Origin of the sequence: uncultured Bacteroides sp., from assembly GCF_937912035.1 — a bacterium.
Classification (GTDB): domain Bacteria; phylum Bacteroidota; class Bacteroidia; order Bacteroidales; family Bacteroidaceae; genus Phocaeicola.
Window position 1 is genome coordinate 1 of sequence record NZ_CALDPF010000034.1, and the last position, 57,671, is coordinate 57,671.

At 38.8% G+C, this 57,671-nt stretch carries 55 protein-coding genes, 1 tRNA gene and 1 pseudogene (1 of these 57 running past the window's edge); 38 read left to right on the forward strand and 19 right to left on the reverse strand.

The genetic code is table 11. From position 1 onward, the window contains the following. Positions 1–187: 187 nt before the first annotated feature. The 6 genes from Q0486_RS08440 to cmk form a co-directional block, all read right to left on the reverse strand. On the reverse strand, positions 188–439 hold the full coding sequence (locus Q0486_RS08440) for a DUF4834 family protein (RefSeq protein WP_299232049.1): 252 nt from the start codon (positions 437–439) through the stop codon (positions 188–190). Positions 440–490: 51 nt separating this feature from the next. Continuing rightward, positions 491–1,201, reverse strand: coding sequence for a CDP-diacylglycerol--serine O-phosphatidyltransferase (gene pssA, locus Q0486_RS08445; protein WP_299232051.1), 711 nt, complete (start codon positions 1,199–1,201; stop codon positions 491–493). An 8-nt stretch (positions 1,202–1,209) separates the two neighbouring features. Then, on the reverse strand, positions 1,210–1,896 hold the full coding sequence (locus Q0486_RS08450) for a phosphatidylserine decarboxylase family protein (protein WP_299232052.1): 687 nt from the start codon (positions 1,894–1,896) through the stop codon (positions 1,210–1,212). Positions 1,897–2,106: 210 nt separating this feature from the next. After that, positions 2,107–3,087, reverse strand: a complete 981-nt coding sequence (pfkA, locus tag Q0486_RS08455; RefSeq protein ID WP_287679871.1) for a 6-phosphofructokinase — start codon at positions 3,085–3,087, stop codon at positions 2,107–2,109. 106 nt (positions 3,088–3,193) lie between these two features. Then, positions 3,194–4,060, reverse strand: coding sequence for a 4-hydroxy-3-methylbut-2-enyl diphosphate reductase (locus Q0486_RS08460; RefSeq protein WP_299232055.1), 867 nt, complete (start codon positions 4,058–4,060; stop codon positions 3,194–3,196). Beyond that, positions 4,053–4,745 carry a (d)CMP kinase gene (gene cmk, locus Q0486_RS08465; protein ID WP_299232057.1) on the reverse strand — a complete coding sequence of 231 codons (693 nt, stop codon included), beginning with the start codon at positions 4,743–4,745 and terminating at the stop codon, positions 4,053–4,055. The genes Q0486_RS08460 and cmk overlap by 8 nt, the downstream gene beginning before the upstream one ends. Positions 4,746–4,940: 195 nt before the next feature. On the opposite strand from cmk, the gene Q0486_RS08470 reads away from it, so the two are divergent. The 8 genes from Q0486_RS08470 (at position 4,941) to Q0486_RS08505 (ending at position 10,107) form a co-directional block, all read left to right on the forward strand. After that, positions 4,941–5,627, forward strand: a complete 687-nt coding sequence (locus tag Q0486_RS08470; protein ID WP_299232059.1) for an energy transducer TonB — start codon at positions 4,941–4,943, stop codon at positions 5,625–5,627. A 73-nt stretch (positions 5,628–5,700) separates the two neighbouring features. After that, complete coding sequence (locus Q0486_RS08475) at positions 5,701–6,684, forward strand: polyprenyl synthetase family protein (RefSeq protein ID WP_299232061.1); 984 nt, start codon at positions 5,701–5,703, stop codon at positions 6,682–6,684. Further along, positions 6,681–7,460, forward strand: a complete 780-nt coding sequence (locus Q0486_RS08480) for a TatD family hydrolase (protein ID WP_299232062.1) — start codon at positions 6,681–6,683, stop codon at positions 7,458–7,460. The genes Q0486_RS08475 and Q0486_RS08480 overlap by 4 nt, the downstream gene beginning before the upstream one ends. 159 nt (positions 7,461–7,619) lie before the next feature. After that, positions 7,620–7,707: transfer RNA gene (locus tag Q0486_RS08485), tRNA-Ser, on the forward strand. Positions 7,708–7,788: 81 nt separating this feature from the next. After that, on the forward strand, positions 7,789–8,544 hold the full coding sequence (locus tag Q0486_RS08490) for a MotA/TolQ/ExbB proton channel family protein (protein ID WP_299232063.1): 756 nt from the start codon (positions 7,789–7,791) through the stop codon (positions 8,542–8,544). A gap of 7 nt (positions 8,545–8,551) precedes the next feature. Then, positions 8,552–9,013 carry a hypothetical protein gene (locus Q0486_RS08495; protein WP_299232064.1) on the forward strand — a complete coding sequence of 154 codons (462 nt, stop codon included), beginning with the start codon at positions 8,552–8,554 and terminating at the stop codon, positions 9,011–9,013. A 36-nt stretch (positions 9,014–9,049) separates the two neighbouring features. Then, positions 9,050–9,640 carry a biopolymer transporter ExbD gene (locus tag Q0486_RS08500; RefSeq protein WP_299232066.1) on the forward strand — a complete coding sequence of 197 codons (591 nt, stop codon included), beginning with the start codon at positions 9,050–9,052 and terminating at the stop codon, positions 9,638–9,640. Between the two features lie 2 nt (positions 9,641–9,642). Continuing rightward, on the forward strand, positions 9,643–10,107 hold the full coding sequence (locus Q0486_RS08505; protein ID WP_287679881.1) for a biopolymer transporter ExbD: 465 nt from the start codon (positions 9,643–9,645) through the stop codon (positions 10,105–10,107). A gap of 63 nt (positions 10,108–10,170) precedes the next feature. Here the strand turns inward: Q0486_RS08505 and Q0486_RS08510 are convergent, their stop codons facing one another. Both Q0486_RS08510 and Q0486_RS08515 read right to left on the reverse strand, forming a co-directional pair. After that, positions 10,171–10,701, reverse strand: coding sequence for a GNAT family N-acetyltransferase (locus tag Q0486_RS08510; RefSeq protein WP_299232069.1), 531 nt, complete (start codon positions 10,699–10,701; stop codon positions 10,171–10,173). A 19-nt stretch (positions 10,702–10,720) separates the two neighbouring features. Beyond that, positions 10,721–12,010 carry a M64 family metallopeptidase gene (locus Q0486_RS08515; RefSeq protein ID WP_299232071.1) on the reverse strand — a complete coding sequence of 430 codons (1,290 nt, stop codon included), beginning with the start codon at positions 12,008–12,010 and terminating at the stop codon, positions 10,721–10,723. Positions 12,011–12,157: 147 nt separating this feature from the next. Between Q0486_RS08515 and Q0486_RS08520 the strand changes: the two genes are divergently transcribed. Further along, on the forward strand, positions 12,158–12,640 hold the full coding sequence (locus Q0486_RS08520) for an Lrp/AsnC ligand binding domain-containing protein (RefSeq protein ID WP_204390520.1): 483 nt from the start codon (positions 12,158–12,160) through the stop codon (positions 12,638–12,640). A gap of 2 nt (positions 12,641–12,642) precedes the next feature. On the opposite strand, the gene Q0486_RS08525 is transcribed toward Q0486_RS08520, so the two are convergent. Then, positions 12,643–13,131, reverse strand: coding sequence for a dihydrofolate reductase (locus Q0486_RS08525; RefSeq protein WP_204390519.1), 489 nt, complete (start codon positions 13,129–13,131; stop codon positions 12,643–12,645). Between the two features lie 19 nt (positions 13,132–13,150). Next, on the reverse strand, positions 13,151–13,945 hold the full coding sequence (locus tag Q0486_RS08530; RefSeq protein ID WP_299232074.1) for a thymidylate synthase: 795 nt from the start codon (positions 13,943–13,945) through the stop codon (positions 13,151–13,153). 101 nt (positions 13,946–14,046) lie between these two features. Here Q0486_RS08530 and Q0486_RS08535 point away from each other — a divergent pair, with 101 nt between their 5' ends. Beyond that, positions 14,047–15,480 (forward strand): rRNA cytosine-C5-methyltransferase, encoded by a 1,434-nt coding sequence (locus Q0486_RS08535; RefSeq protein ID WP_299232076.1) that lies wholly within the window; start codon positions 14,047–14,049, stop codon positions 15,478–15,480. Here Q0486_RS08535 and Q0486_RS08540 read toward each other — a convergent pair. Further along, positions 15,464–17,614 carry a DNA topoisomerase 3 gene (locus tag Q0486_RS08540; RefSeq protein ID WP_299232078.1) on the reverse strand — a complete coding sequence of 717 codons (2,151 nt, stop codon included), beginning with the start codon at positions 17,612–17,614 and terminating at the stop codon, positions 15,464–15,466. The two genes, Q0486_RS08535 and Q0486_RS08540, sit on opposite strands and share 17 nt — an antisense overlap. 473 nt (positions 17,615–18,087) lie before the next feature. Here Q0486_RS08540 and Q0486_RS08545 point away from each other — a divergent pair, with 473 nt between their 5' ends. From Q0486_RS08545 to rhuM, 5 genes and pseudogenes are all read left to right on the forward strand, one after another. Continuing rightward, positions 18,088–21,357 carry a helicase-related protein gene (locus Q0486_RS08545; RefSeq protein WP_299232080.1) on the forward strand — a complete coding sequence of 1,090 codons (3,270 nt, stop codon included), beginning with the start codon at positions 18,088–18,090 and terminating at the stop codon, positions 21,355–21,357. Between the two features lie 23 nt (positions 21,358–21,380). Further along, positions 21,381–24,959 carry a TaqI-like C-terminal specificity domain-containing protein gene (locus Q0486_RS08550; RefSeq protein ID WP_299232081.1) on the forward strand — a complete coding sequence of 1,193 codons (3,579 nt, stop codon included), beginning with the start codon at positions 21,381–21,383 and terminating at the stop codon, positions 24,957–24,959. Between the two features lies 1 nt (position 24,960). Beyond that, positions 24,961–26,835, forward strand: coding sequence for an AAA family ATPase (locus Q0486_RS08555; RefSeq protein WP_299232082.1), 1,875 nt, complete (start codon positions 24,961–24,963; stop codon positions 26,833–26,835). 67 nt (positions 26,836–26,902) lie between these two features. Next, entirely contained in the window at positions 26,903–28,276 is a 1,374-nt protein-coding gene (locus Q0486_RS08560) for a Fic family protein (protein ID WP_299232084.1), read from the forward strand. A gap of 17 nt (positions 28,277–28,293) precedes the next feature. Next, positions 28,294–28,608: pseudogene (gene rhuM, locus Q0486_RS08565) on the forward strand (RhuM family protein); the annotation flags it as partial. Positions 28,609–28,865: 257 nt separating this feature from the next. Here rhuM and Q0486_RS08570 read toward each other — a convergent pair. After that, positions 28,866–29,108: an AAA family ATPase gene (locus Q0486_RS08570; protein ID WP_299232086.1), complete on the reverse strand. Its 243-nt coding sequence runs from the start codon at positions 29,106–29,108 to the stop codon at positions 28,866–28,868. Positions 29,109–29,158: 50 nt separating this feature from the next. Here Q0486_RS08570 and Q0486_RS08575 point away from each other — a divergent pair, with 50 nt between their 5' ends. The 21 genes from Q0486_RS08575 (at position 29,159) to Q0486_RS08675 (ending at position 50,320) form a co-directional block, all read left to right on the forward strand. Further along, entirely contained in the window at positions 29,159–29,524 is a 366-nt protein-coding gene (locus Q0486_RS08575; RefSeq protein WP_299232088.1) for a helix-turn-helix domain-containing protein, read from the forward strand. 95 nt (positions 29,525–29,619) lie between these two features. Beyond that, a complete protein-coding gene (locus tag Q0486_RS08580) occupies positions 29,620–30,132 on the forward strand; it encodes an NAD(P)H-dependent oxidoreductase (RefSeq protein ID WP_299232090.1) in 513 nt (170 codons plus the stop codon). After that, positions 30,120–30,728: a hypothetical protein gene (locus Q0486_RS08585; RefSeq protein ID WP_299232092.1), complete on the forward strand. Its 609-nt coding sequence runs from the start codon at positions 30,120–30,122 to the stop codon at positions 30,726–30,728. The genes Q0486_RS08580 and Q0486_RS08585 overlap by 13 nt, the downstream gene beginning before the upstream one ends. A gap of 146 nt (positions 30,729–30,874) precedes the next feature. Beyond that, entirely contained in the window at positions 30,875–31,558 is a 684-nt protein-coding gene (locus Q0486_RS08590; RefSeq protein ID WP_235336563.1) for a zinc metallopeptidase, read from the forward strand. Positions 31,559–31,630: 72 nt separating this feature from the next. Then, entirely contained in the window at positions 31,631–32,992 is a 1,362-nt protein-coding gene (hisS, locus tag Q0486_RS08595) for a histidine--tRNA ligase (RefSeq protein WP_299232095.1), read from the forward strand. Positions 32,993–33,129: 137 nt separating this feature from the next. After that, positions 33,130–34,422: a PepSY-like domain-containing protein gene (locus Q0486_RS08600; protein WP_299232097.1), complete on the forward strand. Its 1,293-nt coding sequence runs from the start codon at positions 33,130–33,132 to the stop codon at positions 34,420–34,422. Positions 34,423–34,601: 179 nt separating this feature from the next. Then, complete coding sequence (gene frr / locus Q0486_RS08605) at positions 34,602–35,162, forward strand: ribosome recycling factor (protein WP_154043187.1); 561 nt, start codon at positions 34,602–34,604, stop codon at positions 35,160–35,162. 154 nt (positions 35,163–35,316) lie between these two features. Further along, on the forward strand, positions 35,317–36,252 hold the full coding sequence (gene rsgA, locus Q0486_RS08610) for a ribosome small subunit-dependent GTPase A (protein ID WP_299232101.1): 936 nt from the start codon (positions 35,317–35,319) through the stop codon (positions 36,250–36,252). Between the two features lie 30 nt (positions 36,253–36,282). Next, entirely contained in the window at positions 36,283–37,941 is a 1,659-nt protein-coding gene (locus Q0486_RS08615; RefSeq protein ID WP_299232103.1) for an amino acid permease, read from the forward strand. 110 nt (positions 37,942–38,051) lie between these two features. Beyond that, a complete protein-coding gene (cysQ, locus tag Q0486_RS08620; protein WP_299232104.1) occupies positions 38,052–38,858 on the forward strand; it encodes a 3'(2'),5'-bisphosphate nucleotidase CysQ in 807 nt (268 codons plus the stop codon). 42 nt (positions 38,859–38,900) lie between these two features. Beyond that, positions 38,901–40,442, forward strand: coding sequence for an SLC13 family permease (locus Q0486_RS08625; RefSeq protein WP_299232105.1), 1,542 nt, complete (start codon positions 38,901–38,903; stop codon positions 40,440–40,442). 24 nt (positions 40,443–40,466) lie between these two features. After that, positions 40,467–41,078, forward strand: coding sequence for an adenylyl-sulfate kinase (gene cysC, locus Q0486_RS08630; RefSeq protein ID WP_154043182.1), 612 nt, complete (start codon positions 40,467–40,469; stop codon positions 41,076–41,078). 15 nt (positions 41,079–41,093) lie between these two features. After that, the gene (gene cysD / locus Q0486_RS08635) at positions 41,094–42,005 is read left to right on the forward strand and encodes a sulfate adenylyltransferase subunit CysD (protein ID WP_204390506.1); all 912 of its coding nucleotides are present in this window, start codon (positions 41,094–41,096) and stop codon (positions 42,003–42,005) included. A gap of 134 nt (positions 42,006–42,139) precedes the next feature. After that, positions 42,140–43,609: a sulfate adenylyltransferase subunit CysN gene (gene cysN / locus Q0486_RS08640; RefSeq protein ID WP_299232274.1), complete on the forward strand. Its 1,470-nt coding sequence runs from the start codon at positions 42,140–42,142 to the stop codon at positions 43,607–43,609. Positions 43,610–43,638: 29 nt separating this feature from the next. Beyond that, entirely contained in the window at positions 43,639–44,481 is an 843-nt protein-coding gene (locus tag Q0486_RS08645; protein ID WP_299232106.1) for an SGNH/GDSL hydrolase family protein, read from the forward strand. A gap of 31 nt (positions 44,482–44,512) precedes the next feature. Then, positions 44,513–45,619 (forward strand): sulfotransferase, encoded by a 1,107-nt coding sequence (locus Q0486_RS08650; protein WP_299232108.1) that lies wholly within the window; start codon positions 44,513–44,515, stop codon positions 45,617–45,619. A 254-nt stretch (positions 45,620–45,873) separates the two neighbouring features. After that, positions 45,874–47,268 carry a PTS transporter subunit IIC gene (locus Q0486_RS08655; protein WP_299232110.1) on the forward strand — a complete coding sequence of 465 codons (1,395 nt, stop codon included), beginning with the start codon at positions 45,874–45,876 and terminating at the stop codon, positions 47,266–47,268. A gap of 35 nt (positions 47,269–47,303) precedes the next feature. Continuing rightward, positions 47,304–48,260 (forward strand): 5-dehydro-4-deoxy-D-glucuronate isomerase, encoded by a 957-nt coding sequence (gene kduI, locus Q0486_RS08660; protein WP_299232112.1) that lies wholly within the window; start codon positions 47,304–47,306, stop codon positions 48,258–48,260. Between the two features lie 170 nt (positions 48,261–48,430). Beyond that, positions 48,431–49,243: an ABC transporter ATP-binding protein gene (locus Q0486_RS08665; RefSeq protein WP_299232113.1), complete on the forward strand. Its 813-nt coding sequence runs from the start codon at positions 48,431–48,433 to the stop codon at positions 49,241–49,243. Beyond that, complete coding sequence (locus tag Q0486_RS08670) at positions 49,240–49,947, forward strand: hypothetical protein (protein ID WP_299232115.1); 708 nt, start codon at positions 49,240–49,242, stop codon at positions 49,945–49,947. Before Q0486_RS08665 ends, Q0486_RS08670 begins: the two co-directional genes overlap by 4 nt. 4 nt (positions 49,948–49,951) lie before the next feature. Beyond that, complete coding sequence (locus tag Q0486_RS08675) at positions 49,952–50,320, forward strand: GntR family transcriptional regulator (protein WP_299232117.1); 369 nt, start codon at positions 49,952–49,954, stop codon at positions 50,318–50,320. 89 nt (positions 50,321–50,409) lie between these two features. On the opposite strand, the gene Q0486_RS08680 is transcribed toward Q0486_RS08675, so the two are convergent. The 7 genes from Q0486_RS08680 to hpt all read right to left on the reverse strand — a co-directional run bounded on the left by Q0486_RS08680 (position 50,410) and on the right by hpt (position 55,343). Then, a complete protein-coding gene (locus Q0486_RS08680; protein ID WP_299232119.1) occupies positions 50,410–50,931 on the reverse strand; it encodes an outer membrane beta-barrel protein in 522 nt (173 codons plus the stop codon). A 122-nt stretch (positions 50,932–51,053) separates the two neighbouring features. Then, on the reverse strand, positions 51,054–51,245 hold the full coding sequence (locus tag Q0486_RS08685) for a hypothetical protein (RefSeq protein WP_235326252.1): 192 nt from the start codon (positions 51,243–51,245) through the stop codon (positions 51,054–51,056). A 51-nt stretch (positions 51,246–51,296) separates the two neighbouring features. Further along, positions 51,297–51,959, reverse strand: coding sequence for a phenylalanine--tRNA ligase beta subunit-related protein (locus tag Q0486_RS08690; protein WP_299232276.1), 663 nt, complete (start codon positions 51,957–51,959; stop codon positions 51,297–51,299). Between the two features lie 72 nt (positions 51,960–52,031). Next, on the reverse strand, positions 52,032–52,841 hold the full coding sequence (gene pgeF, locus Q0486_RS08695) for a peptidoglycan editing factor PgeF (RefSeq protein WP_299232124.1): 810 nt from the start codon (positions 52,839–52,841) through the stop codon (positions 52,032–52,034). After that, positions 52,841–54,022 (reverse strand): GTPase ObgE, encoded by a 1,182-nt coding sequence (gene obgE / locus Q0486_RS08700; RefSeq protein ID WP_299232126.1) that lies wholly within the window; start codon positions 54,020–54,022, stop codon positions 52,841–52,843. Before obgE ends, pgeF begins: the two co-directional genes overlap by 1 nt. Before the next feature lie 146 nt (positions 54,023–54,168). Continuing rightward, complete coding sequence (locus tag Q0486_RS08705; RefSeq protein WP_291558839.1) at positions 54,169–54,738, reverse strand: adenylate kinase; 570 nt, start codon at positions 54,736–54,738, stop codon at positions 54,169–54,171. Between the two features lie 65 nt (positions 54,739–54,803). Beyond that, entirely contained in the window at positions 54,804–55,343 is a 540-nt protein-coding gene (gene hpt / locus Q0486_RS08710; protein WP_299232128.1) for a hypoxanthine phosphoribosyltransferase, read from the reverse strand. A gap of 155 nt (positions 55,344–55,498) precedes the next feature. Between hpt and Q0486_RS08715 the strand changes: the two genes are divergently transcribed. Next, positions 55,499–57,013, forward strand: a complete 1,515-nt coding sequence (locus Q0486_RS08715; protein ID WP_299232130.1) for an NAD(P)H-hydrate dehydratase — start codon at positions 55,499–55,501, stop codon at positions 57,011–57,013. A 22-nt stretch (positions 57,014–57,035) separates the two neighbouring features. Continuing rightward, positions 57,036–57,671: the 5' portion of a DUF4831 family protein gene (locus tag Q0486_RS08720; protein ID WP_299232132.1), read on the forward strand. 432 nt of this gene lie beyond the right edge of the window; the window shows 636 of its 1,068 coding nt (coding positions 1–636); it begins with the start codon at positions 57,036–57,038; its stop codon lies off the right edge, out of view.

A 57,671-nucleotide genomic window follows, 5' to 3' on the forward strand; every position in this document is an offset into this window, starting at 1 on the left:
ACGACCTTTGGGTTATGAGCCCAACGAGCTACCAACTGCTCCACTCCGCGATGTTATTTCTTGTTTGCGAGTGCAAAGGTACTACTTTATATTATAAAATCCAAGAAATTTAGCGACTAATTTGCATAACTAAGGTTAAAACAGGTAAAGAACGTATAATGAGTATAACAAAAAAGAGATAAAAGAATCAATCTTTTATCTCTTCAAACTCTATATACTCTCCTTCATTTTCATCAAATACTTTCTTTTTGCCACTTGGAGATTTATTTCCCGATGTTTTAGAATCACTCTCACTATTATCAAAACCAAAGTTTTTTTCTTCAGTCTTTCCACTCTTACCCACGTTTATTACTGTTCTCACTATCTTATAAATAATAGTGAAACCTATAATCAGTACAAAGATTATTATAAAAAATATAATTCCTAAAATATGAAACATAGTTATCGTTTTTATTAATTATGATACAATAACTGTGCCACAATTACAATATTATGCTTTCTTATAAGTAATGGCAGACAATATTATATACCAAATAATCACAGCAAAGAGTGAACTCAGTCCGAAAAGAGCAAGCAAAAGTATGCTCACACTAAGAAAAATATATTGAATCTTATTACTTTTCCATGACAGATTCTTGAATTTCAGAGAGAACATTGGCAGTTCTGAAACCAAAAGCAATGACATGATTACAACCAACAGAAATAAATAGAAAGCATTAAACAAACCATTAAGATTCTGACCTTCAATCATCCATATAGCGAATGAACTCCAGAATAGAGCATTGGCAGGGGTAGGCATACCAATAAATGAAGTGGTCTGACGTTCATCCAGATTGAATTTAGCCAGACGAAGAGCAGAAAATACTGATATTATGAATGCTGTGTAAGGTATGTATTCTGAAATACCAACAATAAAGAACGGTATATCAACATGCTTGAACAAAGAAAATACGATAGCCGACGGAGCAAGTCCAAAAGTTATATTATCAGCTAGAGAATCCAGTTCCTTTCCTATGGGCGAAGACACTTTAAGAAGCCTGGCTGTCATACCATCAAAAAAATCAAAAACTGCACCAAGGACAATAAACAGCATAGCCAATCTGTAATCACTCTGAAAAGCCATATAGGTTGCTATACATCCACAAAACAGATTACAACTTGTAATACTGTTAGGAATATTCCTTGTTATAATATTTGACATAGTCCTTATTATTTAAGTTTAGCAATAACAGTCTCATTACCTGTTGTTTTCTGATTCATTTCCACACAAACTTCTGTTCCTAAAGGAAGATATACGTCAACTCTGGAACCGAATTTAATGAATCCCATGTGCTCGTCAATATAACAATCCTCACCAGGAGTTGCGTATGTTACAATTCTCCTTGCCACAGCCCCTGCAATCTGACGTGCCATTATAGTCTCACCTTCGGGGGTCTCTATTATGATCGTAGAACGTTCATTCTCGGTACTGGCTTTTGGAAGCCATGCTTTCATAAACCTTCCATTATGATGCTGAACATGTTTGACGACACCGTCCACTGGATACCAATTAGCATGCACATTTGTAATATCCATGAATATAGAAATCATTAACCTTTTGTCATGGAAATATTCATGCTCATCAACCTCCTCTATCACCACTACTCTTCCATCAGCTGGAGCAACGACAGTTTTTTCTGTTTCACCCTTGAATAATCTTATTGGACAGCGGAAAAAGTTTACCATCAAGAGATATAATACCAAACTTATGGCAGCCAATATATAGAATGGAATTTTATTGTCTATGAGGTAATAAAAAGCAACATTTATTGCCAATAATACTATTGCACTTGTAATAAGTATGTTTGTTCCCTCATGATGTATACGAATTTTCTTCAGTTTCTTTATTTTGTTCATGATGATAAAATGATGATGTAGGTATTTTTAACATGCAAAAATAAGCGTATTTTAATTACCCTGCAAATAAAACATTATAAAAAACGTTTTGCAACAACATTGCAAACACATTGCAAATGCTTTTACCTGATTAAAATATGACGTATTGGCATAAAAAATCCCGGACTTAGTATTAAATTTAAATCCGGGATTATAAAATTTCTGTTTTTATCAGATTGACAATTCATTCAAGACATTGACAAGTTCTCTATCGATAGGCTTATCATTCTTGATAGCTTTTGCAAACGGTACATAAACAATCTTATCGTTTTCTATACCTATCATAACGTTTCTCTGACCTTCCATCAAAGCCTGAATACTTGCAACACCCATACGGCTGGCAATAATTCTATCGTGAGCAGTCGGTCGTCCACCACGTTGCAAGTGCCCAAGAATAGTCACACGTACATCATACTGAGGATATTCGTTTTTAACACGCTCTGCATAATGCATTGCACCACCTGTAATTTCACTTTCAGCAACAAGGACTATAGAACTACTCTTTGACTTACGGAATCCGTTTTTGATAAACTCTTCCAACTGGTCAACCTCAGTATTGAATTCAGGTATAATAGCAGCTTCAGCACCTGCTGCTATAGCTCCGTTCAACGCAAGGAAGCCAGCATCACGTCCCATTACTTCAACAAAGAACAGACGTTCGTGAGAAGTTGCTGTATCTCTGATTTTATCTACAGCATCAAGAATTGTATTCAATGCAGTGTCATAACCTATTGTAGTATCTGTTCCATAAAGGTCATTATCAATAGTTCCCGGAAGTCCGATGCAAGGTACATCATATTCTTCTGCCAACAATCTGGCACCAGTGAGCGAACCGTCACCACCTATTACGATAAGAGCATCAATACCCTCACGCACCATAGTTTCGTGAGCCACCTGACGTCCCTCTGGAGTCTTGAACTCCATACATCTCGCAGTCTTAAGGATTGTACCTCCCAGCTGTATAATATTACTTACATTCTGAGTTTTAAATTCCTGTATTTCTCCAGTTATAAGTCCTTTATAGCCTCTATAAATTCCCTTAACTTTCAATCCGTTGTATATTGCTGCACGAGTCACGGCACGAATTGCCGCATTCATACCCGGAGCATCTCCTCCTGAAGTGAGGATACCAACACATTTAATACTTGCCATATTGTTGAATATTATTAGTTTGTTTCAATGCCGCAAATTTACAAATTCCGTCGTAAAGTTGTATTAAATAGATATGTATTTTAAGTTAACTTGAATTGTAAATTCTTTAACATGCCTCCGATATTACATTCTTACATTTATCCATAAGCCATTTAGGAGTTGAAGTAGCGCCACATATTCCGATTGACTTTGCATCTCTGAACCACTCCATGTTAATATCTTCCGGTTTATCAACCTGATATGTTTTGGGATTAATCTCCTTACATTCGTGAAACAATATCTTTCCATTCGAGCTTTTCTGCCCACACACAAACAGAATCACATCATGTGAAGCGGCAAACTTCCTGATATTAGGCATTCTGTTTGCCACCTGACGACATATTGTATCAAAATACTGAAAAGTGGCAGACTTAGAAATATTCTGTTCTATATACGAAACGATACTTCTGAATTCATCCAGAGATTTTGTGGTTTGCGAATATAGCCTTACATCTTTATTCAAGTCTATCTTATCTACTTCCTCTATCTTTTCAATAACTATAGCCTCACCATTTGTCTGTCCAACCAGTCCAAGCACTTCCGCATGACCGTTCTTTCCATATATTACTATCTGCTTTTCTTTTTCAGGGTCTTTACTGGTATATTCCTGCTTAATTCTTTTTTGCAACCGTAATACTACAGGACAGGTGGCATCAATTATTTCTATATTATTTTCTGCGGCTATCCTATATGTCTCCGGAGGTTCACCATGCGCACGTAGCAACACTTTCACGTTTTTAAGTTTTGCATACTCCTCATGGTTAATAGTTATAAGCCCCAGTTTTTTCAAACGTTCACATTCCTGACCATTATGCACTATATCACCCAGGCAATACAGAGGAGTTCCTTTTGCCAACTCTTCCTCAGCCTTTTTTATAGCAGTTGTCACACCGAAACAAAATCCTGATTCACTATCAATCTCTATATTATACATTAGCCGCTTTTTGGTATTCATTAATTAACCATGCTTTCTGTTCTTCAAGAGTCATATTGCTATTATCCAACACAATAGCATCATCAGCCTTTCTCAAAGGACTTACAGCTCTAGTCTGGTCTATCCTGTCTCTCTCTTCAACATTTTTGAGGATTTCATCAAATGATACTTCCTGTCCTTTAGCCAGCAGTTCATCATATCTTCTTTTTGCCCTGATTTCAGCAGAAGCTGTTACAAAAATCTTCAACTCCGCATCAGGGAAAACCACAGTGCCTATATCGCGTCCATCCATGACAATACCTTTACTCTTTCCCATTTCCTGTTGCAATTTAACCAAAGCTTCCCTTACAAATCCCAAGGCTGCAACAAGACTCACCCTGGATGAAACCTCCATAGTCCTAATCTTAGACTCTACATTTACACCATTAAGGAATGTCTCCGGTTTCAAAGTAACATTATTAAGACAGAACGATACCGAAATATCATTTATATGTTTTTCCAGCTCTTCCGAATTCACGCTTCCATCAGAGTTAAAAAGCGAGTTTTCAAGGCAATACAGAGTAACCGCCCTATACATCGCACCGCTATCTATATATATATATCCTATTTCCTTTGCCAGATCTTTGGCCATCGTGCTTTTTCCGCAAGAAGAGAAACCATCTATAGCTATGGTTATTTTTTTCATAAGATTATTGTTACTATATAATAATGTGTAAAATACTTGTTCAAAAGTCAAAGATAGATAAAAGTTTTTACTGTTTTATCCGCATCTACAGAAATATTTCCGTTTTAATCTATTTTTATCTTTTTGATATTGCTTTTTAAAATAAATATACTACATTTGCACACAGAGAATTATTAACAATTTATCAAATCATTTATGGAAGTTAAAAAATCGCCCAAAGCAGACCTCGAGGGAAAGAAATCCACGTGGATGCTGATTGGTTACGTGCTGATATTGGCAGCAGTGTTTGTAGGCTTCGAATGGACAGAACGCGACAAACAGGTGACTACCGATACTGGTGTCGTTGAACCGATTTTTGAGGAGGAAATGATTCCAATCACAGAAGAACCGGAGCAAAAGCAAGCACCTCCTCCACCAGAAGCTCCGAAAGTTGAAGAAGTACTTCAGATTGCAGAGAACGATGCGGATGTAGAAGAAACTACTATCAAATCTAGTGAAGATGACAATACAGCCGTAGAAATCAAGTACATCGAACCTGTAGTTGAAGAAGAAGAACCTGCAGAAGAAGAAATCTTCATGGTTGTAGAAAAGATGCCTGAATTCCCAGGTGGTATGGCAGAATTGATGAAATTCCTCGGAAAGAACATCAAATATCCTACTATCGCTCAGGAAAACGGTATTCAGGGACGTGTAATCGTTCAGTTTGTCGTTAACCAGGACGGTTCTATCGTTGACCCTGTAGTTATGCGTTCAGTCGATCCATATCTTGACAAGGAAGCTCTTCGAGTTATCAGCACCATGCCAAAATGGAAACCAGGTATGCAGCGTGGTAAAGCTGTACGTGTAAAATACACAGTACCTGTAACATTCAGATTGCAGTAATAACTTTATAACATAAAAAGGCTGTCCGAAAAAGGGCAGCCTTTTTGTTTTCTAGCCAAAAGACAAAAAAACTATGAAGCAGTACGAAGACAAAGAACTATTAGAAAAGATTCAGAAGTATATCGGAGAATTGTCATATACTCACGAACCGGAAAATCTATACAAGCCAATAGAATATGTACTTGGATTAGGCGGTAAACGTATCCGTCCGGTTTTGATGCTAATGGCCTACAACCTATACAAGGATGACGTTGAAAAAATCTATCAACAAGCTGCGGCACTGGAAACATACCATAATTTTACACTGTTACACGATGACCTCATGGACAAAGCCGACATGAGAAGAAACAGACCAACCGTACATAAGAAATGGGATGAAAATACCGCAATTCTTTCCGGTGATGCCATGCTCATACTTTCGTTCAAAATGATGATGGAATCATGTCCTGCCGAATACATATCAGAAGTCACATCCACCTTCAGCAAGGCTGCACTGGAAGTTTGCGACGGACAACAGTGGGATATGGATTTCGAAAAAAGACTCGATGTGACAGTTGACGAATACATGAACATGATTTGTCTGAAGACATCTGTCTTACTTGCCGCTTCACTGAAAATAGGTGCAATACTAGGTGGGGCAAGCGAAGAAGACGCAAATCTGCTTTACGATTTCGGTATAAAAATGGGACTTGCTTTCCAGCTCCAGGACGACTATCTTGATGTGTATGCAGATTCCTCCGTTTTCGGTAAAAATATCGGTGGAGACATCTGCTCAAATAAAAAGACATTCATGCTTATCACAGCCCTTGAGAGATCATCAGGAGAAAACAAGAAAGAACTTGAGAATTGGATAAATGCCGAAGCTTTTATTCCTGAAGAAAAGATTAAAGCTGTTACTGAAATATATAACAACACCGGAGTTCCAGGCATATGTATGGATAAAATCAACACCCTATACAATGAAGGGCTTGCCATACTTGATAAGGTATCAGTAGATGCATCATTAAAAACCAATCTTAAAAACTTCACAAAACAATTAATGAAAAGAGTATTATGATTGGATTGATTGACACTCACACACACCTATTTTGCGAGGAGTTTGACAGCGACAGAGAACTGGCCATCATAAGAGCAAAAGAAGCAGGAGTCACAAGAATGTTTATGCCCAATATTGACGATGAGAGCATAGATGCGCTACTCCAACTTTGCGACAAAACATCAGGTTGCTATCCTCTTATGGGGTTGCATCCCACTTCGGTTGCTGACGACTGGAAAATCAGACTTGAAAAAGTAGAAAAAGTCCTGAATTCAGGAAGAAAATTCTACGGTATTGGAGAAGTCGGTTTGGATCTTTATTGGGACAAGACATACGTAGAAGAACAAAAAGAAGTATTCAGAATACAATTGGAGTGGGCCCTTAAGTTCAATTTACCTCTAATTATACATTGCAGGAATGCTCACAAAGAGATGTTGGAAGTAATGTCTCAATATAAGGATACCACATTACGAGGAATATTCCATAGCTTTGGCGGAACACTGGAAGAGGCAAACGATATGTTGTCCTACAAGAATTTCATGCTGGGTATAAACGGTATTGTAACATTCAAGAAAAGTACCCTTCCGGAAACACTAAAGCAACTGCCAATCGATAGAATAGTACTTGAAACAGATTCGCCATACCTTGCACCTGTACCATACAGAGGAAAAAGAAACGAAAGTGCATACATCACATCAATAGCAAACAAACTTGCCGAAATTTTTAATACATCAATAGACGATATTGCACGCCATACAACAAGAAATGCACTAAAAGTGTTCCAAAATGCCGACTAAAGTCTTTAAATAATATTAATTTTATGCGTTATCGCAAACTTTTTCGTCTTTTAGGCTATGTAAGAAAAAAAAAAAGAATACATTTGTGACTGAAAAAGGACAAATGAGTACCGATTACGAATATAATTAAATATGTAAGAAGGGAAAAATAGGTGCTGAGGAGAGGTGCTCGAGTGGTTGAAGAGGCACGCCTGGAAAGCGTGTATACGCCAAAAGCGTATCACGGGTTCGAATCCCGTTCTCTCCGCGATAGTCAAAGAGAAAAAAATAACAAATAAGAATAAACAATAAACTATTAATTAATTAATCTTAAAAAATTAGACACACAATGAAAAAGTTATTTGCAATTCTTGCAGTAATGGGAGCTCTCTCATTCGGAATGACTCAGTCAGTTATCGCACAGGATGCTCCTGCAGCAACTGAAACAGTAGTAGTTGAAGAAGGTGGTATGCACAAAGAACTTAAGACTAAGTTCATCGAAGGTGATGCATCATTCATGTCATTGGTAACAATCGCTTTGGTACTTGGTTTGGCTTTCTGTATCGAACGTATCATTTACTTGAGCCTTGCTGAAGTTGACGCTAAGAAATTGATGGCTAAAGTTGAAGAAGCTTTGGAAAAAGGTGATGTAGAAGGTGCAAAAACTATCTGCCGTAACACTCGTGGTCCTGTTGCTTCTATCTGCTATCAGGGTTTAATGAGAATTGACGAAGGTTTGGATGTTGTTGAACGTTCTGTAGTTTCTTACGGTGGTGTTCAGGCAGGTTACCTTGAAAAAGGATGTTCTTGGATTACATTGTTTATCGCGATGTCTCCATCACTCGGATTCTTGGGTACTGTGATTGGTATGGTCATGGCGTTCGATAAAATCCAGCAGGCTGGTGATATTTCTCCAACAGTCGTTGCAGGTGGTATGAAAGTGGCTTTGATCACTACTATCTGGGGTCTTGTTGTAGCATTGATTCTTCAGATTTTCTATAACTACATTCTTTCTAAGATTGAAGCTATCACAAGCCAGATGGAAGAATCTTCTATCACATTGCTTGACGTTATCATGAAGTACAACTTGAAATACAAAAAATAATTGAACAATGGCAAAGTTATCATATAAAGTATCTTACTATGTGTTCTATGTCTGCGTAGCACTTATCTTGGTGGTACTTGGCATGTTCTACGGAGTAGGATATAACAATCCAATGGGTGAATATAATGCACCTGAACATACCGAAACATTGATTTTCTTGACATATGGTATGCTTGCTGTAACAATCATTATTACTTTATTAGGTGGTCTGGCTAAATTTGCATCTTCATTCAAAGATAATCCAGCATCAGCTTTAAAATCATTAATTGGATTTGTTTTAATAATAGTACTTTTGGTTGTTGCATACAATATGGGTTCTGACGCTCCTGTAACATTGGCTGACGGAACTACTTATGCTGACGTATTGTGGTTGAAAGTTACTGATATGTTAATCTACTCAACATACGTATTACTTGGTATTGCAGTATTAGGAACATTGGTAAATCTTTCAGGTATATTTAAGAAATAATATCATATTGAAGTTTAATAATTAAGAGTAAGTAAAATGGCTAAAAGTAAAAGAGGAGTGCCTGGAATTAACTCAAGTTCTACGGCCGACATTGCCTTTATGTTGCTTATCTTCTTCCTTGTTACAACATCAATGGATACTGACCGTGGTTTGGCAAGACGTTTGCCGCCACCACCAGAAAACGAAGAACAAAAAGATGATATTATTATTAAGGAAAGAAACATTCTCCAGGTTAAACTGAATAAGGACGACCAGTTGATGGTTAATGGAGAAGTAGGTTTCGATATAAGACAACTTAAAGACAAAGCAAAAGAATTCATAGCCAATCCGAATGACGATCCTAATATGCCTGAAAAGCATAGAAAGACTCTTCCATTCTTTGGCGATGTAATGATAACCGAAAAGCATGTAATTTCTGTACAGAACGACGTTGGTACAAGTTATGATGTTTACATTCAGGTTCAGAACGAATTGGTTGCTGCATACAATGAATTGCGTAACGAATTAGCAAATTCACAGTTCGGTAAATCATTCGCTGAATGTTCTGACGAAGAAAAAGAAGCTATCATCGACTACTATCCACAGAAGATTTCTGAAGCAGAACCTAAAAAATATGGAGGAAAATAATAATGGGAAAATTTAATAAGACCGGAAAGAAAGGTATGCCTGAATTGAATACTTCTTCTTTGCCTGACCTTATCTTTACCATGTTGTTCTTCTTCATGATTGTAACAACAATGCGTGAGGTTACATTGAAGGTTCAGTTCAAAGTGCCACAGGCTACAGAATTGGAAAAGCTTGAAAAGAAGTCATTGGTTTCTTTCATCTATATCGGTAAACCATTACCTGAGTTCCAGAAAAAGATGGGTACTACAGACCGTATCCAGCTGAACGATAAATTCTCTGAATCAAACGAAGTTCAGGATTATATCTATCAGGAACGTGAAAATATGAAAGAAGAGGACAAACCTTTCATGACTGTATCACTGAAAGTTGATGCAAAAACTAAGATGGGTATTGTTCAGGAAGTAAAACAAGCACTTCGTCAAGCATACGCTTTGAAGATCAACTATTCTGCAACACAACGTCAGTAATAGTATCAAAGATAAAAAAAAGAGTTACTCAGTCGAGTAACTCTTTTTTTTGTACCTATAAGTTTATACCAAATAAACATTCTTATATATTTCTGATAATATATTCTCAAACATCCCATCTATTGAATATGCTCCAGAAAACATGATATGCATTGGAATAGGACTACCTGATTTCCTATACGGCGGCTGCATGTATGGCTTTTCACAAAGAGTAAAACCGTTTCTTTCATAAAAACCAATACGACGCTTACTAAACTCATCTTCGGGAAGCTCAACTTCAAGAACTATTTTGGAATCAGGAAAATTATTCAATAATGTCTGCATAATCATCTTTCCATATCCTTTGTTTCTAACACTGGGCGAAGTGGCAAGATGTTCTACATAAAGGAATCCTGACAACTTCCATAATGTAATAAGACCTATATTTTCAGCATCATCAGTAATCAGATATGCAGTAAACAAAGGATTATTGTCTGTATTATACCTCTGCATATCATCATCTCTTCTTTCCTCTTCCGGAAATGATTCATGCAATAAATTTTCTACAAAAGCATACGATGTATCAGTTGTCTTAACAGGATTGAATTTAATCATAATAATATATTTTAATTGATCATTTTTCTGTATAAAAATCTATTAACCGTTGTAGTGCTCTTTGGCAGACAGGGCAAAAGGCTTGAGCTTCATTTGTTCGCATCCTGCAGTCCGGAACAGGTCTGTAAATACCCTTCATACTATATCCGGCTCCTTCATAAACTCCCAAATCTTCAGTTGAACTATTATTATCTTTTGTTATCTTGGTTGGAGAAACAAATCCCTTAGGCAACATATCACTCCATTTACTTTCAAAATCAACCAATGTAGTAATATTCTGTTCCCACGGCTCAACATCATACGGATAAAGCGGACTTGGTGCATCTGTATAGGCATATTCATCAGCCAAACCTCCAAAACTGTGCCCGAACTCATGTACCACCACAGGTTCGAACTTTGAATGATGCGCAGTGGTGAGAGTAAAAGAATTATATATTCCTCCGCCACCATAAGTATCAGTATTTGCCAAGATTATTATATGTTCGTAAGGGATACCAGCAAGCAAATCATGAATATCATTAACACTGCTTGAAGTCAGGTACCTGTCGGAATAAAACGTATCAAAATGCGAACTTACGGCTGTAGATTTCCATACATTCTCCCTGGGGATACTAACTCCACTGTCAGTTGATTCGCTGGCTACAGCAACCACATTAAAATGATTTTTATTCTCTTTAAAAGGAGAATGACTGAAAATTGCATCACAAGCTTTTTGTGCATCACTGTAGAACGTTTGCATATCTCCTCGTGAATATCCCTCAGCCATTATCACAACATCAATACAATTTTCGGGCGAACCGCTTTTCAGCAAATATTTATGCTCGGTTACGTTATTTTCACCAATCTTTTTTATCAAAATATCATCAGGTCGTACAGTATGCGTAAACGAAGCAGAAACCTCATGTCGTGCATTAAAAAGCTCAACTGTAACCAAAACCTCTTTCTTTGGAAAAGGCATCAGGAATGTATTTTCATATCCCTTACTTAAAGTCTCGGCTTCATTTTCGCCCAGCCATTCCTGAAACAGACTGGAAAAAGAAGTTCTGTAAATAACCACACCTGTAGCTTTGTCAACCATAGTCAACTGTCCGTTACCTGATAATGGCAGTTTGTCCAAATTACTTCTTCTGCCTGCCCAACCATCCATAGATTTGAGTTCATCCAGAACAACAGACTGATTTTTTTTATTTCCTGTGAACAAATAGTCCGCTCTAAGTGTTTTATCTGCAAAGAACTCTTCAAAACTTTGGCAATATCCGGAAGAACACACAGCTAATCCTAAAAAAAGTGATAAAAAAGTTTTTGTCATAATAATTAAGAACTGTTTTTATGTATAATATATAAAAAAAATAAAGTATCTAACACAAAGATAATTAAATATAAATCAAATATAAGAACTTTATTACATATAGTTTGAATAAAAATACTACCTTTGTATAAATTAAAATTATTAGAAATGGGACATCATCAGTTGGATAGTTTGGATGAACAAATTCTGCGTATGATTGCAGAAAATGCTCGTATTCCTTTTTTGGAAGTAGCTCGTGTGTGCAATGTGTCTGGTGCCGCAATTCATCAGAGAATTCAGAAACTAACAAATCTAGGCATTTTAAAAGGATCAGAGTTTATAATAGACCCTGAGAAAATAGGATATGAGACATGTGCTTATATAGGATTATATTTAAAGGATCCTGAACAGTTTGATTCTGTGACAGAAGAACTAAAGAAAATTCCTGAAGTAGTAGAATGTCATTTCACTACAGGTCAGTATGATATGTTCATAAAGATTTATGCAAAAAACAACCATCACTTGTTGAGCATCATACACGACAAACTGCAACCGTTGGGATTGTCTCGTTCTGAAACGATAATATCATTCCATGAGGCAATCAAACGCCAGATGCCTATACTTGATCTGGCGAATGATGATGATGAATAAAATTATTTGATACGATCGTAATCACAAAAGCTATATGAGTAGAGATGCTTTTCATCTGTTGAATGGCATTCTCTACTTTTTTCTTGCCATATTTCAGGTGATATTTCAGGGAAAAAAGCATCAGCCTCTTTTTCACAATCGTCCACTTCTGTTATATACAGACGGTCTGCAATTGGCATTGCTTCCTTATACAGGCTTGCGCCACCGATAATAAACACCTCTATTTCATCTTTGCATGCCTCAAGAGCATCTTTCAGGCTGTGAAAACACTCTGCCCCAGGAAAAGTAATATCCTGACTGCTCAAAACGATATTTCTTCTGTTAGGCAAAGCACCTTTTGGAAGAGACTCAAAAGTCTTGCGTCCCATGATTATGGTATGACCTGTAGTCAGAGTCTTGAATCTCTTCAGGTCGTTCGGAAGCCAGTACAGGAGTTCGTTCTTATATCCTATACCGTTATTCTTGTTTATAGCTACAATAATCGAAATCATAAATATCATCAGTTAATAATTATACAGAAACCTTACCGGCAATGTGAGGCCAAGGATCATAGTTTTCAAGCTGGAAGTCTTCATACTTGAAACTGAAAATATCCTTTACATCAGGATTGATTTTCATCACAGGAAGAGGACGCGGAGTTCTTGTCAACTGCAAGTCCACCTGTTCCAGATGATTAAGATATATATGGGCATCACCCAAAGTATGTATGAAATCACCCGCTTTCAGTCCTGTCACCTGAGCCATCATCTGAAGCAGAAGAGCATACGAAGCGATATTGAACGGCACTCCGAGGAATGTATCCGCACTTCTCTGATACATCTGCAGGCTCAAACGTCCGTTAGCCACATAGAACTGAAAGAACATATGACACGGAGGCAAATTCATATTGTCAAGATCAGCCACATTCCATGCATTCACGATGATACGTCTTGAATCAGGATTGTTCTTTATCATATCCACAGCTTCCGAAATCTGGTCGATAAACTTACCGTCGTAAGTAGGCCACGAACGCCACTGATAGCCGTATATATGTCCTAGATTTCCATCCTCGTCTGCCCATTCATTCCAGATTCTTACACCATTTTCCTGAAGATACTTCACGTTAGTGTCACCTTTAAGGAACCAAAGAAGTTCGTGAATGATGGATTTAAGATGAAGTTTCTTAGTTGTTACAAGTGGAAAACCATCTTCCAGATTAAAACGCATCTGATGTCCGAACACGCTGATAGTACCCGTTCCCGTACGGTCGTCTTTCCTTACGCCCTCGGTCTTTATGCGTTGAAGTAAGTCTAAATATTGCTTCATAAAGATTATGTTGTACTTAATTATTTATTATTGAGGGCAAAGTTAATCAAAAACATTATGAAAAACATTACCTTTGCAGATATTAATATATACAGAAGATTATGAATTTCCCCGTTTCATTTATATCACGAACAGCAGCCCTGATGGGCGAGGAAAACTGTAAAGCCCTCTGCGAAGCGATGCAGAACGATACACCTGTAAGCATACGAATCAACGGAGCAAAGACCGGACTTGTGCCGGAGGATGCGAAGCTCATCCCGTGGACAACAGACGGATATTATCTGTCTGCACGCCCCAAATTCACGTTCGACCCGCTATTCCATGCCGGAAGCTATTATGTTCAGGAAGCATCGTCCATGTTTCTTGAGAGTGCTTTGCACCAGTATGTAAAATCACCGGTTATCGCCCTCGACCTGTGTGCAGCTCCCGGCGGCAAATCTACCCTACTCCGTTCCTCACTCCCCGAAGGAAGTCTGCTCATAGCCAACGAAGTGATGCGAAACCGCTCGCAGATACTTGCAGAAAACATTGTAAAATGGGGAAATCCTGAAGTGATAGTAACCAATAACGACCCTTCGGACTTCACCCCTCTTGAATCACTTTTCGACGTAATACTGACCGACGTTCCATGTTCTGGCGAAGGAATGTTCCGAAAAGACGAAGTGGCTGTAGAAGAATGGAGCCCAGCCAACGTAGGACTATGCTGGGAACGCCAGCGCAGAATACTCCGCGATATATGGCCTTGCCTGAAACCCGGAGGACTGCTGATTTACAGCACATGCACATTCAACCGTGAAGAAAACGAAGACAATGTAGCCTGGATAGCAAGCGAACTTGGAGCAGAAGTACTTCCTGTAGAGACCAAAGAAGAATGGAACATAACGGGAAACCTTGCAGGATATGACTTTCCGGTATATCGCTTCCTGCCCCACAGAACCATTGGTGAAGGACTCTACATGGCTGTACTCCGCAAGAACGGTACATCAGATGAAGACTACGACATCTTGTCCGACTACAGCTCAAGAAAGAGCAATAAGAAAAACAATAAGAAGCAGGACAAGAAACAAAACTCCATGACCGTAACCAACGAAATAAAATCATGGATATGCGACAGCGAAGATTTTGAATTCTCTATCGGCGGAACTACAGCAGTGGCAAAATCGCAAAGACTGAACAGTTTGGAAAACCTTCTGAAAGACAAAGGGAACAACATCCGTATACTTCATCGCGGAATCACTCTTGCCGAGAACAAAGGCAAAGACTGGCAGCCTCATCACTCGCTGGCTATGAGCACAAGCCTCAACAGAGAGAGTTTCCCACAGGCAGAGCTCACTTATGAACAGGCTATAGCATATCTCAGAAAAGAAGCCGTCACACTCGATGCCTCAGTTCCCAAAGGATATGTACTGGTAACATACCGCAACACACCTTTAGGCTTTGTAAAAAACATAGGAAACCGTGCGAACAATCTCTATCCCCAGGAATGGAGAATCCGCAGCGGATATATGCCTGACGAGGTCAGAACGGTTTTCTGAAACCACAACCGTTCTTCCACTCCGAACAACCATATGCAGTTTTACCCTTTATGATGGTACCCTTACCGCATAAAGGGCAAACCTTGCCGACAATATCATCGCCCTCTTTTTCCGTCTCAACAGCCTTTTTCTCAACTTTCGGAGTTGCTTTCTTGCGCGGAGTCTTTGCTGCAGCAGCCGATTTCGCAGTTGCATCTTTTCCTGCAGAACCTTTCTTCGCAGCAGTCTTCACATCCTCCTCCGAAGTAACAGTCACACGGCGGTTGCTCGTATCTCTTATCACGCTATATACAATCTCTGTAACCATCTGCTTCAGTTCGCTTATGAATGTAGCGGCATCATAGCTTCTCTTTTCTATCTCGCGAAGCTTCTTTTCCCAGATACCAGTCAGCTCGGCAGACTTCAGCAATTCTTCATGAATAAGCTGTATCAGTTCCACTCCAGTAGGTGTAGCTATAAGATTCTTCTTCTCCTTACGGATATATCTTCTTTTAAACAAAGTCTCAATTATGGCAGCACGCGTAGAAGGACGACCTATACCGTTTTCCTTCATCGCATCGCGCAGTTCATCGTTCTCTACCAGCTTACCGGCAGTTTCCATAGCCCGGAGCAAAGTAGCCTCAGTATATGGGCGCGGCGGTTGGGTCCACTTCTCGAAAAGCGAAGGATAGTGCGGTCCGCTCTCCCCTTTCGCGAACGCAGGCAGAGTCTTTTCCTCGTCATTCTCCTTCGTATCATCCTGCTGTTCCTTTGCGAACACCACTCTCCATCCCTGCTCAAGAATTTGCTTTCCCGTCACCTTGAATTCTATAGAATCAGCCTCTCCTATCACCGTAGTGGTAGAGAACTTACAGTCCGGATAGAACACAGCGATGAAACGCCTTGCAATAAGGTCGTAAACCGTTTTCTCCATATTAGTCAGCTCACGTGGCTGCACACCGGTAGGAATAATGGCATGGTGGTCGGTTACCTTCGAATTATCGAACACCTTTTTCGATTTTATAAGCGGTTTGCCAGCCAGAGATGCCGTATATATGGCATAATCCTTCAGTCCCTCAAGAATCTTCGGACACTTTGGATATATATCGTCACTCAGGAAAGTAGTATCCACACGCGGATAAGTAGCCACCTTCTTTTCGTAAAGCGACTGTATGAGCTGTAAAGTCATATCGGCGGAATAACCAAATTTCTTGTTACATTCCACTTGGAGCGAAGTAAGGTCGAAAAGTCTTGGCGGTGCCTCAGTTCCTTTTTTCGATGAAATGTCGGTGATAGTAAACGGAGCGTTCTTTATGCGTTCCAGCAATTGCTCTCCCGTAGCCTGGTCAGTGATAGGCGGAATACCCCTGTTGGCATCCTCCTTTGCAGGAGTTTTCTTTTTCAACTGCGGATTTTCCTTTTCAGCGGCAGCCTCTTCCGCCAGTTCTTCATCACTCTTGCGCACTATGGCAGAGAACACAGTATCCCTGTACGAAGTCTTCAGTTCCCAATACTGTTTAGGTACGAAATTCTCTATCTCCTGCTGCCTTTTCACGATAAGAGCCAGCGTAGGAGTCTGCACACGCCCTATAGACAGCACCTGTTTGTTCTGTCCGTATTTAAGGGTATAAAGTCGTGTGGCATTCATTCCGAGCGTCCAGTCGCCTATCGCACGGCTTAGTCCCGCCTCATACAAAGGCTGGAATTCCGACTGGTCTTTCAAGTTTGCAAATCCCTCTCTGATAGCCTCTTCCGTAAGCGATGAAATCCACAGACGTTTCACCGGACATTTCGCCCCGGCCTTCTGCATCACCCATCGCTGTATCAGTTCACCTTCCTGTCCGGCATCACCGCAGTTTATAATCATATCCGCCTTCTGCATCAACGATTCTATTATCTTGAACTGCTTTTCTATACCTGAGTCGTTTATCAGCTTTATCCCGAAGCGCGGCGGTATCATCGGCAGACTTGCCAGCGACCACGATTTCCACTGCGGAGTATATTCGTGCGGCTCTTTCAGCGTACACAGGTGTCCGAATGTCCATGTCACCTGATATCCGTTTCCTTCTATGAAACCATCCTTCTTGTTGTGTGCGCCAAGCACTTCCGCTATATCTCTTGCCACACTGGGCTTTTCGGCTATGCAAACTATCATTCTCTGTCAGTATAAGCTTATAAAATCGTTAAATGTCATGCAATTTTCGTGATTTTTTCCGATATAACCAAATAAATGCCGGAATTATGGAATACGGTGGTAGGGTGAAAATTAAATTATCCAAGGAAATAAATCGACTGATTTTTAAATTTCCCAAAGAAATAATGGATTTTACATATATAAAAAAGGGGATTCAAGCTGACATAAAGTCCAATATTTCGTATTATAAAGTTGTAAAAGTACTGACATATTCTATAAATAACAGTGTTGTTTATAAAAACATAACTTGCATTTATATAAACACAAGTTGCGTTTTTATAAATACAAGTTATATTTATAGATTATGTAAGGATAAAACATGTTTTATGTAGTGACGTTTGGAAGAATTCATACATTTAATTATTTTTCATTTTGGAATAAAAAGATTAATTTTGTTGATGATAGAAACTTGATGTAACTACCAAGTAATAATTATGGGAACAAATTTTTTTACTAACGAAAAAGAAAATACCCTCCTCGAGAAAATAGAAGGAGTTTTCAAATATAAAAAAGTGCATTTTTTCGATGCACTTGTGGGATATTTCAGGGCTTCAGGATATTTCAGAATCCGGAAGTTCATCCAGCAGACCCCCCATATTAGAATCTTAGTAGGTATTAATATAGACAAGCTTACTTACCAAGCCAACCAGCAAGGATTACTTTTCAACCCTAACAGCGAACAGTCACAAGAAGAATTCTTCAACGATGTAAAGAAAAATATCCAGGAAGCTAAGTATGACAAGGAAGTTGAAGAAGGAATGTATCAGTTCATAGAAGATATCATGTCCGGCAGAATAGAAATACGCATTCACCCCAAGCAAAACATACATGCCAAAATCTATATCTTCCGTGAAGAAGAATTTCATTCACATGGCTGTGGTTCAGTAATAACCGGTTCAAGCAATCTCACAGAAGCAGGATTGGAAAAAAATTTCGAATTCAATGTAGAGTTGAGAAACGATGATGACATACTTTATGCTACAGAAACATTTGAAAGGCTATGGGCTGAATCTGTTGAAATTGACACCAGTCATATTGAAAAAATCAAGACAGGCTCATATCTTAACCCCTACTTTACTCCATACGAAGTTTATCTGAAATTCCTTTTGGAATACTTCGGCAAGAGTATAGATTTCGACCCTAATTCAGTATCAGACTTACCGAAAGGATATAAAAAACTGTCATACCAGATTGATGCCGTGAATGACGGATATTCAAAAATGATGAAACACAACGGTTTTTTCCTTTCTGATGTCGTCGGATTGGGTAAAACCATTGTGTCCGCACTTATAGCCAAGAAGTTTTTCTTTAATAACGGATTTCCGGCACATCGTTCGCATACATTGATAATAGTTCCGCCAGCCCTAAAAGACGGATGGGAAAGAACTATGGAAGAGTTTAAGCTTGACAACTATACAATTGTCACCAATGGCAGCCTTCATAAGCTGAAAGACCCTGCCATATACGACCTCATAATAGTGGACGAAGCACATAAATTCAGAAGCGATACAGCATCCATGTATAATGAATTGCAAAAGCTTTGCAAAACAAAAACCGTTTATGACGATAGAACGCTTCATGACAAAAAGGTAATACTTGTTTCAGCCACTCCGCTTAACAATCGTCCGGAGGATATAGCCAATCTGGTATATTTGTTTCAGGATTCCAAAGACAGCACTTTGGAAGAGGGAAACCTGCAACGTTTTTTCCGTGAGCAGATTGATAAATACAAGAAATTAAAAGATAAAAAGAATATAGAACATATTTCCAAAGAAATAAAAGCTATTTACGAAAAGATCCGAATCAAGGTTGTTGAGCCATTGACAGTCAGACGTACACGTACAGACCTGTTGGAGAACGAAGCCTACAGAAAGGACTTGGAAAAACAACACATCCATTTCCCTGAAGTCAAACCTCCACATAAGGTTTATTACCAGCTTGACACCGAACTGGAAGCACTGTATGACAAGACCCTTAAATATTTAAGAGGAAAAGATAATGACGCTTTGAAATATTATCGTTATCAGGCGATTAAATATTTGGTTGAGAAAAAGAAAAAAAAGTACAAAAAGGCTGACTTGATTTCTGACCAGCTTTCCAATATAATGAAGACATTGCTGGTCAAACGAATAGACAGTAGTTTCTATGCTTTCAAACAATCCTTAAAGAGATACTGTCAGGCAAACAGGGTTATGCTTGATATGTTCGAAAAAGGAGTGATCTATATAGCGCCAAATCTGAATGTGAACGAACTTCTGATAGAGGGTAAGGAAGAAGAATTGATTAGGCAGATAGAAGAAGCTAAAAAAACAGACCCTACAATAGAAATATGCACTCCTGATGATTTCATTTCAGGTTTCAGAGAAGGCTTGGAGCACGATGGAGAAATATTGCAGGAACTTGTCGATGAATGGGAGAAGATAACTTATGACCCGAAACTCGATGTTTTCATAAACGAGTATCTTAAAAACAAGCTGTTCGACAAGTCAATTAACAATGAAGGTAAACTTGTAATATTCTCCGAAAGCAAAGAAACAACCAAATATTTGTCCGAAACATTAAAAGCACACGGATTCGACCGCATACTGACAGTCCAAAGCGACAACAGGAACGACAAAATGCCGGTACTTGAGGCAAATTTCGATGCCAACTACAAAGGAGAGAAAAAGAACGATTATAACATAGTAATCTCTACCGAAGTATTGGCAGAAGGAGTAAATCTGCACAGGGCAAATGTAATTGTCAACTACGACACCCCTTGGAACTCCACCAGACTGATGCAGCGAATAGGCCGTGTAAACCGTATCGGAAGTACGGCAAACGAAGTACATATATTCAATTTCTTCCCGACTTCAAAAGTCAACGACGACATAGAACTGGAAAAGAAAGCCAAAATGAAACTGTTTGCCTTTCATGCCGCTTTGGGTGAAGACAGCCAAATCTATTCCACAGACGAAAATCCGGAAAGTTTCGGACTGTTCGACAAAAGTGTTGATGAAGAAAGAGACGAAAAGCTTCGTTATCTGATGTGGCTCAGAAAGATGAAAGAAGAAAATCCTGATTATATAAAGAAAATAAGCAAAATGCCTTTAAGAGCCCGTGTAGGAAGAAGAAACGGACTCATGCCAATGAGTACCATTACTTTTATCCGCAATAGGCGCAGAGATTCCTTTAGCCTCATCCGTGAAGACGGAAGCCTTGAAGAGCTGACTTTCATTGAAGCAGCAAAAGCATTTGAGGCAAAAACGGAAGAAATGTCTATTCCTCTGCATGACAGGCATCATGAGCAAGTGGCAAAAGCTATAGAGGCATTTTCCGCAGATGAAGAAGCATCCAAGGCTACTACAAAAAAGGTAAACCTTAGTCAGGGACCCAACGAGAAAAAAGCGATTGCATATCTGGATGCTTTTATCACGGCACCTAATATCACTGGCGAGGAAGTAGCATTAATTAAAAAAGCCAAATGTGCTATAACAACAGGCAAGTTCCAACAGTTGCAAAGAGATATAAACAAGCTACAGAATGCGACAAAGAAGAATCCGGTAAAACTGGTGATACTGATAGAACAGTTAATGAAAATAATAACCTCATATCCGCTTGAACATATTGAGTCTGAATATACACGGTCTCAACCAATAAAAAGCGAAAAGAGGGTTAAAGACGAAATACCGGAAATCATTATTTCCGAAAGTTTTTCAATATAAAATTAAAATAACATACAGATACGATGGATAAAGCAACACTTAAATATATATTATCGGCAAAATTTAACTTCAATCAGTGGATTGATGTTCTGAGAGAAATGTTCCCTGTAGTAGATATATTTTCTCAGGGGCACCCTGTTTCGCATAGCCTTATCAAGAGTGGAGGCCAGGTAGGAACAATCCGTCTGGATGACGGACGTTCATTGGCCATTTATACATTTGAAGTTAATGATAATGTACTTATTGACCGTAACCGCAAAGGATTGCGCGAAATAGCCGCAAAGACCATTGACCAGTCTATCACTCATGGTGCATTGGCTTTCTATTATTCCAAAAACATACCTGACTATCGTCTGACATTCATAGCAAAACAAAGTTCATTCAATGAAAATGGAGAACTTATTAATTCTGAGACAGCTCCTAAAAGATATACATTCCTTTTAGGAGAAAACGAGCCATGCAGAACTGCCACCGACCGTATGTACGAATTGATTTCTAAAAAGAAAAACAGTTCCATATACTTGGCAGACGTTATGGAAGCATTCTCTGTAGAGCGCCTGAATAAAGAATTCTTCAACGGATATAAGGCTCAATATACCAAATTCTTGAAACTACTTTCCGATACTAAACAGAACCGTGACTATGTTAAGAAACTGCTCGGACGTCTGGTATTCCTGCAATTCCTTCAGAAAAAAGGCTGGATGGGCGTTCCGGCTTCACGTTCTGATTGGAAAGGCGGTGACAAGAATTATCTAAGCAATCTTATAGCACGTTATGAAGGAAATGACCGTCTGTTAAGTGATGTGCTTGAAGTTCTGTTTTTCAATACATTAAACGAAAAACGTGAAGGAGACATTGCAGATATTCTATTAGGTGATAATATAAAGATTCCGTACCTTAATGGAGGATTGTTCGACAAGGATAAAATAGATGCTTTGGATATAGATTTTCCATATTCTTACTTTAAAGAACTTATGGACTTTTTCTCTATGTATAACTTTACCATAGACGAAAACGATCCTGAAGACAGCGAAATAGGTATAGACCCTGAAATGCTTGGACACATTTTTGAAAACCTTCTGGAAGACAATAAGGATAAAGGAGCATTCTACACTCCAAAAGAAATTGTTCAGTATATGTGCCGCCAGAGTGTTATTCAGTATCTGAAAACTCATACTGAGTCTGAGTTTCATCCGGCAGTAGAATCATTGATTTCATCAAAAAAAGTCAACGATATACTTCAGGATAAAGAAAATGCCTTAAAAATATATGGCCTGCTGAAGTCTATTAAAGTATGTGACCCGGCTATAGGTTCGGGTGCATTTCCTATGGGAATACTTAACGTATTGTTTCATGCACGCCAACTATTATATGGGTTTACACAAGACAAACACACTTTCTCTCATGCAGAAGTAAAACGAGAAATCATACAGGAAAACATATTTGGTGTTGATATTGAACAAGGAGCAGTTGACATAGCAAGACTAAGATTCTGGCTTGCCTTGGTTGTTGATGAAGAAATACCTCAGCCTCTGCCCAATTTGGACTATAAAATAGTTTGTGGTGATTCATTGCTTAGTAGAAATACGCTTGATGTTCCAATAATGAATGTTTTTTCGGAATACAACAAAAACAAAAAAGATGAAGATAAGATAACATTGAACAAATATCAAACTTTGATACACGACTATTTGAATACTTCAGACCATATAGTTAAAGATAAATACAAAGGTTTGATATCTGACATAAAAAGTTTTTTCAAAACTGAGCTGGAAGATAAGATACGTTTTTATACCAAAAGCGAAAAGAAACTTATTGACAAATATTTCATGTATTTGAATTTACAATCAAACATGAAACATTTTTTCGATAATAAGAAAAGTGAAAAGGAACTATCTCCTAAAGCCCAAAAAGAGCTTGAAACCATACGCAAAATTATCGAAAGTAAAAGCCAACATGCAAATACAGTGAAATATGATAAACTGTATAAAAAAGCCTTTGAGTGGAGATACGAATTTCCATCATTATTAGATGACAATGGAAACTTTAAAGGTTTCGATTTGGTTATCGGCAATCCTCCGTATTTAAGAATACAAGGGATAAGGGACGTAAATCCTGAATTTGCAGATGAATTGGTAGAGAAATATAAATCTGCAACAGGCTCATTTGATTTATATGTAACATTCGTAGAAAGAGGATTACAGATTGTAAACAATTCAGGTATTGTTAATTATATTATGCCTGTAAAATGGACCAATTCTGCTTTCGGAAAAGGATTACGAGAATTGGTAGCAGACAAAACATCTCAAATAATAAACTTCGGTGCTTATCAAGTGTTCAATGCTTCTACTTATACAGCACTACAGTGGTTTATGCCTAATTGTAAAGAGTTAGCATATTATGAGTTGGATAGGAATCTTACTACAAATGAGGAGTTGGGTACTTATTTGAACTCTTTAAACAATGACAGTAAGGCAATCATTAAATCTGGAAAATTAAATAAAGAAGCTTGGGTGCTTACTGTTGGAGAAACTGTAGGTATATTAAATAAATTGGAAGTACATACCCGTAAAATAAGCGACATTTTTGAAAAAATATTCCAAGGTCTTGCAACCAGTAAGGATGATGTATATTTTTTGTATGAATGCACTGAAGAAAACGGAATAGTCAACGGTTACTCAAAATATACAGAAGAGTACATAAGTATAGAACGTGGATTGGTGAAACCATTATTGAAAGGAGAAGATGTACACAGATACGAACTTCTTTCAACAGACCGTTTTGTCATTTTTCCATATAAAATAGAAAACGGGAAAGCTAATCTTTATTCTGAAAAAGAATTGTCTGAGTTATTTCCAAATGGATATGCTTACCTAAAGAAATGTGAAGAAGTTTTGAGGGGAAGAGAAAAAGGAAGATTAAAAGATGATGATTTCTGGTTTAAGTACATTTACCCTAAGAATCTTGTTTTATTTGATAACGAAAAATTGGTTGCGCCTGACATTTCAATGGGAGGTAATTTTACTTATGATAGTAAGGGGCTATTTTATCAAACAACTACAGTTTACGGATATATAAAGAAATATGAAGTAAAAGAAAGTTATAAATTTTGGATGGCATTATTTAATTCGAGATTATTTTGGTGGTATCTTAAAAATACAGGTACAGTATTAGCCAATGGTTTTTTCAGATTTAAACCCGATTATGTAAAACCTTTTCCTGTACCTGAAACAATATCTCCAGACGCTGAACAATTAGTATCAACATTATGCGATTATGTTCTTTTCATAAAATCACAAGAAACCAATCTTTCTGATTTGGTTTCCAACAAACTGATTTCCGATTATTTTGAAAGAATAATTGACGGATGTATATACGAAATTTACTTTGGTGACCATATGAAGGAGCTCGAAATAGATATAATGAGCTCTGCTATAAAACTTGTTAAGTCTATTTCAAATATTTCTTCTGATAAAGAAAAAAAAGACATTATATTAAACACATTCTTGACAATAAAGAAAACAGACAATGCAATCAGGAATAGACTAGAGCTATTTACAATCAGAAGTTCTGAACTACTTAAACCTATAATAGAAGAATAATATGGCAAAGATTAATGAAATTACCATAAACGGATTTAAGGCTTTTCCCTCTACGTTTAAACTTGAATTAGAGGGAAAACATTTACTTTTATATGGAGAGAATGGAAGTGGAAAATCTTCAATATATTATGCATTGCATTGTCTTTTCAATTCATACAGAAAACCTGATATGGGGAAAAAATATTTCAATATTGATAATCCACAAAATTTAATTAATAAAAACTTTGTTGCTAAAAACGTTGGAGACAAACCTCATATTGCCGTAAATTGGTATGATGGTAGTAGAAATCCATTTATATCTATAATATCAGATAATGGGTGTCAAGCTTTTGATAAACTGGCAGAACTAGATACTTATTTCATTAACCACCAATTATTATTTAGCTTCTTCAATTTTACTAACTCTAAAGATATAAACTTATTTCCAGTATTTCAAAGAGAAATACTTCCCTATATATTTATAACAGAAATAGGAACATACATGTCTTTGATGTATGAGGAAATAATTCGTGACTCTTCCAAACTTAGCAACAAAAGTTCATCTAAAGCAATTAAGCATAAAATAAATATATTCAACTTTTGTTTAGATGATATTATTGGAGATATAAATTTATATGCTTCGGATATATATAATAAATACTTTAAAGAAGATGAGGAACCACCCCTTTCAATAATATTATCATATCCGGAAGTTAATCCACACCCAGATGTATTATTAAATGGATTTAGACTAAAATGGGATTATCCCCTTATTGTAAATACATCTGGAAATCTAATAAAAGCACCAAACAAAGCAATAATAGAGCCAATAATAAGTCTTTCTATTATGCAAGATGGTAATCCTATAAATAAACCTCATGTCTATTTTAATGAAGCAAAATTAACGGCAATAGCTTTATCAATTCGTTTAGCTTTACTGAATCTTGATAGTCCAGCTGAAGGTAGTTTCCTAGCTTTAGACGATATGCTTATAAGTCTTGATATGAGTAATCGTATTAAAGTAATTAATTTTTTATTACAAATTTCTGATAAATATAAGATATATCTGTTTACTCATGATAGAGCTTTCTTTGAATTGACCAAAGATTTTGTTAAAGAAAAATTTAAAGATTACAAAGACAGTTGGTTATTTAAGGAAATATATAACGACATTATTCTAACAAACAATCCTGTTTGTTACGATTCTGAAGATACCTATACACGTGCAATATACCATTATAAAAAGTTTGATTATCCTGCGTCTGCAAATTATTTGCGAAAATCAGTTGAAGAACTAATGCAATTCTTCCCTCAATATATATCCAGAACAGAAGATGGATTGCCTAAAGAAAAATTGAGAGCAAAAATAGATGCTGCCAAATATCTTTTTGAATGTACAGATGGAGATACGAATGATATTCAAACAATAATATTTTCTTTAGGGACATTGTTAAATCCGTTGTCACATAGAAGTATTGATACAAACATCTATCATATTGAGTTAGATACAATTATAAAAGTAATACCTAAAGTAAAACAACATATATTAAGATTAGATATTAAAGAAGTTGTAGCAGTAGAAAATGCTGTTTTTCTATTTCTTGATGAAAATGAAACAACCAAATGTGAGATAAAGGTTAATTTAAAAACACCGTTATATTCATTTATGGGCCATGACGGTGTTAGGAAATTATCAATAGCTAAAGGTGATACAATTGAGAGTATTACTATTAAAGATGGAAAACGTGGGACTCCTAAACAGTATACATATTATAAGGGTGAAACTTTGGAAGAAATTTGCCGACAGTTACACATTTATATAGGAAAAAAATACACTGGTAATTATGTCAATTTTTATAAAGATAAGGATGGGCATGATTTTAAATCTTTCCTATAGAAGTTATGTTGCATAATTATAGAAACTAAGGAACTTTATATTAAAGGAGATGTTAGAAGATAATTTTATGTCAGAAACCAACCGCATAGAATATAAAAGAGAATTGACTCCCGAACTTGATATTGAAAAGGAGATTGTAGCTTTCTTGAATTACAAAGAGGGTGGATATATCTATATCGGTATTGACAAAGACGGTTCTACCGTAGGTGTGAACGACATAGACGAATGCATGCTGAAACTGAAAGACCGTATAAAGCATAATATTTCTCCTTCGGCAATGGGGCTGTTTGATATAGCTGAAGAACAGAAGGATGGACTTAGCATTATAAGAATAACGATTGCGAGCGGAATAGAAAAGCCATATTTCAAAACAAAATTCGGGATGACACCGCGAGGCGCATATATGCGTGTAGGGACATCGGCAGAGCCTATGCCTCAAGAACAGATTGACCGTCTGTTTGCCATAAGGACACGCAATTCTATCGGACGCATTGTATCCAATCGTCAGGATTTGAGTTTTGAACAGCTGCGTATCTATTATGACGAACGTGGCAAAAGACTAAATGAAAATTTTAAACGTACATTGGAGCTGCTCACCGAAGATGGGAAATACAATTATGTGGCTTATCTTTTGGCTGACGAGAACGGGAACTCCATAAAAGTAGCCAAGTATTCAAGCTTAGACAGATGTGATTTAATAGAAAACAATGAGTATGGATATTGTTCACTTATAAAAGCCACTAAAAGCGTTTTGTCAAAACTCGATATTGAGAATAAGGTTGCTGCTACTATTACTCCTATGGAACGTATTGAAACTCCATTATGGAACAAGGTCGCTCTGCGTGAGGCTGTTATAAACGCGATAGTGCATAACGACTATTCGTTTGAAGTACCGCCCAAATTTGAAATATTTCCAGACAGACTGGAGATAACATCGGCAGGGCGTTTGCCGGAATCTCTCTCCAAAGAAGAATTCTTCAATGGTATATCAATTCCTCGCAACAAGGAATTAATGCGCATATATCGTGATGTGGAATTAGTTGAATCTTTAGGCTCCGGAATACCTCGTATATTAAGAGCGTATGGGGAAGATTGTTTTAAGTTTACTGATAATTTTATCCGTATTACTTTTCCGATAAGTACAAGTGACCATGCAAGTGACCATGCAAGTGACCATGCAAGTGACCATGCAAGTGACCATGCAAGTGTACAAGTAACAAAACTCATTTCTGTTTTAATGGGAGAAATGGGACGTTCGGAATTGCAGAATATATTATTAATTAAGAATAGAGATTATTTTAGAACGGATTATTTAATTCCGGCAATTAATAACGGCTATATAGAACTAACAATACCAGATAAGCCCAATAGTCAAAATCAAAAATATCGCCTTACGGCAAAAGGTATGGCATTGAAGAAGAGTTTGAAAAATAGCAAATAACGATTTAGATAATAAAGATGAACGAAGAAAATAAAATAATCCTGTATCAGGACGATAACGAAATAACTCGTGTATCGGTACGTTTCGCTGATGAAGATTTGTGGCTGACACAGAATCAGTTGGCGGAGATATATGATACATCGCAACAAAACATTAGCCAGCATATAGACAATATCTACAAAGATGGAGAACTTATATCAGAAGCAACTAACAAGAAATTCTTGTTAGTTCGCCAGGAGGGTAATCGCCAAGTAAAAAGAAATATTGACCATTACAACCTTGATATGGTCATAGCTTTGGGATATCGTTTACAGTCACAAATAGCCACACGTTCCGGCGTTAAACCAATTTAAGCAGTGCTTAAATAGCGTTTAAACACTGTTTAAATGGTTTTCAAAATGCTTGCAAAGGCTTTGCAAAACGTTTGCAAGAGATGTGAAACGGTTTATGTTCTATAGCAACCGGATAGTGTATTTGCTGAAAGCCTATGAAAGAGATAAAAAGCATAAAGCTAACTTTATCACTTAATTTAGTCCGCTCAAATCAACTTTATAGTATGTTGGAGCGTCGTTTTTCTTCTCAATGAACATCACCATATAGAGTGGGGCATAAATATATTTTCCTCTGACATTAATATTATCGTTGTTAAAAATAATAGAGCTACCGCATCAGGATTCTCAAGAAAGTTAATTTCGATGAAACTTTTGAATGTCCTTCCAAACTCACGGATAGAGTAGGTCTTGCCTATTTGACGGGCTCCGGTAATCAAAAGAGCATTACGGTTAGTCGCGTAATAATTAGTCAGATATGTGTCTATTTTTCTCTTCAACATAATGAAATATCTTTATTTTTCCACTTTTCCAAGACAAAAACACATACTTTTTGCCGCTTTTCCATGACTTTAATATAATCAAGAACGACGGGTTCTCTACACCTGAATTCCGTTATGATGCGTCTGGCATATGGACAATATTCAAATTTGAGTATCCGGAAAGAGCAACTACCCAAAAGACTACCCAAAAGACTACCCAAAAGACCATACAAAATCTTACGGAACAACAACAAGCAATATTGTTATTCTTAAAAGAACATCCCGAAGCAACACGAAAGGAGATTAGTGAGAGCCTTTCTAATATTACAGAAGATGGCGTAAAATATAATCTCTCACGCCTTCAAGAACTTGGACTACTAAAACGTATAGGAGGACGAAAACAAGGTTATTGGCAAATAATAGAAACTGTATCATAGCTTTCTATTACATATCCATATTCTCCCCCACCGTAAACATTGCATCATAAACATTTGTTCTTATATTCAGAAACCAGAATAACAAATGTAGATCTATGAAACTTATAATGAGCGACAGACCCATTAATTTAGAAATAGGTGAAAATAAGGACATAAAATATATAGACTTGTCGTCTATGAAGATTGCCAATTGTGTGGGATGCTTCGGGTGCTGGACAAAGACGCCGGGAAAATGCGTAATCAGGGACGATGCGACCAAAGTATATCCGTATATAGCAGAAAGTAGTTCTGTGATATACGTAAGCCATATAAAATACGGCGGTTATGACTCTGTGATGAAAACAATGATTGAGAGGGCTATCCCGATACAACAGGCATTCATACGCATACACCGGGGAGAGACTCACCACGTGCAGCGCAATGTGGCTACAAAGGATGCTACAATAATAGCCTATGGTGATACAGACAGAGCAGAACAGGATATATTCCGTCAGCTGGTGGAGCGCAATGCGCGAAACATGAACTTTGGGAAATATGAGATAGTATTCGTAACAGAACAGGAAGTTGAGGAAACTGTTAAAAATGAATTGAAGAAATGGGAAAAGTAATGATTCTTAACGGCAGCCCGCGTGCTCCAAAATCGAACTCGAAAAAGTATTCGGAGATTTTCATGAAATACAGCAGGTTGCAATGTGATTATTTCAATATAACAAAGTCAAATCATCTGAAACTGATTGCAGAAATGGAGAAATATTCTGATGTCATTATAGCATTTCCACTGTATGCCGATTCTCTCCCTGTAGGTCTGCTGAACTTCCTGAAAAATCTGGAAAACAATCTTCCTGCACAAAGACCGGTTATTTCAATATTGATTAATTGCGGATTTCTGGAGTATGAGCAGAACTGTGTGGCAGTAAGCATGATAAGATATTTCTGCAGACGAAATAATTTTCCAATTGGTTCGATACTCATGTTAGGCAGTGGAGAGGCTATTCTTGAAACTCCATTCAGATATATAGCTGTAAGGGCAATAAAAAGATTGTCAGAATCTGTAAATAAAGGAAACTATAAAGACATAACAGCTACGATGCCACTTCCAAAATGGCTGTTCAAAATGGCAGCCCGCTCATATTGGATACGTTATGGGAAGAAATTCGGAGTCAGCGAAAAGGAAATGCAACGGCTCGAAATAGAAAGACAATAGAACAAAACACTTTTCGAAAGGTGCTTTTTCAGCCAAAAGTCACTTTTCGAAAAGTGTTTTTTGTATTGTATAAAACTCACTTTTAAAACTTTGGCAAGGTTTTTGTACGTCAATTCATTGATTAATAATTATAAAATAGAAAATATATGGTATTTAGTTGGATTATTTTTATCGGAATCGCTATAGTGAGTTTTATAGTGCAGTCCAGTTTGAAAAGCAAGTTTGACAAGTATTCGAAGGTTCCTCTCTACAACGGGATGACAGGACGTGAAGTAGCTGAAAAGATGCTACGCGATAACGGTATATACGATGTAAGAGTTATCAGCACTCCGGGTATGCTTACAGACCATTTTAACCCTACCAACAAAACTGTGAACCTGAGTGAAGGTGTTTATTCATCATGCAGTGTAGCCGCAGCCGCCGTGGCTGCTCACGAATGTGGTCATGCCGTACAGCATGCACGTGCATACGCTCCTCTGCAGATGCGTTCGGCTCTGGTACCGGTGGTTCAGTTCTCTTCGTCTATAATGTCATGGATACTGCTTGCAGGTATATTACTCATAAATTCGTTTCCTCAGCTGTTGCTGATAGGTATCTGTCTTTTTGCAATGACAACACTTTTCAGCTTCATCACACTTCCTGTGGAGATTGATGCCAGCCGCCGCGCACTGGTATGGCTGAACAGTGCGGGTATCACAAATGCTTCGAACCACGGCATGGCTAAAGATGCGCTTAAGTCGGCCGCATATACTTACGTGGTTGCCGCTCTTGGCTCACTTGCCACTCTGGTATATTATATAATGATATACATGGGACGCCGCGAAGAGTAATTTCTACAATTATTTCCTTCTTATAAAATAATTGTCTACTTTTGTAAGCAAAATAATTAAAACAGAAACAATATGGCTACAAAACCGGGAATACCGAAAGGAACAAGAGATTTCTCGCCTGTTGAAATGGCGAAACGAAACTATATATTCGACACTATACGCGAAGTTTTTCACCTCTACGGATATAGTCAGATAGAAACTCCTTCAATGGAGAATCTTTCTACTCTGATGGGGAAATACGGTGAGGAAGGCGACAAACTTCTTTTCAAGATTCAGAACTCAGGCGACTACTTCTCAGGCATCACTGACGAGGAACTGTTGAGCCGCAATGCAGCTAAACTGGCCAGCAAATTCTGCGAAAAGGGACTTCGCTATGACCTTACAGTACCTTTCGCCCGCTATGTGGTTATGCACCGCGACGAGATTACTTTCCCATTCAAGCGTTTCCAGATTCAGCCTGTATGGCGTGCAGACCGTCCTCAGAAAGGACGCTACCGCGAATTCTATCAGTGCGATGCCGACGTTGTGGGAAGTAACTCACTGATTAACGAAGTGGAACTGGTGCAGATGATTGATTCTGTGTTCAAGAAGTTTGGAATTCGTGTTTCAATCAAGATAAATAACCGCAAGATTCTTACCGGTATAGCAGAAATCATCGGCGAGGCTGACAAGATAGTAGATATCACTGTAGCTATCGACAAGTTGGACAAGATTGGCCTCGACAATGTGAATGCCGAACTTGCATCGAAGGGTATTCCTCAGGAAGCTATCGACAAGTTGCAGCCTATCATCCTGTTGAGCGGTTCGAACGAAGAAAAGCTTGAAACTCTGAAAACTGTTTTGGCTGCAAGCGAAACTGGTCTCAAAGGTGTGGAAGAAAGCGAATTCATCCTTAAGCATGTGGCTCAGTTGGGAGTTAAGTCGGAAGTGGAACTTGACCTTACTCTGGCTCGCGGACTGAACTACTATACAGGTGCCATCTTCGAAGTCAAGGCTCTGGATGTTCAGATAGGTAGTATCAGCGGCGGTGGACGTTATGACAATTTGACAGGTGTATTCGGAATGGATGGCATGTCAGGTGTAGGTATCTCTTTCGGTGCCGACCGTATCTATGATGTTCTGAACCAGCTGGATCTTTATCCGAAGGAGGCTGTAAATGGAACTCAGCTGTTGTTTGTAAACTTCGGCGAAAAGGAAACAGAATATTCTCTTCCTATATTGTTCAAGGCTCGTGAGGCAGGCATTCGTGCTGAAATATATCCTGACAGCACAAAGATGAAAAAGCAGATGAGCTATGCCAACGCAAAACAGATTCCTTTCGTGGCTATAGTTGGTGAGAACGAGATGAACGAAGGAAAAGTCACTCTGAAAAATATGACAACAGGCGAACAGTCACTTCTTACTCCGGAAGAACTTGTAGCAGCCATAAAATAAGAAAAAGATATTAATCATACAGATTGCAGCGTCACTGTGGTTTTATTTCCATAGTGACGCTATTTTTTTCAAAATTCCCAAATCTTTTCAGTTTTCGATCCTATGTTTGCGATATGATAATTTTAAAACCAATTGTTATGAAGCAAATAAAGTTTATTACAACCGCCCTGATATGTGGAACTATCGCTCTTTCATCGTGTGACAAGCAAAACGGCGACGGCTATATAGACAATGCTGTTTACGAAGCATTCGACCGTGAATTCCCCGGAGCAAAAGATGTATCCTGGAGAACAAACGGAAATTACGCAATTGCTTCTTTCGAGTGGAACGGCAGCCGTGCAGGAAACGACACGGACTTCACAGCGTGGTTCGAAAAATCAACTGCCACATTCAAGATGCATGAATATGATATTCCTTTCTCTTCGCTTCCACAAGCTGTAACGACAGCTTTCAATGAAAGTGACTATTCAAAACTTCCTTGGAGGCATGATGATGAAGTGGATGTAATAAAGAAAAACGGTGAAAATCTGATGCTGTATGTAATTGAAGTTGAAAAGGAAGAAAATAACAAGGAAACTGAAGCTGACTTATATTACTCGGAAGACGGTGTTCTGGTGAAAGAAGTTCTTGACGCTAACCAGAATCCGGATTATACGGATCTGTTGCCTACACAGCCTGCCAACGATGCATATTCTTGGGTTGAAAGCAAATATCCTGGTGCAAGAATCGTTGACGTGGAATTTGAGGACGGCGGTGTTGAAGTGGAATTCATATTCCAAAACATCAAGCATGACGCTTTGCTGACTGCCGGATATGAGTGGATTTACACAAAGAAGGACTACAACAGAAATTCGTCTGTTTTGCCTGAAGCAGCCATAAGTCATATCACGACAACATATCCTAATTACTACATTGACGACATAGAGTACTACGAAACGAATTCGAAAGGTAATTTCTACAGTGTTGAAATAGAAGGCAGAAATGACAATGACATTGAACTATATTTTGACGAGAACGGAAATGTGATGAATTCGAAACCTAACTTCGGAGATGATATCAACGGAGGTATATCGGCAGGAACTGCAATTCAGGCTGTTCTTGACGAGAGATATCCGGGAGCCATTATCAAAGATAAAGGTCATGACGACGGACTGACAGAAATAGAGATTATACATGACGGCATAGAAAAGGATGTGTATTTCAACGGTAAAGACGAATGGGTAAGGACAGAATATGAAACTACATACAATAATCTGCCTGAAGCCGTGAAAAACTATATATCGGCCAACTACACAAGCCATGAAAATGAAGCAGACGCCGTAGAAACTCCTGCTGGAGACTGGTTTGAAATAGAGGCACGCAAAGGCGGTACTGAATATGATGTTCTGATAAATAAAGACGGAACACTGAAGGCTGAATATAAAGACTAAAAGGCTTACATATATTGAACTATCCTGTTTCGCACAGCATAATAACCGTGACGAAGCAGGATAGTTTCATTTTAGAATATCAATTTATACATCAACTATTGCAAAAGAGCAAAAAAACACATACTTTTGTTCACTTAAAATATTATCACATAACAGCATAACCTAAAAATTAAATAATAATGGCAGATTCAAAAACTATAATCAGCGAAGCTGAAGAGAAAATGGACATGGCAATCATGTACCTTGACGAAGCATTGGCACATATCCGCGCAGGAAAAGCAGATGTACGTTTGTTGGACGGCATCAAAGTTGACTCATACGGAAGCATGGTTCCAATCAACAATGTGGCAGCAGTAACTACTCCTGATGCCAGAAGCATAGCTATCAAGCCTTGGGACAAAAGCATGTTCCGCGTGATTGAGAAAGCCATCATCGACTCAGAACTTGGAATTATGCCTGAAAACAATGGCGAAATCATACGTATCGGTATCCCTCCATTGACAGAGGAACGCCGTAAACAATTGTCAAAACAGTGTAAAGGCGAAGTTGAAACTGCAAAAGTAAGTATCCGTAACGCTCGCCGCGATGCAATCGACGCATTGAAGAAAGCCGTAAAAGACGGTATGCCTGAAGACGAGCAGAAAAACAGCGAAGCAAAACTGCAGAAGATACACGACAAGTTTATCAAGCAGATTGACGACATGTTTGCTGCCAAGGATAAGGAAATCATGACAGTATAATGTTTTTTTATTGGTGCATACACCAATACATTTATACACTATAAAAGAAAGAAGAATCTGCACTACCATTTTTCCCCAAAAACACAGTAATGCAGTTTCTTCTTTTCTTTATTAAATAATATCACTAATTCACAATTACAAAAAATCAACTCTTTTGGATAAAGGTTTAGTAATTAAAAATACAGGTAGCTGGTATCTCGTTAAAACAGACGAAGACAGCACGGTGGAATGCAAGATTAAAGGGAATTTCCGACTGAAAGGTATCAGAAGTACAAACCCGGTAGCTGTTGGCGACCGTGTGAAAATCATACGCAATCAGGAAGGCACTGCATTCATAACAGAAATTGAAGACCGAAAGAACTATATAATACGACGTTCATCCAACCTTTCAAAGCAATCGCACATCATAGCATCAAACCTTGACCAGTGCATGCTTATCGTAACAGTAAACTATCCTGAAACATCAACTACATTCATCGACCGCTTTCTGGCATCGGCCGAAGCATATCGTGTACCGGTATGTCTGGTTTTCAACAAGACAGACCGATATTCGGAAGATGAGAACAGATATCTGGACGGACTTATAAATCTATACACCACTATCGGGTATCAGTGTTATAAGGTCTCAGCTCTGAACAACATAGGAATTGAAGAAATCAAAAAGGCCCTTGAAGGTAAGATAACACTTTTCTCCGGAAACTCGGGAGTAGGAAAATCCACACTTATCAATGCCATTCTGCCGGAACAAAATCTGAAAACAGGTGATATTTCGAATGTCCACAACAAAGGTATGCACACCACGACATTCTCCGAAATGTTCCCCGTAAACGGAGGAGGATACATAATCGACACTCCGGGAATAAAAGGTTTCGGTACATTCGACATGGAAGATGAAGAGGTGGGACATTATTTCAAGGAAATATTCAAATTCTCGGCCAATTGCAAATATGGCAACTGTACACACCGTCATGAACCGGGATGTGCAGTGAGGGAGGCCGTAGAAAAACATTACATAAGCGAATCAAGATATACTTCTTATCTGAGCATACTTGACGATAAAGAGGACGGCAAATACCGTTCGGCATATTAAAACATAAATACATCTACAACTAAAAACAGAATGGGACTATTTATAAGAAAAAGCATTGAAACTCTGCAGGCAGAAGCACAGGCTTCCGGCAGTAAGACTCTGAAAAGAGTGCTTGGTCCTGTAGGGCTGGTAGCTCTTGGAGTTGGAGTAATAATAGGTGCAGGACTTTTCTCCATTACCGGAACTGTAGCATCCGAATTTACAGGACCGGCCATAACCCTGTCGTTCATAATTGCAGCCATAGGATGCTGCTTTGCAGGTCTGTGCTACGCTGAATTTGCTTCTATGATTCCTGTGTCGGGCAGTGCTTATACATACTCGTATGCCACTATGGGCGAACTCATAGCATGGATTATAGGCTGGGATCTTGTTTTGGAATATACCGTTGCCGCAACTACCGTAAGTATAAGTTGGAGCAGATACATGGTGGTTTTTCTAGAAAGTATAGGTATATCCCTACCCCACCATCTTACGGCTTGTCCATGGGATGGTGGTATAATAAACATACCTGCAATACTCATTGTAATAATGATGAGTATCATACTGATGAGAGGTACGGCAGGAAGTTCCATATTCAATGGTTTTATAGTATTTCTGAAAATAGCTGTAATACTGGTTTTCGTAGTACTGGGGTGGAAATTCATTCAGGCAGACAATTATACTCCATACATTCCTGAAAATACCGGAAAGCTGGGTGAGTTCGGTATATCCGGAATATTCCGCGGTGCGGCAATAGTATTCTTTGCCTTTCTCGGTTTCGATGCTGTAAGTACAGCAGCACAGGAGACAAAGAACCCTAAACGCGACATGCCTATAGGAATTCTGGTTTCACTTCTGGTTTGTACAGTTTTATACATTCTGTTTGCACACGTGATGACAGGGGTGGCGAACTATACCGAGTTCAAAGGTCATGTGGGAATAGCACCCGTAGCCGTTGCCATAGAAAATATGGGAACTGTTGATGCCTCAGGAACAATAACTCCTGCATATCCTTGGCTCAACAAGGCCATAATTCTGGCGATACTGTTCGGTTACTGTTCTGTCATAATGGTGACTCTTATGGGACAGAGCCGTGTTTTCCTGAGTATGAGCCACGACGGCCTGCTTCCAAAGTTTTTTTCAAAAATAAATGAAAAGACAAGAACACCAGTACACAGTAATTTGTTATTCATGGTGGTTGTAAGTCTGCTGGCAGGATTTGTCCCGGCACAGGTGGCAGGCGAGATGACAAGCATAGGAACACTTCTTGCATTTACACTGGTATGCGCCGGAATTCTTGTCGTGAGAAAGACCATGCCGGATGCACTAAGGGCATTCAAGACTCCGTTTGTACCGGCAGTACCGATACTGGGAATATTGACATGCCTGTGTATGATGTGTTTCCTGCCTGCCGATACATGGATAAGACTCGTACTCTGGATGCTGATTGGACTTGACGTATATGCATCATACGGTATCAGACACAGTAAACTGGAAAAAGGAATAAAAATAAGGAAGGGAGATATGGTGCTGAATATCATGGGGATATCATTGTCCGTACTAAGCATAATAACAGGACTATGGCATCAGCAGACAGTAGGCTGGGAAGCCGATAAGACATTGCTGACCATATCATTTGTCTTTGCAGTGACACATTGTGCATACTATATGTACAGAATGTGGAAACACTCCAAACCTGTACTATCGTAATGTCTTATATCTTAAAATAAGTTATAAAACATAACTTTGTCCAGGAATTCAGAGTTTTCAACTACAGGCTTTTAGAAAAAAAGTACTTATTTTACAGCGATTTATAGATTATGGATAAAAATATATTGATGGTCGCAGTCCGTGCTGCAATAGAAGCAGGTGCGAAAATAATGAGCGTCTATACTGATCCGAATGCGGATTTTGAAATAGAAAAGAAAGCAGACAATTCACCTCTGACAATAGCCGACAGGAAAGCGCATGAAGTTATCAGCGGAATACTTTCATTGACAAATATTCCTGTACTGAGTGAGGAAGGCAAGAAGCTTCCATTCGAAAACAGAAAGGAATGGAACGAGTTGTGGATAGTCGATCCGCTGGACGGAACAAAGGAATTCATAAAGAAGAATGGCGAATTCACCGTTAATATAGCATACGTAAAAAACGGTACGCCTCAAGCCGGAGTAATATATATTCCGGTAAAGGAAGAATTATATCTGGGCGACTGTGAACACGGTGCATTCAAAGTGGAAAATATAAATTCAGTTTCTGAAGAAGAAACATTCTCTTCGCTGACATCAAGAGCCATACATCTTCCTATAAGAGAAGAAAGAAATAAATTCGTCGTAGTGGCTTCTCGTTCACATCTTTCTCCTGAGACAGAAGAATTTATCGAAAAGGTTAAAGAATTACACCCTGATGTAGAAACTGTATCAAAAGGCAGCTCTCTAAAACTATGCCTCATAGCTGAAGGCAAGGCAGATATTTATCCGCGTTTCGCTCCTACAATGGAATGGGATACGGCTGCCGGACATGCCATTATCCGTGCTGCCGGAAGAGAGGTATATCACACAGACGAGAAAACGCCACTCTCATATAATAAAGAAGATTTATTGAACCCGTGGTTCATTGCCAAATAACAAGTAAGATAAGAATTGTCAAATCGACGAAGTCAATAAAAGATGTCACACGAAATAATCATAGTACTTGTCTCACTTGTAGGGATGCTTGCGGCTCTAATTGCTGATAAAATGAGACCGGGAATGATTTTGTTCTCCGTTCTCGTGGTTTTCCTATGCACCGGAATATTGACTCCGAAAGAGATGCTTGAGGGATTCAGCAACAAAGGTATGATAACTGTAGCTATGCTGTTCCTGGTAAGTGAAGGAGTACGCCAAAGCGGTGCTCTGACAAAACTTATCAAGAATCTGCTTCCTGTAGAAAATATAAATGTTTTCAAGGCTCAACTAAGGATGTTGCCAAGTATTGCCTTCATATCGGCATTCCTCAACAACACTCCGGTGGTGGTAATTTTTGCGCCAATAATAAAGAGGTGGGCAAACTACGTAAAGCTTCCTGCCACTTATTTCCTCATTCCCCTGTCGTATGTAACGATTTTGGGAGGTATGTGTACACTTATAGGAACTTCTACAAACCTAGTGGTACACAGTATGATACAGGATGCAGGAATGAAAGGATTCAGTATGTTCGAGCTTGGCAAGGTGGGTATCTTCATAGCACTTGCCGGTATCATATATCTGTTCGTTTTCTCAAAGAAACTGCTCCCTGCGCAACGTCCTGATCAGGTTATTTCAGGCGAAGATGATCCGTCGCTTCATCCTATAGAGGCTGTAATAGGAGCACGTTTTCCTGGTATCAATCGCCGCATTTCCGATTTCGACTTCAAACGCCACTATGGTGCAGAGATAAAGGAATTGAGAAGAAACGGTAATACATATACCAATCTTTCGAAGATGCACTTCCGCGAGAACGATACTCTGGTAATAATGGCAGACGACAGTTTCATCAAAACATGGGGTGAATCGTCTGTCTTCATCATGCTGGCAAACGGAAAGGATGTAGAACCTGTGGGAAAGAAAAAACGCTGGCTTGCCCTGACATTATTATTGATTATGATTATAGGTGCTACTGTAGGCGAACTTCCTGCTGTGCAGAAGATGTTGCCCGAAGGAATCAAGCTGGATATGTTCTTTTTCGTGTCGGTAACTACTGTAATAATGGCATGGACAAAGATATTTCCTCCACGCAAATACACAAAATACATATCATGGGACGTGCTGATAACCATTGCATGTGCTTTCGGCATCAGCAAGGCTATGGTGAATTCAGGGGTTTCCGACCTGATAGCGAGCCAGATTATAGGACTTAGCCATAGTTATGGCCCGTATGTATTGCTGGCGGCAATGTTTATAATAACGAACATCTTTACCGAATTGATAACAAATAATGCAGCTGCAGCATTGTCGTTTCCGCTTGCCTTGTCGCTGTCGCAACAGCTTGGAGTAAGCCCTATGCCATTCTTTGTCATCGTATGTGTGGCAGCCTCGGCCAGTTTCTCCACTCCTATCGGTTATCAGACAAACCTTATAGTACAGGGTATCGGTAATTATAAGTTTACAGACTTTGTACGCATAGGTCTGCCGCTTAATATCATTACTTTCATAATTTCGGTACTGCTTATACCGCAAATTTGGCCATTTTAAGAAATAAATAAAAACTAGACATATATGGAAAATAAAAACAACATTTATCCTATATTCGACAAGATGCTCACCAGAGCCGACAAGGAAGAACTGCTTCATCAGCATAGCGTGATGATATGGTTCACTGGACTGAGCGGCTCAGGTAAAAGCACGATTGCAATAGCTCTTGAAAGGGAATTGCAAAAGCGTGGTCTGCTATGCAGAATTCTTGACGGAGACAATATCCGCAGCGGAATAAACAACAACTTGGGATTCTCTGAAGAAGACAGAGTGGAAAATATCCGACGCATAGCCGAAATAGGAAAACTGTTTGTAGATACCGGTATAATCACCATTGCAGCCTTTATAAGTCCTAACAATGACATACGTGAAATGGCTGCCAATATTATAGGAAAAGAAAATTTCCTTGAAATATTTGTAAGCACACCTATAGAGGAATGCGAGAGAAGAGATGTGAAAGGCCTTTATGCAAAAGCCAGACGTGGAGAAATAAAGAACTTCACAGGTATATCAGCACCTTTCGAAGCTCCGGCAAACCCGGCTTTGTCTATAGATACGTCAAAACTGAGTGTTGAGGAATCTGTAAACAAACTTCTGGAACTTATACTTCCTAAAATATCATTCAAAAAAGACTAAAAACAAAATAAAAATATGATCGAAGAATATAAACTTAGCCACTTGAAGGAACTGGAAGCCGAGTCTATCCACATTATACGTGAAGTGGCTGCCGAATTCGAAAATCCTGTCATGCTTTACAGTATAGGCAAGGATTCATCTGTAATGGTACGTCTGGCAGAAAAAGCTTTTGCACCGGGCAAGGTACCATTCCCTCTTATGCATATTGACTCAAAATGGAAATTCAAGGAAATGATTCAGTTCCGCGATGAATATGCAAAAAAATATGGCTGGAATCTCATTGTAGAAAGCAATATGGAGGCATTCAAAGCCGGTGTAGGTCCTTTCACTCACGGTAGTAAAGTCCATACAGACCTAATGAAGACACAGGCTTTGCTTAATGCACTCGATAAATACAAATTCGATGCAGCATTCGGTGGTGCACGTCGCGACGAGGAAAAATCACGTGCAAAAGAACGTATATTCTCTTTCAGAAATGAGTTCCACCAGTGGGACCCTAAAAACCAGCGTCCTGAGCTTTGGGACATTTATAACGCCCGCATCAGAAAAGGAGAAAGCATCCGTGTGTTCCCTCTGAGCAACTGGACAGAACTTGATATATGGCAGTACATACGTCTTGAAAATATTCCTATCGTTCCTTTGTACTTCGCAAAGGAAAGACCGGTCATCAACATCGACGGACAGCTCATTATGCCTGACGACGACCGTCTGCCTGAACAGTACAAAGATAAAATAGAAATGAAGAAGATACGTTTCCGTACTCTTGGCTGCTGGCCACTTACCGGAGCAATAGAAAGCGAAGCCGATACTATCGAAAAGATTGTGGAGGAAATGATGACCACTACAAAGAGCGAACGTACTACACGTGTGATTGACTTCGACCAGGAAGCCAGCATGGAGCAGAAAAAACGTGAAGGATATTTTTAGATAATTAAGAATTAAAGAATTAATAATTAAAAACGCCTCTGTTATAATTATTAATTGTTCATTATTCACTTTTAATTATTAATTATTAATCGAGTAAAATGGAAACTTTAGATAAAAACAAATCAGGAAACCCTATGGAAGGAGAAGCACGCGGAAATATGTCCATAGAGGAATTCCTAAAGAAAGACGAACAGAAGGACTTGCTCCGTTTCCTTACAGCAGGTTCTGTTGACGACGGTAAATCAACTCTTATAGGCCGTCTGCTGTTCGACAGCAAGAAACTTTATGAAGACCAGCTTGACGCACTCGAACGCGACAGCAAGCGTGTAGGTAACGCAGGCGAACACATTGACTATGCCCTTTTGCTTGACGGTCTGAAAGCTGAACGCGAACAGGGTATCACAATCGATGTGGCATACAGATATTTCTCTACAAACAACCGTAAGTTCATCATTGCCGACACTCCGGGACACGAACAATATACCCGCAACATGATTACAGGTGGTTCTACAGCCAATCTCGCAATCATCCTTGTTGATGCCCGTACAGGAGTTATCACTCAGACAAAGCGCCATTCATACCTGGTTTCACTGCTTGGTATCAAGCACGTGGTTCTGGCTGTAAACAAGATGGACCTGGTGGACTTCTCAAAGGAAGTGTTCGACAAGATTGTCAACGACTATAAATCTTTCGTTGAGCCTCTGAATATTCCGGACATTCAGTGCATACCGCTTTCGGCTTTAGAAGGTGACAACGTAGTGGAAAAATCAGACCGCACACCATGGTACGAAGGCACATCATTACTTGAATATCTTGAAACAGTACATATCGGAAATGACCATAATCTGAAAGATTTCCGTTATCCGGTTCAGTACGTTTTGCGTCCTAACCTTGATTTCCGCGGATTCTGTGGAAAGGTATCTTCAGGTGTTATACACAAAGGCGACGAAGTGATGGCTCTCCCGTCAGGAAAGAAATCACACGTAAAGAGTATCGTTACATACGAAGGTGAGATAGACTATGCTTTCCCTCCTATGTCTGTAACCATAACACTGGAAGATGAAATAGACGTATCAAGAGGTGAAATGCTTGTACATCCGGACAATGTTCCTATGATAGGACGTAACTTCGAAGCCATGCTGGTATGGATGGACGAAGAGAAGATGGACATGGAGAAATCATTTTTCCTGAAACATACCACTAATACAAGCCGTACACGCATCGACAGCATAGAATATAAGGTAGATATCAACACAATGGAACACCTGAGTGTTGAAAACGGCCGCCTTGCAAAAGAAGATGTTCCAATGCAGTTGAACCAGATAGCAAAGGTTGTCCTTACTTCATCAAAGGAACTGTTCTTCGACTCATATTCTGACAACAAAGCTACAGGTGCATTCATACTTATAGACCCTATAACAAACAATACAAGTGCCGTAGGTATGATCATCAATCAGGTGGCAGACAAGGATATGCACAATCAAATGGAATTGCCTGTTCTGGATTTGCCTAAACTTGGTATCGCTCCTGAGCACTATGAAGCTATAGAAAAAGCAGTGAAAGAGCTGTCTCGTCAGGGTATTGATATTGAAATCAGAAAATAATACAAAAAATATTGTTAATATTTATAGGAATGAGCAAAAGACTACTTGCTATATTAATGGCAGCACTAATGATAAATTCAGAATCTACTGCATTTATTCATGCAACCGGCATTTCTGAAGCTTCTACCACTGAAAGGGTTGACAGTCAATGGAAAGGAAAGAAAGTAGCGTTTCTTGGTGACTCTATAACTGATAAAAAAAGAATAGGTACGAAAAAATGTTACTGGGAATTCTTGTCAGAACTGCTTGGTCTGGAAGCATATTCCTATGGTATTAACGGAAATCAGATGAATGGTCTGTTAAATCAGGCTAAACAGTTGCATGAAGATCATGGTAATGATATAGATGCCATATTTGTTTTTGCAGGAACAAATGACTATAATGCAGGAATTCCCATAGGCAGTTGGTTTGAAGAAATCAAGCGTGACGCTCCTATACCAGATAATAAGGTGGAAGAAAGAACATACAGAAAAACTGTGATGGATGAAACTACATTCTGTGGACGTATAAATATCCTGATGAATTATCTGAAAACTAATTTTCCAAAGCAACAAATAATTCTGATGACTCCACTTCATCGTGGTTTTGCACAATTCAGTATAAATAATGTACAACCCGAAGAAGCTTTCTCCAACAGTATAGGATTGTTTATTGATGATTATGTTCAGACTATCAAACAAGCCGGTAATTTTTGGGCCGTTCCAGTTATAGACCTTAACAGTTTGAGCGGACTATATCCAATGAATGATTCGAATGTACAATACTTCAGCAATAAAGATACAGACAGACTTCATCCAAATATAGAAGGACATGAACGTATGGCAAAAACCATAATGTATCAAATGCTTGCGCTTCCTTCTTCATTCAAATAAAGTTTTTTAGAGACATACTAGAAATAATAAAATGGGACTACTAGAATTCAGTAAATTGCCTGTCAATCCGTTGGTAGGAGCTGATTGGAAAACATTCAATCAGATAACAGAAGGAAGAGTTATTGACGACAAATTCAAAAACAAATACCGACTTACGAAATCGATATGTCGCCTGTTGTCGTCTCTGAAACCGTTACAGGACAGCAAGTACGAGAAGTTACTTGCCGACAAGCCTCTTGAGCACGACCCGGTATTCATATTAGGACACTGGCGAAGCGGAACCACATTCATGCATAATGTGTTTTCATGCGACAAGCATTTCGGATATAACACAACTTATCAGACAGTATTCCCTCATCTGATGATGTGGGGACAACCGTTCTTCAAGAAGAATATGAGTTGGATTATGCCGGACAAACGCCCGACAGACAATATGGAACTGGCAGTTGACCTTCCTCAGGAAGAAGAATTTGCTTTGGCCAATATGATGCCATATACATATTATAACTTCTGGTTCCTACCAAAACACATGTTGGAATATGCAGACAAATATCTACTTTTCAACGATATTACAGACGAAGAACTGAGAGTATTCGAAGAGGTTTTCACAAAATTGATCAAGATCTCACTTTGGAATACTAAAGGAACACAATTCCTGAGCAAGAATCCTCCTCACACAGGACGAGTAAAGGAACTGGTAAAAATGTTCCCTAATGCCAAATTCATTTATCTGATGCGTAATCCATACACGGTGTTTGAGTCAACAAGAAGTTTCTTCACCAATACAATACAGCCGCTGATGCTACAGAACATCAGCAACGAAGAACTTCAGGCTAATATACTGGAGGTATATTCCAAGCTATACCACAAATATGAAGAAGACAAGAAATTTATCCCTGAAGGAAATCTTGTAGAGGTGAAATTTGAGGACTATGAGCTGAATGCTTTTGATATGACCGAAGATATTTACAAAAAACTCTCATTGCCAGGTTTCGATGAAGCGCGTTCTGCAATTGAAGCGTATGTAAATAAGAAAAAAGGTTACAAAAAGAATAAATATCAATATAAACCTGAAACAATAGAGCTGGTTGAGAAGCATTGGTCATTTGCCCTTGAGCAATGGGACTATAAGCTTTAACACATATAAAGACAATAAGTGATTATAACAAAAATATCGTTTGTAAAGAGTTTTCCATACAAACGATATTTTTTTATTTATATTCCATTATAGATACATTATTCGTGTGCGATAACGAAAAATATGTTATTTATTTGAGCAATAGTCCAAAATAGTCGAAAATAGATTGGAAATTACAATAAAAGACATTATTTTTGGCAAATAAAATAAATAACTAAATCTTAATTAGAGTAAAATCTGTAGAAAAACAAAACATGGAACAAGTTTTCAGTTACATCATCGGGCTAGGTGCGGCGGTGATGATGCCTATCATTTTTACAATCTTAGGCTTGTGTATCGGTATCAAATTTGGTAAAGCTCTCAAGAGCGGTTTGTTAGTAGGTGTCGGATTCGTTGGTTTGTCTGTAGTCACTGCATTGTTGACAAGTAGTCTTGGTGATCCATTGAAAAAGGTGACCGAAATTTATGGTTTAAGTCTTGGTATTTTTGATATGGGTTGGCCTGCTGCAGCTTCTGTAGCATACAACACTTCTGTAGGAGCATTTATCATTCCTGTATGTTTGGCTGTAAACATTGTAATGCTTCTCACTAAAACAACAAAAACTGTAAATATCGATCTTTGGAACTACTGGCATTTTGCATTCATCGGAGCCGTAGTATATTTCGCAACTGAAAACATCTGGTGGGGATTCTTTGCCGCTATTATCTGCTACATCATAACACTTGTTATGGCAGACCTTACTTGCAAACAGTTCCAGGGATACTATGACAAGATGGACGGTATTTCTATCCCACAGCCATTCTGTCAGGGATTCGTACCTTTCGCACTTGTTATAAACAAAGCATTAGATATGATTCCTGGATTCGACAAGCTTTATATCGACGCTGAAGGTATGAAAAGAAAATTTGGTATCATGGGTGAGCCCCTTTTCCTTGGTATCGTTGTAGGTTGCGGTATCGGTATGCTTGCATGCAAAAACGGTCAGGAAATGGTTGACAACATACCTGCTATCCTTGGATTGGGTATCAAGATGGGCGCCGTAATGGAACTTATCCCACGTATCACTTCTTTGTTTATCGAAGGTCTTCGTCCTATTTCGGACGCTACACGCGAACTTATTGCACGCAAGTTCAAGAACAGTGCAAACCTTAACATCGGTATGAGCCCAGCATTGGTTATCGGTCATCCAACAACTTTGGTTGTATCTCTTCTTCTTATCCCTGTTACATTGTTCCTTTCAGTTATACTTCCGGGCAACCAGTTCCTCCCATTGGCTTCACTTGCCGGAATGTTCTACCTGTTCCCTGCAGTACTTCCTATCACTAAGGGTAACGTACTAAAAACATTCCTTATAGGTTTGGTCAGCCTCATCGTTGGTTTGTACTTCGTAACAGACCTGGCTCCATTCTTCACTCAAGCTGCTCATGACGTATTTGTCAAGACAGGAGATGCTGCCGTTAAGATTCCTGAAGGATTCCAGGGTGGTGCACTTGACTTTGCTTCAAGTATTTTCTCATGGTGTATTTTCCATTTGATATATAACTTCAAATATGTAGGTTCTGCCGCATTGGTCGCTATAGCTCTTATCATGGCTATATATAATAGAACACGTATTATCAAAGAAGCAAAAGCTCACAGCAACAATTAATAGTAATAACCTAAATTAAATAAAACGACAAGAACATGAAAAAATTAGCATTAGCAATGATGATGGGCTTAGCAGCCATCTCTACAAACGCACAGATGAATTACTCTGTGCAAACAGCTTGTCATCCACAGGATGTTAAGCATTATGACACAGAACGTCTGCGTAGTGCTTTCGTTATGGAGAAAGTAATGGCTCCAGACGAAATCAACTTAACTTATACACTATACGACCGTTTGATTTACGGTGGTGTTATGCCTGTAAACAAAGTGTTGAAACTTGAAACTTTCCGTGAATTGGGCCCAGAAATCACATACTTCCTTGAACGTCGTGAACTTGGTGTTATCAACATTGGTGGTGACGGTGTAGTAACAGTTGACGGTAAAGAATACCCAATGAAATACAAAGAAGCTTTGTACGTAGGTTGCGGTAACAAAGAAGTTACTTTCAAAAGTAACGACGCAAGCAAACCTGCTAAATTCTATATTAACTCTGCTCCTGCTTACAAACAGTACGTTACACAGTTGATTACAACTGACGTTAAGGCACAGAAAGCTCAGCCTAAGAAATATGCTTTAGCTATCTCTGACCACTATGGTAAAATGGAAGACAGCAATGACCGTGTTGTAAACCAGCTCATCGTAAAAGACGTTCTTGAAAGAGTAAAGAACGGTGGTACTAACCAGTTGCAGATGGGTCTTACTGAACTGGCTCCAGGTTCTGTATGGAACACAATGCCTGCTCACACTCACACTCGCCGTATGGAAGCTTACTTCTACTTCAATGTTGAAGAAGGTAACGCAATCTGCCACCTGATGGGTGAACCTAAAGAAGAACGCCTTGTATGGCTTCAGAACGAACAGGCTATCACTTCTCCAGAATGGAGCATCCATGCTGCAGCAGGTACTCGCAACTATACTTTCATTTGGGGTATGGCTGGTGAAAATTTGAAATACAGCGATAAAGACGAAATCAAATATACTGAAATGAGATAATAAAAGTATATAAGTCATATTTAGAGTCTGTCTATTCCGGTTTCCGGATAGGCAGACTTTTTTTGTGCATAAAAAATCTGCCTGTTCTTTTGTTTTTATATAAATAATCCATACATTTGCACTGTACTACTTTTATGGTACAGTATAACAATATTAAAATATCTAGAGTTATGGTAGAACTAAAGAATGTATCATTCGGCTATAATCCGAATAAAAACGTAATCGAAGATCTGAGCCTCAATCTTGAAGAAGGCAGATTTTACGGACTTTTAGGGAAAAACGGAACAGGAAAAACTACTCTGATGAAAATCATATCCGGCATTCTTTTTGCAAAAGAAGGATATGTAAATATAGACGGCAATAATCCTGGAAACAGAAAACTTGAGACACTACAGGAAATATTCATGATGCCTGCAGATTTTACCTTTCCCAAAATGAGTCTTGAAAAGTATGTCTCTATTTATTCATCATTCTATCCGAAGTTCAATAAAGACATTCTTGATGACTGTCTCGATAACTTTGAAATTAACAAGAATATAAAAAGTATCGACAAACTTTCTTTGGGAGAGAAACACAAGATAGCGGTAAGCCTGGCTATTTCATTCGGTACAAAACTAATACTATTCGACGAAGCAGCAAACGGAATGGACATACCTACCAGAAAAATGTTCCGCAAAATGCTTATGAAGCACATTAGGGAAGACCAGATTGTAGTTCTGTCCACACATGTGGTCCAGGATATAGAAAACCTGCTGACAGACATAATAGTCTTAAGAAAAGGCCAAAAGACATTTATATCATCACTTGACGACATACGCAGTAAGTATTCTTTCGGAATACAGAGCAATGAGGAAGGCGCGATATATTCCGAACCTTGCGCCGAAGGTTATCGGGTGATATGCAACAACACCAACAATGATGATACAGAGGTTTCTCTGGAACTATTATTTAACGCATTGACAAAAGAAGGAGGTATATTATGAAAAGTTTCAGTTTGAAAAGAATGATGCAATTCAGTAAACTGCAACTAAATGAATTGTTTTTAAACAAGACTGCAGCTGAAGCAATAAAACTTCTATTACTGCATTCGTTCTCAATAACATTTATCAGCCTTGCAATGAAAAGTAATGGTGGTATAAAGGAGTGTATATCATTGATTGAGTTATTATTACTTCTTTACTCATATTATTTTTCATTCTTGAATATGTTTGGCGATTTAGTTGCTAAAAAAGGACTTTTAAACAAGATATCCGTTCCGGCTACTCTTTCCGAAAAACAAGCCAGCCTGTTTTACAGTACTTTAATTTTAGGAACTATGATATTAATACCAAGTATTATAATATCAAACATAATACTGCAAGCTGCCATTCCTTTTGTATTTGGAGATGAAGTAAACGGTTTACATCTCATATTCGGTGGTGGTGGAAAGGGTATAAAGATGAATCTGATTGCTGCGATATTAATACTTTATTTTATAATCCTCACTCCTCTTGCATTACTATACCGTAAATACAAAAAAGTATATTTCTGGAGTATGTTCATAGTCTTTATCCTGTCGTATATGTTGCCGATAATATTTATGTACGGATTAATCACTAAAATTACTATGGTGTTTGTAACTGTATTCTGGAGTATTTTTGCTATAATTACAGCAAACAAAGGATTAAGAAAAGTAGAACTGGAATAAGCCTATGACAGACTTCAAACAAGACAGAGCCATTTATCTGCAGATGGCAGAAAGGATATGCGACGAAATACTTGCAGGAAAGTACAATGCCGACGACCGCATTCCAAGTGTACGCGAACTGGCCGTATTGCTAGAAGTAAATACAAATACCGTTGTCAAGACTTACGACCTATTGCTACAATGGGGAATTATATATACCAAACGCGGACTCGGATATTTCGTCACGGAAAATGCTCTTCATAAAATAAGACATACCAGAGGAGAAAAATTCATGAATGAAAAACTACCAGAACTTTTCGGAGAAATGGAATTACTTGATATTCAGATAAATACGATTATAAAAGAGTGGACAAAATTCAAAGAAAAGAAATAACCGAATATACATCAAAAAAACGCTTTGTCATTCGAGATGAAATGACAAAGCGTTTTATTCAAAACGACAAAGCGTTATGCTATGTATCTTTAGAATGCGTATTCAATACCAATAGAGATAGCTTCGCCATCAGCATACACTCCAAATCCACTATTATTAGATCCTCTGTAATCCTGACGGAATCCTGCAAAACCTACTTTAGATACGAAACTGAAGTTATCATTAAGTTTTACTGCAATACCAGGTTTTACTCCAAGTTCAAAACCAGCATCAGCATCTGAATGTTCCCTCTTATTTATAGATAATCCCAATCCCATATCAAGAAACAGACGTACTATCTTGTTTTCATAATAAGAGAAACGAGCATATGGAGCAATTGCAAATGCTGTTGTACCTACAGTTCCATCACCACCGGTTACATCAAGAATCAACTGTCCACCTATAGACCATTTTTCATTAAGACCGTAACCAAACTCCGGACTGATAGAGAAATTTGTAACTTCTGTATCATGGTTTCTCCACAAACTGATTCCACCACCCACATACATTTCCTGTGCGTACGCAGTAACCACTGCAAACATCACGAATAAAGTCATTAATACTTTTTTCATAATTCTCATTTTTTTAGTTGTTAAACTATTCAGTTTTTATTTTATAACAAATTTCGGCAAAATAAGTTATATAAATAACTATTACCTTATAAATTTAATAAAGACCTTAAAAACAGAACAGTTTATCCGTTTTTATGACGGTTAGCCCTGCGTCGGCGAATTTCTGCCTTCATTTTTGCGGCACCAGAATTATGAAGTCCGGTGATATACGTTTTCTTCTTTGCCTTAGTCTTTACCTTCTCTTCCTTTTTTGGTCCAGGTGACTTAGCTCCTTTGAAAACTATTCCTTCTGTCAAGATCTTTTCTATATCCATAATCATGTATTTATATAATGTATAACCAATAAAAGTATTAAATGTTCATTATTAGCTGAAATAAATAATTTCAACGTCTGTCGCATAAGCAAATTCTTTCATGAGATTTACCATAAATTCTACAGATTCTTCAAGACCTTCCTTACCGCTATATGCATTCATAATGGTCAGTAGATGTGTAGTATCGGCCGTTATCTTTGTACGCTCATTGTCGCTGGTAGGTGTTCCTACCCCTCCCACCGCATCACGATAAACAGGCATTCCTTCAATATTCAATTCGCCGCGACCAATACCTTCGTAAGGCTCTCCCGCCTTACCTATGCCCAAAACGAGTTCATCTCCCTGTATCTTATCCAAATCGAATCCTCCAATAGAGTGTCCGCAGTTTATTGATGCAAGATTAATGAGGTCCACCAGTGTATCTATCTGATACAATGGTATGCCACGGAGTATACGACGACACAAAGCCTCCGACGACGGACGATAACGGCTTGGATCCTTTCCGCATTTCTTGTATGCCTGACGTGTAGCCTGAATTGACGGCATATCCTTTATGGAATCGGTAGTATACTTTGAACGGTAAAGTACTGTAAATTCGTCAATGCGTTTCCACAACTGTTCGTTATAGCCTGAATTCTTTACATTTGCAAATACAGCAGCTCCCTGAAATCCTGGCCATGCTTCCTTCAACTCATCGGAGACTACTATTTTTATCTTTCTATTTTCCATAATTATTTTCGATTCCGTTTAAAACCATATATAACCATAACCGCCGGATATCAGCGATTATCCTCCTTTCAACATTATCCCCGAAATTATTCTTCCAGAATTTATACCCAGACGACGTGCAGAGAAAAAATCCTCACATTCTGTGTATGTACATATTCCACTAACTTCAATATTGTCAGGATTTACTCCGGCAGATACAAGCTGTAATCTGTTTGCCTCCCAAAGATCAATATGCCATTTTGAATATCTTCGGGCAATAATATCCATATCAAAACCGGCTTCCTTGAAAGTCTGGTATACCTCGTCGCCTACTTCGAACGACTGTAGCGAAATGCCAGGACCAATAACTGCCACCACGTCCTGTATCAATGTTCCGCATGCAGTCTGCATCTGTTTCAGAGTCTTCTCTACGATACGGGCCACAGTACCTCGCCAACCGGCATGTATGGCAGCTACTGCCTTATTACGCACATCATATAAAAGCACTGGAATACAATCGGCTGTGGAAACACAGACACATACTCTAGGAATATTTGTCATTACAGCATCCACTCCTTCCAACAGTTCTTTTCGCTCAGATTCATCTGCAACCAAGAAACCGGCGTCTATCATACGGACTTCAGCCGAATGTATCTGATGTGGAATGACCAAAGCCTGAGGTCGACATGGCATTATCTCTGTAAGCAATACCCTGTTTCGTTCTACATCATCGGGACTGTCACCACAATAATGGTTACAGTTGAACGATGAATATTGTCCTGAACTATATCCGCCATGGCGTGTGGTAGAGAAACAAAAAATGTCAGCATACGATTTGTTCAAACCGTACACTAACATTCTTTTATCTTTTGAAAATAAGTTATTCATTATTTTTCCGGTTCTTCATCCCAGTCCTCTTCTTCGTATTCATACTCGAAATCATCGTCGTCCACTTCCTCATATTCGTATTCAAAGTCTTCATCCTCACCCATATCCTGAAGCTCCTGCTGAAGCTTTGATACATCTTTCGAACGGTGTACAATGGCATCACGTCGCACAGACTCAAGCTGATTGCTTTCCTTATTGAGTTCAGCCCAAAGAATGTCTTTAAGCTGCTGTATTCCCATATTTGCTACAGAAGATATAAATATGTGAGGAATACCTTCAGGCAATGTAGGTTCAAGCATACTGATAAGCTCATCGTCAAGCATATCGCATTTGGTAATAGCCAGTACACGCTGCTTGTCAAGCATCTCAGGATTGAACGTAGCAAGCTCATTGAGCAGAATTTCATATTCCTTGCGGATATCGTCTGTATCACCCGGAACCATAAAAAGCAACAGTGAGTTACGCTCTATGTGACGGAGGAAACGCAGTCCGAGTCCCTTACCCTCGCTTGCACCTTCTATAATACCAGGAATGTCAGCCATAACAAATGACTTTCCATCGCGGTATGACACGATTCCCAAGTTAGGTTCAAGTGTAGTAAACGGATAGTTGGCTATCTTAGGACGTGCAGCAGAAACTGTAGAAAGCAAAGTAGACTTACCCGCATTAGGGAAACCTACCAGACCTACATCTGCCAACAGTTTAAGTTCGAGTATCACTGTCATTTCCTGCATAGGTTCACCAGGCTGTGCAAATCGCGGAGCCTGACGTGTAGCGGTACGGAAGTGCCAGTTTCCCAAGCCTCCACGTCCACCCTTAAGCAGGATTACTTCCTGACCGTGGTCTGTTATGTCGCATACATACTCTCCGGTCTCAGCATTGTAGACCACAGTACCACACGGCACTTCTATCACTTTATCTGCACCGTCCTTACCGAAACTCTTGTTTTTCGAGCCATTTCCTCCATGTTCGGCAAACACGTGGCGTTCATACTTAAGGTGAAGCAACGTCCAGTAATTGCGGTTACCACGCAGAATTACATGACCTCCTCTACCACCGTCGCCCCCGTCCGGACCACCGTTTGGAATGTATTTCTCACGGCGCATGTGTACCGAGCCACGACCTCCCTTACCGGAGCGGCAGTAGATTTTTACATAATCAACAAAATTCGATTCAGCCATAATTTTTTTTAGAAGTTATAGAAAGTTTGATTGGGAAGTTAGAAAAGTTGGGAAATTAAAGAAGTTAAAAGAGCCAGATTATAAAGTAAATGGAACTATCTTCAATAACTCCATTTTATTCCTAACTCCTTTAACTTCCTATATAATTAAAGTTTATCTATTGCAGAGCAGATGTCAGCAAAGATACCGTCCATAGTACCAAGACCGTTGATGTGCTGATATTTGCCATCGTTCTTGTACCAGTCGATAAGTGGAGCAGTCTGAGAGTGATAAACTACAAGACGTTTCTTGATAGTTTCTTCATTGTCATCAGCACGTCCTGATTCCTGACCACGCTTGATAAGACGAGTCATAAGTTCATCTTCCGGAACTTCAAGATCAAGCATGATAGAAACTTCCTGACCGCGAACTTTAAGCATTTCCTTAAGTGCTTCTGCCTGAGCGATAGTACGTGGGAAACCGTCGAAAATTACACCTTTACTATCTTTGAAGCTGTCAAATACACTTGCAAGGATATCAATCATCAATGCGTCAGGAATAAGCTGACCGTTATCAATATATCCTTTTGCAGTTTTACCAAGTTCTGTACCGTTCTTGATTTCAGCACGCAATACATCACCTGTTGAGATGTGGTTCAAACCATACTTTTCTACTATACGTGCACTCTGAGTTCCTTTACCTGAACCCGGTGCTCCAAAAATTACGATATTCAACATTTTTATTCTAGTTTTTGAGTTTATAAGTTCCTAATCTAAAAGTTATCGCTACATGCAACAGTCTATTATTCATTCACAACTGTGTAAATGTCACGGTAGTTACGTCCTTTTCCGTCATAGTCCAGACCATATCCCACGATAAAATCGTTCGGTATGTTCATTGCAACATAGTCAATGTCAAGTTTTACCTGTAGTTTATCAGGTTTAACCAGCAATGTGGCAATACGTATTTCTTTAGGATTGCGCGCCCGAAGCGTCTCTACAAGACGTTCCATAGTAAATCCTGTATCGATAATATCTTCCACTATTACAACTGTTCTACCGGCAATATCCTCATTCAGACCGACCAGTTCCTTTACCTTACCGGAAGAAGATGTTCCCTGATAAGAAGCAAGCTTTACGAAAGATATTTCACATGGCATATTAATACGTTTCATCAAATCGGCCGTAAACATAAACGACCCATTCAACACACTGAGAAACAATGGATTACTATCTGCCAAATCACGATTAATCTCATCGGCCACACGCGATACCTCTTTCAATATCTTATCCTCTGTGATAAATGTAGTAAAGGACTTGTCTTTTATCTGAATAGTACTCATACAATTATGCAAGTTTAAATTGCGGGCAAATTTACGCAATTTCTGACAAATGACAACACTACGTTTTAAGTATTTAAGTATATTTTGAAGATTATATAGTGAATAGTTCGTATGTTTTTACTACTTTTACCAACAAAATACCATTAAACGAAGTAATGAAAATTTTAAGTTGCGCACAACAGAAAGAAGCCGATGCTTACACAATAGAGCACGATTCAATATTATCCATTAATCTCATGGAAAAGGCCGCCGGTCTTATAACAGACGCTATATGCAGAAGGTGGAACAAATCACACAGAATAGTAGTATTTGCCGGTCCTGGCAATAATGGAGGTGACGCAGTGGCTGTGGCCCGTATGCTCCATCTCAAGAACTATCAGGTTCAGGTTATCCTGTTCAATATCAAAGGAAGTCTTTCGGAAGATTGTCTGACTAACATCAAGCGTCTTCAGGAATGCGGATTTACCAACTACACAGAAGTCAGTACACAATTCGATCCTCCTAAACTTACGGCGGACGATATAGTGATAGACGGACTTTTCGGAACAGGACTAAACACTCCGTTAAGTGGCGGTTTTGCGGCTGTAGTACAGTACATCAATGCCTCGGCAGCAAAAGTGGTTTCCATAGATATACCTTCCGGTATGATGGGTGAGGACAATACCAGAAATATCCGTCAAAACATCATCAAAGCAAATCTGACACTTACAATAAATCTCCCAAAACTTTCATTCCTTTTTGCCGAGAATGAAGACCTTGTAGGAGAACTGGAAGTTCTGGACATCGGTATCAGCAAAGAATTCTCTGAACAGGTTGAAAGTAAGAACTACATTACAGAAGAGAGTGAAATTAAAAAAATAATCAAACCAAGAAAGAAATTTTCTCACAAAGGCAACTACGGACATGCCCTCATTATAGCCGGCTCATACGGAATGGGAGGAGCAGCAGTACTGGCAGGGAAGAGCTGCATGCGAAGTGGTGTAGGACTGCTCACACTACACACACCTGTCTGCAATCATAATTTGTTGCAGACATGCATCCCTGAAGCCATGACCCAAGACGACATGGACGACAGATACTTTGCAGAGGTTACAGATCTGGACAATTATCAGGCCCTAGGAATAGGCCCAGGACTAGGACAGGAGGAATTCACTGCACAAGCCATTATAAACCAGCTTAGGGAATGCTATATTCCTGCTGTAATAGACGCTGACGCTATCAATGCCCTAAGCACATACAGAAACCAGCTGAACTGTGTTCCGAAAGGCTCTATAATCACACCACACATAAAAGAACTTGAAAGACTCGTTGGAAGATGCAGTAACAGTTTCGAAAGGATACAGAAGGCGAAAGATCTGGCATCATATATGCAGATCTACATAGTACTGAAAGGCGCATGGACTGTAATAATAACTCCTGACGGAGACTGTCACTTCAATCCTACCGGCAATCCGGGAATGGCAACAGGAGGAAGCGGTGACGTACTGACAGGTATACTGACTTCACTGCTAGCACAAGGATATGCCCCGAAAGAAGCCTGTATGCTGGGAGTATACCTGCACGGACTGGCCGGAGACATTGCAGCAGAAAATATTGGAGAAATAAGCATGAATGCTTCGGACATAATCAATGCTCTACCACAAGCATGGAGAAGATTAACGAACAACTGATAAACAAGAAATACTTTAGCTTATGAGCAAAAAAGGAATTATAACAATGGCTATTCTGACAACAGCCTTATTGACAGCTAACGCACAGAGTGTAGATTTTTACAAGCCTGGAGAAGGTGAAGGTATAGCCTACTTCCTTCCTAAAACAGCTGTAGAAGTTAATGTAATAGCTACAAGGGTGAAATACACACCCGGAGATTTCTGTCAGTATGCCAACAGATATCTTAAAATAAACAACGTCACACCAGAACCGTCAACAGAATGGGAAATCAAGAAGATAGAAGTTTGTACAACAGGTATTCCCGACTCAACCAAAGCCTACATTATTAAATTAAGCGACAAAAGTGTAATGTCTGATATCGAGGTGACAGACAACAACATTATAAAGGCCATAAATACATCCGCGCCTAAATCAGTTAAGGCTGAATATGTATTAGAAAAATCACAACCTTCCGAAGACGGAAGAAAATACATGACCGAAGAAATCCTTTCAGCCGGATCGACAGCAAAAATGGCGGAACTGACAGCAAAGGAAATATACAATATCAGAGAGAGCAAGAATCTTATATTGAGAGGACAGGCAGACACCATGCCTAAGGACGGAGCCTCACTGAAACTTATAATGGACAATCTTGAAAAGCAGGAAAAGGCATTGACA

What these genes read in the sequence shown, in the direction of transcription:
- Q0486_RS08440 (WP_299232049.1), bottom strand. Translation starts at nt 439, where the DNA reads ATGTTTCATATTTTAGGAATTATATTTTTTATAATAATCTTTGTACTG.
- pssA (WP_299232051.1), bottom strand. Translation starts at nt 1,201, where the DNA reads ATGTCAAATATTATAACAAGGAATATTCCTAACAGTATTACAAGTTGT.
- Q0486_RS08450 (WP_299232052.1), bottom strand. Translation starts at nt 1,896, where the DNA reads ATGAACAAAATAAAGAAACTGAAGAAAATTCGTATACATCATGAGGGA.
- pfkA (WP_287679871.1), bottom strand. Translation starts at nt 3,087, where the DNA reads ATGGCAAGTATTAAATGTGTTGGTATCCTCACTTCAGGAGGAGATGCT.
- Q0486_RS08460 (WP_299232055.1), bottom strand. Translation starts at nt 4,060, where the DNA reads ATGTATAATATAGAGATTGATAGTGAATCAGGATTTTGTTTCGGTGTG.
- cmk (WP_299232057.1), bottom strand. Translation starts at nt 4,745, where the DNA reads ATGAAAAAAATAACCATAGCTATAGATGGTTTCTCTTCTTGCGGAAAA.
- Q0486_RS08470 (WP_299232059.1), top strand. Translation starts at nt 4,941, where the DNA reads ATGGAAGTTAAAAAATCGCCCAAAGCAGACCTCGAGGGAAAGAAATCC.
- Q0486_RS08475 (WP_299232061.1), top strand. Translation starts at nt 5,701, where the DNA reads ATGAAGCAGTACGAAGACAAAGAACTATTAGAAAAGATTCAGAAGTAT.
- Q0486_RS08480 (WP_299232062.1), top strand. Translation starts at nt 6,681, where the DNA reads ATGATTGGATTGATTGACACTCACACACACCTATTTTGCGAGGAGTTT.
- Q0486_RS08490 (WP_299232063.1), top strand. Translation starts at nt 7,789, where the DNA reads ATGAAAAAGTTATTTGCAATTCTTGCAGTAATGGGAGCTCTCTCATTC.
- Q0486_RS08495 (WP_299232064.1), top strand. Translation starts at nt 8,552, where the DNA reads ATGGCAAAGTTATCATATAAAGTATCTTACTATGTGTTCTATGTCTGC.
- Q0486_RS08500 (WP_299232066.1), top strand. Translation starts at nt 9,050, where the DNA reads ATGGCTAAAAGTAAAAGAGGAGTGCCTGGAATTAACTCAAGTTCTACG.
- Q0486_RS08505 (WP_287679881.1), top strand. Translation starts at nt 9,643, where the DNA reads ATGGGAAAATTTAATAAGACCGGAAAGAAAGGTATGCCTGAATTGAAT.
- Q0486_RS08510 (WP_299232069.1), bottom strand. Translation starts at nt 10,701, where the DNA reads ATGATTAAATTCAATCCTGTTAAGACAACTGATACATCGTATGCTTTT.
- Q0486_RS08515 (WP_299232071.1), bottom strand. Translation starts at nt 12,010, where the DNA reads ATGACAAAAACTTTTTTATCACTTTTTTTAGGATTAGCTGTGTGTTCT.
- Q0486_RS08520 (WP_204390520.1), top strand. Translation starts at nt 12,158, where the DNA reads ATGGGACATCATCAGTTGGATAGTTTGGATGAACAAATTCTGCGTATG.
- Q0486_RS08525 (WP_204390519.1), bottom strand. Translation starts at nt 13,131, where the DNA reads ATGATTTCGATTATTGTAGCTATAAACAAGAATAACGGTATAGGATAT.
- Q0486_RS08530 (WP_299232074.1), bottom strand. Translation starts at nt 13,945, where the DNA reads ATGAAGCAATATTTAGACTTACTTCAACGCATAAAGACCGAGGGCGTA.
- Q0486_RS08535 (WP_299232076.1), top strand. Translation starts at nt 14,047, where the DNA reads ATGAATTTCCCCGTTTCATTTATATCACGAACAGCAGCCCTGATGGGC.
- Q0486_RS08540 (WP_299232078.1), bottom strand. Translation starts at nt 17,614, where the DNA reads ATGATAGTTTGCATAGCCGAAAAGCCCAGTGTGGCAAGAGATATAGCG.
- Q0486_RS08545 (WP_299232080.1), top strand. Translation starts at nt 18,088, where the DNA reads ATGGGAACAAATTTTTTTACTAACGAAAAAGAAAATACCCTCCTCGAG.
- Q0486_RS08550 (WP_299232081.1), top strand. Translation starts at nt 21,381, where the DNA reads ATGGATAAAGCAACACTTAAATATATATTATCGGCAAAATTTAACTTC.
- Q0486_RS08555 (WP_299232082.1), top strand. Translation starts at nt 24,961, where the DNA reads ATGGCAAAGATTAATGAAATTACCATAAACGGATTTAAGGCTTTTCCC.
- Q0486_RS08560 (WP_299232084.1), top strand. Translation starts at nt 26,903, where the DNA reads ATGTCAGAAACCAACCGCATAGAATATAAAAGAGAATTGACTCCCGAA.
- Q0486_RS08570 (WP_299232086.1), bottom strand. Translation starts at nt 29,108, where the DNA reads ATGTTGAAGAGAAAAATAGACACATATCTGACTAATTATTACGCGACT.
- Q0486_RS08580 (WP_299232090.1), top strand. Translation starts at nt 29,620, where the DNA reads ATGAAACTTATAATGAGCGACAGACCCATTAATTTAGAAATAGGTGAA.
- Q0486_RS08585 (WP_299232092.1), top strand. Translation starts at nt 30,120, where the DNA reads ATGGGAAAAGTAATGATTCTTAACGGCAGCCCGCGTGCTCCAAAATCG.
- Q0486_RS08590 (WP_235336563.1), top strand. Translation starts at nt 30,875, where the DNA reads ATGGTATTTAGTTGGATTATTTTTATCGGAATCGCTATAGTGAGTTTT.
- hisS (WP_299232095.1), top strand. Translation starts at nt 31,631, where the DNA reads ATGGCTACAAAACCGGGAATACCGAAAGGAACAAGAGATTTCTCGCCT.
- Q0486_RS08600 (WP_299232097.1), top strand. Translation starts at nt 33,130, where the DNA reads ATGAAGCAAATAAAGTTTATTACAACCGCCCTGATATGTGGAACTATC.
- frr (WP_154043187.1), top strand. Translation starts at nt 34,602, where the DNA reads ATGGCAGATTCAAAAACTATAATCAGCGAAGCTGAAGAGAAAATGGAC.
- Q0486_RS08615 (WP_299232103.1), top strand. Translation starts at nt 36,283, where the DNA reads ATGGGACTATTTATAAGAAAAAGCATTGAAACTCTGCAGGCAGAAGCA.
- cysQ (WP_299232104.1), top strand. Translation starts at nt 38,052, where the DNA reads ATGGATAAAAATATATTGATGGTCGCAGTCCGTGCTGCAATAGAAGCA.
- Q0486_RS08625 (WP_299232105.1), top strand. Translation starts at nt 38,901, where the DNA reads ATGTCACACGAAATAATCATAGTACTTGTCTCACTTGTAGGGATGCTT.
- cysC (WP_154043182.1), top strand. Translation starts at nt 40,467, where the DNA reads ATGGAAAATAAAAACAACATTTATCCTATATTCGACAAGATGCTCACC.
- cysD (WP_204390506.1), top strand. Translation starts at nt 41,094, where the DNA reads ATGATCGAAGAATATAAACTTAGCCACTTGAAGGAACTGGAAGCCGAG.
- cysN (WP_299232274.1), top strand. Translation starts at nt 42,140, where the DNA reads ATGGAAGGAGAAGCACGCGGAAATATGTCCATAGAGGAATTCCTAAAG.
- Q0486_RS08645 (WP_299232106.1), top strand. Translation starts at nt 43,639, where the DNA reads ATGAGCAAAAGACTACTTGCTATATTAATGGCAGCACTAATGATAAAT.
- Q0486_RS08650 (WP_299232108.1), top strand. Translation starts at nt 44,513, where the DNA reads ATGGGACTACTAGAATTCAGTAAATTGCCTGTCAATCCGTTGGTAGGA.
- Q0486_RS08655 (WP_299232110.1), top strand. Translation starts at nt 45,874, where the DNA reads ATGGAACAAGTTTTCAGTTACATCATCGGGCTAGGTGCGGCGGTGATG.
- kduI (WP_299232112.1), top strand. Translation starts at nt 47,304, where the DNA reads ATGAAAAAATTAGCATTAGCAATGATGATGGGCTTAGCAGCCATCTCT.
- Q0486_RS08665 (WP_299232113.1), top strand. Translation starts at nt 48,431, where the DNA reads ATGGTAGAACTAAAGAATGTATCATTCGGCTATAATCCGAATAAAAAC.
- Q0486_RS08670 (WP_299232115.1), top strand. Translation starts at nt 49,240, where the DNA reads ATGAAAAGTTTCAGTTTGAAAAGAATGATGCAATTCAGTAAACTGCAA.
- Q0486_RS08675 (WP_299232117.1), top strand. Translation starts at nt 49,952, where the DNA reads ATGACAGACTTCAAACAAGACAGAGCCATTTATCTGCAGATGGCAGAA.
- Q0486_RS08680 (WP_299232119.1), bottom strand. Translation starts at nt 50,931, where the DNA reads ATGAAAAAAGTATTAATGACTTTATTCGTGATGTTTGCAGTGGTTACT.
- Q0486_RS08685 (WP_235326252.1), bottom strand. Translation starts at nt 51,245, where the DNA reads ATGGATATAGAAAAGATCTTGACAGAAGGAATAGTTTTCAAAGGAGCT.
- pgeF (WP_299232124.1), bottom strand. Translation starts at nt 52,841, where the DNA reads ATGAATAACTTATTTTCAAAAGATAAAAGAATGTTAGTGTACGGTTTG.
- obgE (WP_299232126.1), bottom strand. Translation starts at nt 54,022, where the DNA reads ATGGCTGAATCGAATTTTGTTGATTATGTAAAAATCTACTGCCGCTCC.
- Q0486_RS08705 (WP_291558839.1), bottom strand. Translation starts at nt 54,738, where the DNA reads ATGTTGAATATCGTAATTTTTGGAGCACCGGGTTCAGGTAAAGGAACT.
- hpt (WP_299232128.1), bottom strand. Translation starts at nt 55,343, where the DNA reads ATGAGTACTATTCAGATAAAAGACAAGTCCTTTACTACATTTATCACA.
- Q0486_RS08715 (WP_299232130.1), top strand. Translation starts at nt 55,499, where the DNA reads ATGAAAATTTTAAGTTGCGCACAACAGAAAGAAGCCGATGCTTACACA.